This window comes from Pseudomonas sp. NKUCC02_KPG (genome assembly GCF_019345465.1).
Classification (GTDB): Bacteria; Pseudomonadota; Gammaproteobacteria; order Pseudomonadales; family Pseudomonadaceae; genus Aquipseudomonas.
The window spans coordinates 171,787-228,966 of sequence record NZ_JAHKRC010000006.1; the positions used below are offsets into that span (position 1 = coordinate 171,787).

Here is a 57,180-nt window from a genome sequence, read left to right on the forward strand (position 1 = left end):
TCCTGCATCACCTCCTGTGGCAGCTGTGCAAACTGTCGGCGTCAGATGTACTCCCATTGCGCCGATGGTGGCTGGATCCTGGGGCACACCATTGACGGGACGCAGGCCGAATATGTGCGCATCCCCCATGCCGACAACAGCCTCTATCCGGTGCCGGCAGGTGCGGATGAGGAGGCGTTGGTGATGCTGAGTGACATCTTGCCAACCGGGTTCGAAATTGGCGTGCTTGCCGGCAAGGTCAAGCCGGGTGACAGCGTGGTCATCGTCGGTGCAGGACCGGTGGGCATGGCGGCGCTGCTGACGGCGCAGTTCTATTCTCCGGCCCAGTTGATCATGGTGGATGGCGACACCAATCGACTTGAAGTCGCACAGCGCTTTGGCGCGACGGATGTGATCGATATCACGACCCAAAACGCAGTTGAACGCATTTTCGAGCTGACCCACGGGGTCGGTGTGGATGTCGCGATCGAAGCAGTGGGTATTCCTGCCTCCTTCGATACCTGCCAATCGGTTATCGCACCGGGGGGTAGCATTGCCAACGTGGGTGTCCATGGAAAAAGCGTTGAACTGCACCTGGAAAAGCTATGGATCCAGAACGTCACCATCTCGACCGGGCTGGTTAATACCAATACCACCCCCATGCTGATGAAAACCGTGCAGTCCGGGAAAATCGATGCCGGGAAGTTGATTACTCACCGCTTTGCGCTGTCTGACATTCTCCAGGCGTATGAGGTGTTCGGGAACGCGGCAAAAGAGAAGGCAATGAAGGTCATTCTTTCTCAATAATGCACGTTAAAACAGCGTCGATTATATCGGGGCTGTTTTAACGGTTCGGTACATGAATGGCGGATTTATAGACTGGCCGCTGCTCGCGTTAGTGTGCCTCTTGTTTGTTCGGTTAACTTGAGCTCAAGGGGTAAAGTGATGTTTTAAAGAGGATGATTTTGCTGTTATTTTTGACAGAAACATCATTCGATACTATGTTTTTTGCGGCACAACACATGTTATTGAATCTTTGACAATAGGGATATTTGCATATGAAGAAGCACATTCTGTTAATGGGCGCTGTGGGTCTGGCTGCACTGTCAACACTGGCTCAGGCTGAAACCAAACAGCCCGTCGCAAAATGGACGTGCGCGGATTTCCTGGCAGTGGATGAAAGCTTCCAGCCGACCGCTGTCGGCCTGGGTGAAGCCATCAACAAGAAGGGCAAAGTTGAAGATGCGGTGCTGGACGTGGACGGTATCGCAAAAATCACACCTCTGGTCGTGACTGCCTGCAAGGAAACCCCAAAAGAATCCTTCGTCTCCAAGCTCAAGGCTGAGTGGGACAAAGTCAAAAAAGACGTGTAACCCGCGCCTGGCCTGTACTTCGCAAGAGTACAGGCTACTTCTCTGTACGATGGCCCCGTCAGTGGCTAAAAACATCCCCGCCTTTGTGAATTTCCTTCGCTGTTACCCCTCTACATGAAGACAGGCCTGCCTTGCTGGTCAGAAGGGCGTAGTAGACTACGCTGGTTTTATTTTTATCTGTCGGGGGATCCTATGTTAATCAGGTCATTAGCCGAGCTCGATCGTATACGTGACGAGTGCCGGTCCATGGTCACCAAGCGCTCGGCAGTTTCTGCAGGTGCGGCTGCAATCCCGATACCCGGGCTCGATATCGGTACCGATGTCGCATTGCTGGTTGAAATGCTGCCGGCTATCAACAGCAAATTCGGCTTGACCCCCCACCAGATCGAGCAGATGGACTCACGGTCCAAGCGCCTGATTGTGGTAGCGGTCACCGGGATTGGCAGTGAGGTGATCGGCAAATTCATCAGCCGAACGCTGGTCATGTCTCTGGTGCGCAAGATGGGCGCAAAAGTGGCAACCAAGTCAGTGATTCGCTTTGTCCCGTTTGTAGGGCAGGCGGTGGCGGCAACCATCAGTTTTGGCGTGATGAAACTGGTCGGCAATGGCCATATCGAGGATTGCTATCAAGTGTGCCGCGAAGCCCTCCTGGCGCAGGCGAGGGAGTCAACGGTGATCGAGATTGGCCCTGAAACCGATGCCTGACACGTTTTGTTATCTTTGAAACCGAACCTGTGACGTGCTTGACCCTCAAAGCTACACGGTCGTGCAAAAAGCGGAGGACGTGATGAACGGTGTCAGATCCAGTCTGTTGTTTCTATTGATGGGCGGCGTACTTGCCTTCCAGGCACAGGCACAAACGTTTTCGAACCCTGGGGCCCGCCCAACACTTGCGGGCCATGCTGGGCTAATGGCGCAAAACACCTTGCCAGCCAACACGCCGCCTGCCAACAACGTCATCCGCCGCATCAATCCAAACAGCCGGCAAGGCACGGGGGCTTCCGTGCCAGGCGCAACAGGTCCCTCTACAGCTCCCACGCTGCGAACCCCTTCAATCGAGAACGGCAAGATCGGTAATGGTTATCCACGTAGCCAGACACCGCCAGCGACCGTCAAGCCCACCGTGCCGTCGTTACAGCCCAGAGACAAACCTCAATAGAACAAGGAATAGCTAATGTTGAGAAAAACCTTGCTGGCCACTGTGTGCGCCGCTTCGCTACTCAATATTGCGTTCACGGCCCATGCCGATGCGCAGAAGACGTTTACTTCCGAGTCTGGAACTGTCACCGCAACCCCGGTCGTCGAGGGGCTTGATCATCCTTGGGGATTGGCGTTTCTGCCCGATAAACAGGGCATGCTGGTCACCGAGCGGCCGGGAAATCTTCGCGTTGTGAGCCCTGATGGAAAGCTGTCTGCACCGGTATCCGGTGTCCCGCAGGTGTGGGCCAAAGGGCAGGGCGGCTTGCTCGATGTGGTGCTGTCGCCCAGTTTTGCAGAAGATCGCCTGGTGTATTTGTCTTACGCAGAAGGCGGTGAAGACGGTAAAGCAGGAACCACCGTCGGCCGCGGGCGCTTATCGGAGGATTTGACCCGCTTGAGCAACTTTGAAGTGATCTTCCGCCAGGAGCCAAAACTCTCTACCGGTAATCACTTTGGCTCGCGCCTGGTGTTCGACCGGGACGGCTATCTGTTTATCGCCCTCGGGGAAAACAACCAGCGTCCGACATCCCAGGACCTGGACAAACTGCAGGGCAAAATTGCGCGTATTTTTCCTGACGGGCGCGTTCCCAACGACAACCCTTTTGTCGGCAACAAGGACGTGAGGCCAGAAATCTGGTCGTACGGCCATCGTAACCAGCAAGGCGCCGCCCTCAATCCCTGGACCGGCACCCTGTGGACTCACGAGCACGGCCCAAAAGGGGGAGACGAAATCAACCTGATCGAGCGTGGTAAAAACTATGGCTGGCCGCTGGCTACCCACGGGATTGACTACTCGTCGAAACCTATCTCCGAAGCACAGGGCAAAACCGTCGAAGGTACTGTGGGGCCCCATCATGTCTGGGAGAAATCCCCCGGCATTAGCGGTATGGCCTTCTACGATTCAGACCGCTTCAAGCCCTGGCAGCACAACCTGTTTATTGGCGCACTTGCAGACAAAGACCTGATCCGGCTGCAGCTGAGAGATGGCAAGGTGGTGCATGAAGAGCGGTTGCTGGGAGATCTGAAGGCACGTATCCGCGATGTTCGCCAAGGTCCGGACGGCTATGTGTATGTACTGACCGACGAGGATGATGGCGTGCTGTATCGGGTAGGGTTGCAATAACCTTCAATCAAGGCGGGAGCGGGCAAGCCCGCTCCCGCAATGACACTTATTCGCTCACGGCCTGCTTGATCTGCTTGGACGCAGACCAGATCCGGTAACGCACTTCGATGTCCTTGGGGACGTAGACCACGATAGGCAGTTTGCTGTTGTAGCGCAGCATGAAGCCATCACCGACCACCGGAACAAACTCGGGATGTGCCTTGCCTTCGGGGCAGGCCATCATCGTGCTCATGGGGCCGGTGACCTTGTTCAGGCGATACATCGGATAGCCCCAGCCCTTGAGGGTTTTTTCTTCCAGCTTGCCGCCCAGGCGCTGCTGGTTGCAGTCGACCTGTAATGTCTTGCCCGCAATGATCTGAACCTTGTAGTCGTCTTCATTTTTCTGTTTTGGCAGATTAATGACCTGGCGGCTAAAACCCGGTTCGGCTTTAGGGTAGGGGGCGACGTCTTCCAGTTTGGCTGCGTTGGCCACACTGCACAGCGTACTCAGGGAGAGTAATACGGCTGCGCTGATCACCAGTGGTTTCATGGTGCTTTCCTTAATTCAGAGCTGAAATGTACATCCAGAAGAGTTAAACAAGGTGTCTGGATCAAGCTCAGACAACCAATAGTGCATTAAAGTGCAAAACAGACCCCTTGGTGTGGATAGATTACTTCGCGCCAATGTCGAACTGCCAGTAAACTGCCTTTTTTCCTCCGAATCATTAATTTCCCGAGGTTTTGCATGACACTCAGTCCTCTTGCGGGCAAACCGGCCCCAGCTCAATTGCTGGTCGACATACCGCGACTGGTGACCGCTTATTACACCGGTCAACCCGATGCATCGATCGCCACCCAGCGTGTCGCCTTTGGTACATCCGGACACCGTGGCAGTTCGTTCGAGCTGAGCTTCAATGAGTGGCATGTATTGGCCATTAGCCAGGCCATATGCCTCTACCGTCAGATGAAGGGCATCAATGGTCCGTTGTTTGTCGGTATCGACACTCACGCGCTGTCGACTCCAGCGGGCGCCAGTGCCCTGGAAGTGTTTGCGGCCAATGGCGTCGAAACCATGATCGCCGCTGACGATGAGTACACGCCGACTCCGGCCATTTCTCACGCAATTATCTGCTACAACCGTGGCCGCACCACCGGCCTGGCAGATGGCGTAGTGATTACCCCGTCGCACAACCCGCCAGAAAGCGGTGGTTTCAAGTACAACCCGCCTAACGGTGGCCCGGCCGATACCGATGTCACCAAATGGATTGAAGCCAAGGCCAACGAACTGCTCGCGGCCAGATTGGCCGGGGTCAAGCGCATCAGTTACGAGCAGGCGCTCAAAGCCAGCACGACGCATCGCCATGACTACCTGAACACCTATGTTGCCGATCTGAAAAACGTGATCGACATGGACATCCTTCGCGGCGCCAACTTGCGCCTGGGCGTTGATCCCCTGGGTGGCGCAGGTGTGCATTACTGGTCCGCGATCGGCGAACACTACGGCTTGAATCTGGAAGTGGTGAACACCACGGTCGATCCGACTTTCCGCTTCATGTGCGTGGACTGGGATGGCCGGATCCGCATGGACCCGTCCTCCAGCTATGCCATGCAAGGTCTGATCGGGCTTAAAGAGCGTTTCGACGTGGCCTTCGCCTGTGACCCTGATCACGACCGCCACGGCATTGTCACGCCATCAGGCGGCCTGTTGGCGCCGAACAACTATCTGGCGGTGTCCATCGACTACCTGTTCCAGAATCGCCCGCAATGGCGCGCTGATGCTGCGGTGGGCAAGACCGTGGTCAGCAGTGGCCTGATTGACCGCGTAGCTGCACGCCTGGATCGCCGCTTGTATGAAGTGCCGGTGGGCTTCAAGTGGTTTGCCGATGGCCTGTTCGAAGGCTCGCTGGGCTTTGGCGGCGAAGAAAGTGCCGGTGCCTCGTTCTTGCGCCTGGACGGCAGCGTCTGGTCCACTGACAAGGATGGCCTGATTCCGTCGCTATTGGCCGCAGAGATGACGGCTCGTACAGGTCGCGATCCGTCCCAGCTGTACCAGAAAATGACCGAAGACCTCGGTCTTCCGTTCTCGACCCGGGTCGATGCCAAGGCAACCCCGCAGCAAAAAGCGCTGCTGGGCAAATTGTCACCTGATCAAGTCAAATCCACGCGCCTTGCCGGTGAAGACATTACCCGGATTCTCAGCCATGCCCCGGGCAACAATCAGGCAATCGGCGGGCTCAAGGTCATGACCGAAAACGGCTGGTTCGCTGCACGTCCTTCGGGCACTGAAGACATCTACAAAATCTACGCCGAGAGCTTTATCGGCGACGAGCACCTGAACCGCCTGGTTGAGGAAGCTCAAGTGCTGGTAGACACCGCCATCGCGTAACACCCGCAAAAAAAAGCCTGGCCCCGCAATGGGGCCAGGCTGCTTGAAGGACCAGGCTGGCAGGTATCAGCCTCTGGTACTGAGTTGCACCACTTGTTGCATGTTTTCGTTGCAGGCACGGGCCTGCTGGAGCATGGCTTCGAACGGCGCGCTCATGATTTCGTCATGACTCAACCAGCTGTGTTTTTGCGTGATGGAGTACTGGTAGCGGTATTTATCCTTGCTGCGTTTGCTGCTCAGTTCCATATCAAACCACGGTGAGTTCACCTTGCAGGACTTGATTTCCTTGCCGACCTTGGCGCCCGAAAGGGTGATGTCGTAGGTCAGTTTCTCTGGATCGGCCATGTACAGGTCAGCCAGTTGCCCGGTGCGGCGATAGTTCATCAAGCTGTCCCAGCGCTCACTCATGAATGCCGGCTTGTAGATCTGCTGCCCGGACAGGTTCTCCAGTGCACGAAGGTTGGTCAGGGTGGCGTGTACCGTGTAACGCTCGGGCACCACAAAGCCGGTTTTATCCCGACTGATCTTGCAGTCAGTGATCTCTTTGCCAAAGTGGTTGCACAGGTTCAGGTCGGTAGCACTGACCCCCGAATCAGTGTCGGCGTAGCTGAGTTGCATCAGCGTCATCTGCCCCATTTCGACTTCAGCGGTGGTGCGAGCCTGGCCATCGCGATTGAAGTGCTCAAACTTCTTCACGTCCATGCTCAGGCTCGGTTGCTCTTCAGGGATGTAATCCTGGCGCACCTTGCCATCGGCATCGATGACCAGCGCCCAGCGATTCTGGATGTCAGGCATGCTGCGGCCCGGCAAGAACACGGGGTTGGTCGGATCAAGCCACCAGACCTGGCCATTGACTTCAGCCCGCACGATGGCGTGATTGGCTGAACTGGTACCAGGCAACAACAGGCCCAGCGGGTTGCTGCCCCGGCTGACCCAGGCTGTTTGGGCGGTGATGCCGCTGGCTTTCAACATGGCGGTCAGCAGTACCGAAAGGTCCTTGCAGTCGCCGTAGCCACGGTCTTCGATCTCGCCCAGGGTGAACGGCACGTAACCGCGATCAGTGGCGCGCCAGTCGCCCATGTAGCGGTATTGATCATGGATGTATTGCATCAGCCCGGATACTTGTTGGGCGGGCGGTAGCCCCTTGAGCCCTGAAACGGTCTTGGCGGCGCTCGCAGGCAGCCCGGCAGTCACGATTTCGTTGTAGCGTTTGGCGAGGTTGCCAAAGTGATCCTGTACCTGGCTGGAACTGCCGATTTCAACCCGGGGCATCTGGCGGATGTAGGCGTTGCCGGCCTCATTGATGTAATTCACGAAGCGGGGTTTTTTCTGCTCGATCACGAGGGTCTTGTTGTCGGCAGACGGGGTGAACGTGAAGTCTTCCATCATCTCGCTGCGCCACACAATCGGCTGCTCGGCGGTAAACGTGCTTTTAAAGCCATCCGAGCGGGCAGGGGACGGGCCAAACGTCATGAGGTAATGGAAGTGGTCCATCAGCGGCTTGCCCACCGTATGCTCGCGTACGGTGTAGGAGAGCTCGGTACCAATGCGCAGGTTCGGGAAAGCAATCGAGGTCTGGCTGGCCCGCAGGAAACCTTTGTCCGGGTTAGGCGCCATGCGCGTGTCGATTTGGGATTGAGCCAGGGCCACCGGCTTGGCCCCGGATTGTGTGGATTGAGCGTTGATGATTTCCAGTTGATCCGTTTCAGGGAAACTGAAGTCGATACGTGACAGCATCTCTCGGCCATTGTTGGTGAGGATGGTGTAACGGTAGGTCGTGGTGCAATCGGTGCTGGTGTCTTTGTTGAAATGGCAGGTTCTTTGCGTTTCGCCCGCCAGGGCAGCCTCTGACTCTGGTTGCAATGCCGCGAAAGCCGGCAGGCTGACGATCCCCAATGTTGCGCAAATCAATGATTTGCTGAAAGTAAAGCGGTGCATGAGCGCCTCAGGTTATTCCCTTAAAACAGCACCCTGCGACGTTTTAATGTTTTTGAAATGGCGTTAGAGGGTGCTGCGCGAGTAGCGGATGATAATCGATCGCAACTGTATTTTCTACATTGTCGAACAATTAACACCGCTGAAAGGCCCGCGCTAGAGCATTTCACCTGTGTTTTAAGCGGCAGGGAGAGGCTGGCAGACGTCAACCCACTGCGCGTTGACCAGGTCGGCCATGCGCGACGGGCAAATCTTTACGGCAGTGTGAGTGGCCCCGGCCGCGGGCATGACTTCAGTGAAGCTTTGCAGGGAAATGTCGCAGTAAACGGGCAATTCAGTCGCCAGCCCGAAAGGGCAGACGCCCCCCACAGGGTGGCTGGTGAGTGCGACGACCGTTTCGGCGTCCAGCATTTTGGCTTTGCTGCCCAGGGCGTCTTTCATTTTCTTGTTGTCGATGCGTGCATCACCCCGTGCCACCAGCAAAACATTGCGTTCGCCGACTCGAAAGGCCAGGGTTTTAGCAATTTGACCGGGCTCAACGCCATGGGCTTCGGCAGCCAGTGCGACCGTCGCCGTGCTCGTGGTCAATTCGATGATGTGCAGGTCGGGGGCGTTGGCGTGAAAAAAGGCGCGTACGGATTCAAGGCTCATCGGGCTAGGCTCTTTGGGCAAAAGCCTGAATCTAGAGAAGCCGATGGCGCACTGTCAATGCGCCACCGGTCAAGGGGCGGTTAAATATCCAGAATGATCTTGCCGAAATGCTGGTTGGTTTCCTGGTACTTGAACGCCTCGACCATGTCGGTCAGAGGGAAGTGACGATCAATCACCGGGTGCATGCCGTTGGCATTGATCGCACGAACCATGTCTTGCTGCTGGCTGCGGCTGCCGACGAGTACCCCTTGCAGGCGAACTTGCTTGATCAGCATCGGTACAAAGTTCATCGCGCCGCTGACACCGCTGAGGATGCCAATGATCGAGATATGCCCGCCAACCCGAATGGCGATCATCGACTGCTCAAGGGTCGCAGGGCCGCCAACTTCAATGATGTGGTCGACACCGCGGCCACCGGTCAGGGCCAGGGCTGTCTCGCCCCAGAGCGGGTCTTTGCGGTAGTTGATGACATGGTCTGCGCCCATGGCTTTCAGGCGCTCCAGTTTCTCGTCGCTGGAGGAGGTGGCGATCACCGTGGCACCGGCCATTTTGGCGAATTGCAGGGCGAAAATCGAAACGCCACCCGTGCCTTGAATCAGCACCGTGTCACCCGGCTTGAGGGAGTCATCGGCCATCAACGCGCGCCACGCAGTCAGGCCTGCGGTGGTCAGGGTCGACGCCTCGGCGTGGCTCCAGCCGGTGGGTGCCAGGGTGAACGATGTAGCTTTGGCGGTCACTTGCTCGCGGGCATAACCGTCGATGCCATCGCCGGGTACGGTAACGAAACCTTCAACCAGCGGGGTGCCGGCGATCCATTCCGGGAAAAAGGTGCTGACCACCGAATCGCCGACCTTGAACTCGCTGACATCGGCGCCCACCGCAATCACTTCACCTGCACCATCGGCCATGGGAATGCGCTTTTCGCTGGGTCCCCACATACCGCTTACTACTGCAAAATCGTGATAGTTCAATGAGTTGGCGCGTAAACCTACAGTGATTTCACCACGGGCCGGCGCACTGACTTCGCTGCTGCCAACGACTACATTGTGATAACCGCCGCCAGGTTGGACGAAGATGGTTTTAGTGCTCATGGGATTTCCTCATGTTTTTACATTGCGCGAAATAACGAAATGTATAGGTAAAAATTACAACTCGATTTTCAGCCTAGCTGCAAAGTCATCGATCGCCTGTTCATTGCGTCGATAGTACGTCCACTTGCCAATGCGCGTAGTCAGGACAAAACCTGCACGTTGCAAAATGGCCAGGTGCGCTGACGCCGTAGAAGGGGACAGCCCGGCCTTGTGCTGCAAATGGGTCACGCACACGCCAATCGCGGGATCGCCGTGATCCTGAGGCGGGAAATTGCGGAGCGGGTCTTTGAGCCACTCCATCATTTGCATGCGAGTGTCATTACCCAGGGCTTTGAGTTGTTCAAGAATCATGGGGGCGATACTACGCTTTTTTCCGAAATGTTCAACCGGCGGTGATGCCATCGCGGGCAAGCCTGGCTCCCACAGGTCCGTGTTGTAATCTGACAGGGCAACTGTGGGAGCGGGCTTGCTCGCGATGCAGGCAATGGGTTTTACCTGAAGCACCGCTGTAATTAGGCTCCGTTCCCCAGTAAACACACCCCGCGACAACCGGCCGCACGTAGGGCGGATGTTTTGCAATTGCGGGATCAATCCTGTATTTGTTCCGCCATTGAGCCAAGGCTCGTCTGTTTTTTGAATCTGCCCATCAGGAACCATGATGCCTAACCAGTTCCCCGCCGTTCGTCCGCGCCGCCTGCGCCGCTCCCAGACCCTTCGCGACATGTTCCAGGAAACCGAATTCAGCCTGAACGACCTGGTGCTGCCGATTTTCGTCGAAGAAGAGATCGACGACTTCGTGCCCATCACCAGCATGCCTGGCGTAATGCGTATTCCTGAGTCGAAACTGGCCGGTGAAATCGAGCGTTATGCCCGTGCGGGCATCAAGTCGGTGATGCTGTTCGGTGTGTCTCACCATCTGGATGCCACTGGCAGCGATGCAATGCGTGAAGACGGGCTGGTGTCGCGCATGGTGCGCATCAGCAAGGATGCTGCGCCGGACATGATCGTCATGAGTGACACCTGCTTCTGCGAGTACACCTCCCATGGTCATTGCGGCGTGATGCACGACCACGGTGTCGACAATGACGCGACCCTGATCAACCTCGGTAAACAAGCTGTAGCGGCTGCCGCTGCCGGCGCGGACTTTATCTCGCCATCGGCCGCAATGGACGGCCAGGTGCAGGCTATCCGCAGCGCTCTGGATGGTGCCGGCTTTATCGATACCTCGATCATGGCGTACTCCACCAAGTTCGCCTCGGCACTCTACGGCCCGTTCCGTGAGGCGGGCGGCAGCGCCCTTACCGGCGATCGCAAGTCGTACCAGATGAACCCGATGAACCGCCGTGAAGCGATTCGCGAGTCCCTGCTGGACGAGCAAGAGGGCGCAGACGTGCTGATGGTCAAGCCTGCCGGTGCTTACCTCGACATCATTCGCGATATCCGCCAGGCCTCGCATCTTCCTTTGGCGGCGTATCAGGTCAGCGGTGAGTACGCGATGATCAAGTTCGGCGCTCAGGCGGGTGCCATCGACGAAGCACGTGTGGTGCGCGAAAGCCTGGGTTCGATCAAGCGCGCCGGTGCTGACATGATCCTGACTTACTTTGCAATGGATCTGGCCTTGCAGGGGATCTAAGCTGCAGGCGGCAAGTCGGGAGTCGATCGCGTTGCCCGGGCTTGCCGCCAACCCACAAAAGGAATTTACCCATGCCAGACGCTCGACTCGAACGAATCCTGATCACCAACGATGACGGTATCGACGCTCCGGGCCTTGCAGTGCTGGAGGAAGTGGCCCGCGAGTTGGCGGACGAAGTCTGGGTGGTCGCACCGGATCATGACCAAAGCGGTATTTCCACGGCCATCAGCATTCATCACCCGTTGCGCGTGACAAAGCGCGGTGAACGGCGCTTTTCGGTATCCGGGACACCTGCGGACTGTGTCGCAATGGCCTTGCAGCAGTTGATGGACAAACCACCGAAGCTGTTGCTCTCAGGTATCAACAAAGGCGCCAATCTGGGGGTAGAAACGCTGTTCTCCGGCACCGTTGGGGCCGCGATGACCGGTTTGCTGATGGGTGTTCCGTCCATAGCCTTGAGCCAGTACTTCACCCGTCGCAGTTTTGTACGCTGGGACACCGCTCGCGCCTTGGCCCCTGGTGTGATCCGGCAGTTGCTGGGCAAGGGCTGGGAGCAATCGGCGTGCCTGAACATCAATTTCCCGGACGTTCCGGCGGATGAAGCCGGGCCGATACAAATCACTTGCCAGGGTGCCGGCCGCATGGATGGGGTGGACGCGATAGAGCGAACCGATTTTCGTGAGGCCAGGTATTACTGGCTCAGTATCACTCGCCATCAGCACCCTGAAGCGGTTGACACTGAGACCCAGGTCGTGACGCAGGGCGGGGTTTCGGTCACGCCGCTGGAGTTTGATCGCACCGCCATTTCCCTGCGTGAGCAACTGCGTACAGCGCTTCAATCGATTTAAGCCCAATGCTCCGGGTCATCGACGATGGCCTGGTGCCCTTCAAGCACTTTCGGTATTTCCTGCTTGAGAAACTCGACCCAGGTTTTGACCTTGGCATCCAGAAACCGCCGGGAAGGGTAGAGCGCGTAGATGCTTTTTTCGTGCAGCCGATACTGCGGCAGCAGGCGTACCAAAGAACCGCGCTGATAAGAACTGACGGCCACGTAGTCGGGCAGCAGGCACACGCCAAGCCCGGCCTCGGCCGCTTGGGCCATTGCCTCGGCGACGTTCACCTGAAAGATGTTGCCGGGGCGGATGACTTGCTCGCCCTCAGCATCGCGAAAGGTCCAGCTGTCGGTAAACAGGGGGTCAACCAGGTGCAGGCAGCGGTGCTCGTGCAGATCGTCCGGGGTTTTCGGAACTTCCCGTCCCTTCAGGTAGGAGGGCGCGGCACTGATGACACTGAATATACTGCCCAGGGGTTGGCCGATCAGCTCCGAGTCCGGCAAGTTGGCAGACAGCGTAATCACAACGTCATGGCCTTCTTCGAGCAAGTCCGGCTGGCGTTGGGACAGCGTCAGGTCGACATTGACCTGCGGATAGAGCTCTGTGTAGCGGGCCACCAGAGGTGCCAGCAACTGGATGCCAAGCCCTGTGGTGGATTGCACCCGTAAATGCCCGCGGGGTATCAGGTGCGCCCCAGCCGCTTCAGCATTGGCGTCTTCGATTTCCCCCAGGATCATTCGGCAGCGCTCCAGGTAGCGTGCCCCTACCTCGGTCAGTGCCAGGCGTCGCGTGCTGCGCTGCAACAGCCGGGCTTGCAGCGAAGACTCCAGTTCAGACAGCAAGCGCGAGGTTTGCGCAGTGGAATATCCCAATACCTGCGCCGCAGCGGTGAAGCTGCCCGTTTCGACGACGCGCACGAACACGCGCATTGCCTGAAAAATATCCATCCTGATTATTACCCCACACGTAAGCGTGCTTTTTTGTGGTGGCAATAATTACACAGACCACGCGGGTATGCCTTCGTGAAATGGGTATTTTGCGAAGGCATCGTAAGACAATCCAACTGTTTTTTATAAAATATGTAAGATCATTCTTATAAAAGATTAAGAACAATCTTAAATTTAACATGAAACTCGGATATTGCTTTGTGGTCTGTCATTTTTGTCGTTCTATAAGCACTCATTTGCAATGAGTGCGAATTTCTCCTTGAGACAACCTGTAAAGCACGGACTTTTTCTGTGTGCGTGCACACCCGGCAGCCAGTTGACAACGCTAAAAAACAAGGTGGATTTACTTCAGCCTCCGTCAGGATCTGCAACTTAAAGACATTAACACCGAGATAGATTTCTTTGATTTGCTTCACTCGTTTTGGCAGCAAAAAAAGTTAATTGGTTCAACCATGGCAATAGTTGGGGCTCTAGCCTTTGGCTATGTTTCATTAACGCAACACGTCTATCGAACCAGTAGTGTGTTGCGTCCTGCAGCCGTTAATGAACTTGATGCCCTCAACCGTTCCGGGATCTACACACTGCCAGCTGCAGACGCCTTGCTTAAAGTTGGCGCGGCGCTCGAGTCCTATGAAAACCGGCTGAATTACTTCAAATCCCATCAGGACTTTTTCAAGCCGCTGGAAAAGCAAGGGAACACCCTTGAACAGAGTTTTGAAGCATTCAGCCGTGACGCAATGACGGTGAGCCGACCTGATCCGAACAAGGCAAGCGAATTGAGTCCGTTTATAAAAATGGAGCTTATTTACCCGGAAACTCTCAATGGTGTTGAGATTCTTAACGGTTTTGTTGAGTACGCAATTAATATTCAGCGACAGCAAATCAGTGCTGATCTCAAGATTATTATTAGTAATCGGCTTGGGGAGCTGGAAACAAAAATCAATTCTGCCCGTTCAAGCTATCACGTTCAAAAAGAAGGAAAAATCGCTGCGTTAGTCGAGTCGGACAAACTGAAGCGGGCAACCTTGGGTGATGAATTGAGCGCCTTGCGCATGCAGCTCAAAATTCAGCGAGATGCGCGCATCAATCAGCTGAATGAAGCGATTTCCATCGCAAAGACACTGGGCATCAAACATCCGACCACGCCCGCGGCAATGGCTGATGCAGCACAGGGGGCGTCTTCCAGGCTGGTACGTACTGAAATCACGTCCCAGGGTATTCCGCAGTACTTCATGGGCTCCGATGCCCTGGAGGCAGAGCGTGCCGTGTTACTCAAGCGAACAACGGACGATTTTACGGACTTGCGCGTTTCGCAGGTTCGTAAAGATATGCAACTGCTTGAGGTTAATCGCGAGGTCGAGTTGCTCGGTAAACGCTCAAATGAAGATGTGTTTCTCAAGGATATCGAACCTTTACGGGCCGAAGTCTACCGCCTTGAGAATCTGCACACTGACATGAGCAACCTGGGTCTGGTGAGTGTTGATCGCAAGGCCCAGGCTCCGCTTGATCCGATCAAGCCCAAAAAGGCACTGATAGTGGTACTGGGAGTGATGATGGGCCTGATGCTTGGCCTTATGATTGCGACCATTCGCTGCCTCATGAATCGCCGTCGGCAAATGATCTAGGCCAGTACCGCTACCGATTTGATCTGTGCCCAAAGCGACTGCCCGACACACAGCCCGAGCTGGTCCCGTGAGTAACGGGTTATCCGTGCCAGCAAGGCTGTACCGCCGGCATCAAGGCGTACCAGGACATGGGCCTGATTGTCAGCTGGGGTTTCGCCCACGACAGTCACACGCAGGCTATTGAGGATGCTGCTGTGCTCGCCAGGGCTCAGGCTCAGGCTGATGTCCCGTGCCTGGACCTTGACGCGTAACGTCTGGCCGATGGCCATTGAGGCATGGGCGACTCTCAACTGCTCGGTGCTGCCGGGCAATTGCAGGGTCAGCAGTTGATAGGGGTGGTTGTAATCACGGACCTTGCCTTCAATCACTACTCCGGCGTCATCCCCCCGTGCGAGGGGCAGATCCAGCCTGGCCAGGGTTTCGCCAATCGGGCCGCTGGCAAGTACCTTGCCCTCACTGAGCAGCACAATGTGGTCCGCCAGGCGCGCAACTTCATCCTGGGAGTGGCTGACGTACAGTACCGGGATATCCAGTTCGGCGTGCAAACGCTCCAGATAGGGCATGATTTCACCCTTGCGCTGGCTGTCCAGCGCGGCCAGGGGCTCGTCCATCAGCAGCAGCCTTGGACTTGTCAGCAGCGCCCGGGCGATGCCCACCCGTTGACGTTCACCTCCTGACAGATTGTTCGGTGCGCGCTCCAGCAGGTGGCTGATTCCCAGCAACTGTGTGGCGTGAGCCATATCAACCCGTTGTTCCTTGAGCGCAATGCGGCGCAGCCCGAACTCCAGGTTGGCCCGCACAGAGAGATGGGGAAACAGGCTTGCTTCTTGAAAGATATATCCCAGCGCCCGCTTGTGCACCGGGGCAAAGAAACCTGTCTGGCTGTCTTGCCAGACTTCATCGTTGATCTGCACATAGGCGTTGCTGGCACGCTCAAGCCCGGCAATACAGCGCAGGCAGGTGGTTTTGCCCGAGCCGGAATGACCATAGAGCGCGGTCACACCCTTGCCTGGCAGTTGCAGGTCCAGGTCCAGGGCAAAACCGGGATAACTGTGCTGCAGCCGAAGGTTGATCGAGGACATTTTCAGCTCCAGCCGGTTTGAGATTTGCGGCTTGAATACAGCGCCAGTAGCACCAGGAAAGAAAACACCACCATTGCGCCCGCCAGCCAGTGTGCCTGTGCGTATTCCAGCGCCTCGACGTGGTCGTAGATCTGCACCGAGACCACCCGGGTTTTTTCCGGGATGTTGCCGCCAATCATCAGCACCACACCAAACTCACCGACGGTATGGGCAAAGCCCAAAATCGCGGCGGTGATAAAACCGGGCCTGGCCAGGGGCAAGATAACGGTGAAAAAGGTATCCCACCGATTTGCCCGCAGGGTGGCAGCCACTTCAAGCGGCCTTGGGCCAATGGCCGTGAATGCGTTCTGCAAAGGCTGTACGACAAAAGGCATGGAGTAAATCACCGAGCCAATCACCAGTCCGGCAAAACTGAAGGTCAGGGTGCCGAGCCCCAGGAATTGGGTGAATTGCCCGATGTAGCCGTGGGGCCCCATCGTCAGCAGCAGGTAAAAGCCAATGACGGTGGGCGGCAACACCAGAGGCAGTGCCACGATCGCCCCGATGGGGCCACGCAACCGTGACCGGGTATGCGCCAGCCACAGTGCGATGGGAGTGCCGACAATCAGCAAGATAACAGTGGTCAATGACGCCAGTTGCAGGGTCAGCCAGATCGCAGCAAAGTCAGCACTCGTGAGCGGCATTTAGAGATGGTAACCGTAGGATTGGATGATGGCAGTGGCTTTGGGACTTTTCAGGTAGTCAGCCAGGGCCTTGGCGGCAGGGTTGTTCTCGCCTTTTTTGAGGATAACCGCATCCTGCCGGATCGGGTCATGCATCACCTCGGGGACTATCCAGGCAGAGCCGCTGCTGACTTTGCCGTCTTTGTAGATCTGCGACAAGGCTACAAAACCCAGTTCGGCATTACCCGTGGAAACAAACTGATAAGCCTGGGTGATGTTCTGGCCTTCAACGATCTTGGTTTTGACTTTATCCGTCAGCCCTAACTTGGCCAGTACCTGAGTGGCCGCCAGCCCGTAGGGCGCAGCCTTCGGGTTGGCGATGGACAAGTGTTTGAACTGATTGGCCAACAATGCTTTGTCAGTGCCATCAATGTAACCCTCTTTGGCCGACCACAGTGCCAGGGTGCCAATCGCATAGGTAAAGCGCGAGCCGGGGACGATATCGCCTTCTTTTTCAAGCTTCTCTGGCGTGGTGTCATCGGCGGCTAAAAACACCTCGAATGGCGCACCATTTTTGATCTGGGTATAGAACTGTCCGGTGGCGCCGTAAGCTGCAATCAATGTGTGCCCGGTGTCTTTCTCAAAATCCCTGGCAATGGCCTGGATCGGCGCCGTGAAATTGGCGGCCACTGCAACCTGCACCTCATCCGCCTGTACAGAGGTGTATGCAAGGCACCCGATCAATGCTGCCAGCGCTGTGGGAATAAAGGGGCGGGCACGAACATTCATGACAAAACTCCATTAGAGACGGGGGGCAGCCCATGGTTATCAAATTGTTTTGGGCGCTGGAAAGATATCCGCTATATAAAAATATATACAGCGCTTTATAAGGTCCTGCGGCAAGGGGAGGACTGCGGGGTCTGAAAAGCGGCTTAGCCAGCCTGGCGCAGGGTGATATTGATCCGCTGTTCACCCAATAACGAATGGTGTCCGGGTTTGATGGGCATCACGCCGTGAAAGCGCAATCGATCGACACCTCCCCACACCATGATGTCGCCGTGGAACAGAGAAATACGCTGGCTCGGGTCGCTTCGCTCAAACCCGCCGAACTGAAAAATTGCTGGCAGCCCCAAGGAAATCGACACGATGGGCGCACTGAACGAGCGCTCGTTCTTGTCCTGATGCAGCGACATCCTGGCGCCCGGGGCATAGGCGTTGATAAGGCAGGCATCGGGTACGAAGTCCTCGAAACCTGCAGTGTTGGCTGCAGCCTCGGCCAGTGCCAGGAAGACACCCGGCATGTCCGGCCAAGGACAGGCGTTCAGGGGGTCGACAGGGCTGTAGCGGTAACCATCGCGATCAGTCGTCCATCCCAAATCACCGCAACTGCTCAAACGGGCGGACATGGTAAAACCGCCAGGTGTCTGCATCTGGCGCAAGGGTGATTGGAGCAAGACTGAATCGATGGCCGTCAGCAGCTCTTTGATTGCGGGCAGGGCAAACCCGCGAAGCACAAACGCCTGGTCGCTGATGCGCTCGACACGGGCGGGCTGTTGCAGGTCCTGCTCGGCAAACAAGTCCATGGACTTTAGAGCGCCTTGCTTGCCTTGATATCGGTGATGACATCGTCGGCATCGCTGTGGATCTTCTCAAGTGCTTCGCGGGCTTCAGTTTCCGAGCCAGTCTGAAGCTGGGCAAACTCGAAGCGGCGTTCGCCATTGAGTTTGTACTTGATGACGTACTTGGTGGTTTGCACGGTAATTCCTGCCTTGGTTTAGCGAAGTTTGGAGCTGGAGCGACGCACGATTTTAATGGTCGGCTGGAAGCTCGGCTTGCGGGTTACGCTGATTGCCCGGCTGGTGACGGTGTCAATGGTGATGTTCCAGAAACCGGTGCTCGGTGCAGTGATTCTGGCCGGAAAATCTTTGAACGCGCCGCCGTGGTAGGAGTGGCGCCCACCGTTCTTGAAGCTGCGAAAGTGCGCATCGCTCATCAGGCGGATGTTGCAAGGTTGGGAGCACTCGATGACTACAATGTCATCCTCGTTGAGGTGCTCACGCTGGTGAATAAATTTCATTTGGGCTCCAGAATGGGAATCTGCTTAAAAATCAGCACGATAGCATGTGCTTTAGTCCAGTCAGGGGGCTAAAGCCGAGTATTATGCCGTGATGCAGGTGAGTTTGACGTAAAACGTGGATAATCCGCCACTATTGAGTATTTATTCACTATGCCCAGGGAGAAATCCTGAATTTCTGCTGTCGTAGGGTCTTTAACGGAGAATGTATATGAAGTGGGGCGTACTAGCGGTGGTGCTGGCTTTGGGTGGTTGTGCATCCGTCACGGATATTGAGCAGACTCTTCCCACCATGAGTGTGATTTCTGGCAAGAAGCCTGATGCTTACGCTCAATGCCTGGTGCAGCAACTGTCCAACACGCGCAGGGCACCACAGATAGAACCGCACAAGGAAGGATTTCGAATCATCGTCCCGCAAAAGCTGACGTCTAATCCTACTGCGGTCATTGATATCGAAGAACGCTCCGGTGGTAGCAGCATCAAGGTCTACGAAAGCATGTCGAATGTGCCGGTTCGACCGGGCGACATCCGCAAGGCCGCTACACACTGTATTTCAGGCGAGTGAGCGGGCGTTTCAGTCAGCGCTCCACAGCCCCCCGAACCTGACAACTGCCTTGCGCGGTGTCAGGTTTTTTTTCGCCTCGCGTTCGGATCAGGCTCAATTCAATGTTGTGAGGGGCAGGGAAGTCTCCTAGGCTCTACGTGCTTATATTTTGTAGGCCTAAGCTTATAACAATAATGGAGTGGCCATGATTCCACTTAAACCAACGCTTCTTGGCAGCCTGATGTTGCTCGTCTTCACCCACGCTCAGGCGGCGCAGCCGCCCCCAAACATCTACCTGCAAGGTGGAGCCCAGCCGGGCGCTACCGCCTGCGTGGCATGCCACGGGGCAGATGGCATGGGGCTTGCGCCAGCCGGTTTTCCGCGACTAGCCGGTATTTCTGCCGACTACCTGAGCAAGCAGTTGCACGATTTTCAAAGCGGCAAACGGGTCAGTCCCGTGATGCAACCGCTGGCCAAGGCGCTGACCGACCAGGAAATAACCGCTGTCACCACTGCCATCGCGGCCATGCCAGCACCTGAAGTGCCTGCCATCAATCGCAGCAGCATGCCCACGTCCCTGGGCGAAAAACTGGCCCTGCGCGGCGCCTGGGATCGGCAGATCCCTGAGTGTGTCAGTTGTCATGGGCCTGGCGGGGTGGGGGTGGGGAGTGCTTTCCCGCCATTGGCCAATCAACCAGCGATGTACCTGACGGCGCAGTTGAATGCGTGGCGAGAGGGCACCCGGCACAATGATCCCAATGACTTGATGGGCCATATCGCCAAGGCCATGACCGAGGATGAAATCAAGGCGGTGTCCGAGTATTTCGCCAATGTGGGTCACAAGGAGGTTTCCCCATGAAAATGCTGACGCCAGTGTGTGCCATTTCGATCTTCCTGAGCTCCGGGGCTTATGCCGCGACCATTGCGATGGAAGACCAGTCCCAGATTCAGACACCCGCCACAGCCGATCAGGCTACGGTCTATTTTCAACCGCCACTGCAAAGTGAATTGCCGGACAACGCCTACGGCAAAATGGTCCTGGACGGCTACGCCCTGTTTGTCGACACCAAACGCCAGGCACCGCAATTTGTGGGCAACGGGCTTAACTGCACCAATTGCCACCTGGACCAGGGCCGCATGGCCAATTCGGCACCACTCTGGGGCGCTTACCCCATGTACCCGGCGTACCGAAAGAAGAACGACAAGGTCAACACCTTTGCCGAGCGTTTGCAGGGGTGTTTTCAATTCAGCATGAACGGTGGCACGCCTCCAGCGGCCGACAGTAGAGAGATCACTGCGCTGTCGACCTATTCCTACTGGCTTTCGACCAAGGCTCCTACGGGAGTTGAGTTGCCTGGCCGCGGATACCCGGACGTACCCGAGCCTGAAGGGGGTTACAACCTGACGCGCGGTGCGGCGGTGTACAAGGATCAATGTGCCATTTGCCACGGTGACAGCGGACAAGGGCAGAAATCGGGAGGGGACTACGTAATGCCGCCGCTGTGGGGCAAAGATTCATACAACTGGGGGGCGGGCATGCACCGGATCAATACCGCTGCCTCGTTCATCAAACACAATATGCCGCTGGGCAAGGCCAACAGCTTGAGTGACCAACAAGCCTGGGATGTGGCGGCGTATGTAAACACCCACGAACGGCCGCAGGATCCGCGGTTGGTTGAAGGATCAGTGGAAAAAACCCGGGTCAAGTTTCACGCCAATGACGGCGTCAATGCTTATGGCCAAACCATTAATGGGGTGTTGATCGGTCAAGGCGTCAAGTAATCCCTGAATGCCGCTAAAGCCACGGGCTTTAGCGGCATCAGCCGAGCCTCGTCGGCAAGCTATTTGCAAGCCACCACGATATTTCGGCTGTTGAAATTACCGACGTCGACGCCCAGTGTCTTGTCGCGCTCTTTGACTGCAGGCGAGCCATCAGTGCCAATGATGGTATAGCCGGTGCCGGCACAAGAGGCTTCCGCTTTCTCGTAGCACTTGGCCCACGACATGGCTTCGCCAGAGCAGTCTATGCTCAACCCTTGCTTGCCGTCGGCCAGGTAGGTATTGGACGCTGTGGCACAACCGCCCAATGTAACCAGTACGAGTAATGTCAGAATGTTTTTCATCGAGGTAGTGTTATCACGTCAGTAGGATTAGTTTGATTTGTTGCGTCGGCGAGCAGGTGGGGCAGGCTGGTCCTGGAAAACCGAGGCAACTTCAGAGGCAACCTGTTGCGAGTCAAATGGACCTGCAACGTTTTCACCGGATGCATTAAACACGCACCACTCGCCCTTTTCGTTGGGCTTGATTTCATAACCATTGACGCTGATTGTTGCGGACATCGAAGAACTGCCTGATTGCCTGGATTAATGGCCTGATGATAGCGCAAGCGCAACACGGGTGTTGCTAAACACGACCGACCAACACTCAAAATCAAAGGCAAAGGAACTAACGCTCAAAATATTTATCTAGGTTGGCATCAGTTTGCTATCGAGAGGCATTGTAACGTCGATGCCGCCTGATTAGACTGCGCCAAAATTGGAACGTACAGCCCTTTAAAGGACTCATATGATCAAGAAATGCTTGTTCCCAGCAGCCGGTTACGGCACTCGCTTTTTGCCAGCGACAAAGGCCATGCCTAAAGAAATGCTGCCGGTGGTGAACAAGCCACTGATCCAGTACGGGGTTGAAGAAGCACTGGACGCTGGCTTGACTGAAATTTCCATCGTAACGGGCCGTGGCAAGCGCGCTCTGGAAGACCACTTTGACATCAGCTACGAGCTGGAAAACCAGATCAAGGGCACTGACAAAGAAAAGTACCTGGTGGGTATCCGTCGTCTGCTGAGCGAGTGTTCGTTCTCTTACACTCGTCAAACCGAAATGAAAGGCCTGGGTCATGCGATTCTGACCGGTCGCCCACTGATCGGCGACGAACCCTTTGCCGTAGTACTGGCGGACGACTTGTGCGTCAACCTGGAAGGCGACGGCGTCCTGACGCAGATGGTCAAGCTGTACAACCAGTACCGCTGCACCATCATCGCCATCCAGGAAGTTGATCCTGCAGAGACCAACAAGTACGGCGTGATCGCTGGCGACCTGATTGGTGATGACCTGTACCGCGTGCGCAACATGGTTGAAAAACCGGCACCTGAAGATGCACCGTCGAACCTGGCGATCATTGGTCGTTACATCCTGACCCCGGACATCTTCGATCTGATCAAACAGACCGAGCCAGGCAAAGGCGGTGAAATCCAGATCACCGACGCCCTGATGAAACAGGCGCAAAACGGTTGCGTGATCGCATACAAATTCAAAGGCCAACGCTTTGACTGCGGCGGCGCTGAAGGCTACATCGAAGCAACCAACTTCTGCTTCGAAAACTTCTACAAAACCGGCAAGGCTTACTAATTAGCGCCGAGTTGTAGAGAGCTTCAAGAGAAAGCCACCCTCGGGTGGCTTTTTCGTTTTTTTGCCTTCGGCAAGCTGCGGCGCTGGTCAATCGCGCCGAAGTGATTATGCTGATGGCCTGCCTGGGAGATAGAAATGGCCTACGAATTTGATCTGTTTGTGATTGGTGCGGGTTCTGGCGGTGTACGCGCGGCCCGTTTTGCTGCAGGTTTCGGCGCGAAAGTAGCCGTAGCCGAAAGCCGCTATTTGGGCGGGACATGCGTCAACGTGGGGTGCGTACCTAAAAAGCTGCTGGTTTACGGTGCGCATTTTGCTGAAGATTTTGAACAGGCTTCAGGTTTTGGCTGGAGCCTGGGAGAGGCGAACTTTGATTGGGCGACCCTGATTGCCAACAAGGACCGAGAAATCCATCGCCTGAACGGCATTTACCGCAACTTGCTGGTGAACAGCGGCGTCACCTTGATGGAAGGTCACGCCAAACTGACCGGGCCGAACGAAGTTGAAGTCAATGGTCAGCGCCACACCGCCAAACATATTCTGATCGCCACCGGTGGCTGGCCGCAGATCCCCGAGATCCCGGGCCATGAGCACGCGATCAGCTCCAACGAAGCGTTCTTTCTCAAAGAGTTGCCCAAGCGTGTACTGGTCGTGGGCGGGGGGTATATCGCCGTTGAGTTCGCGGGGATTTTCCACGGCCTGGGGGCCAAAACCTCCTTGCTGTATCGCGGTGAAATGTTCCTGCGCGGTTTTGACGGTGCGGTGCGCAAGCATTTGCACGAAGAGCTGACCAAGCGCGGGATGGATGTTCAGTTCAACGCCGATATCGAGCGTATCGACAAGCAGCCTGACGGCAGCCTCAAGGCCACGCTCAAAGACGGTCGTGAGCTGGTCGCCGATTGTGTGTTCTACGCCACGGGCCGTCGTCCGATGCTCGATAATCTGGGCCTGGAGAACACCGGGGTCAAACTCGACAAGCGCGGCTTCGTTGAAGTGGACGATCTGTACCAGAGTGGCGAACCGTCGATTCTGGCTATCGGTGATGTGATCGGTCGCGTGCAGCTGACCCCGGTGGCACTCGCTGAAGGCATGGCCGTGGCACGCCGCCTGTTCAAACCTGAGCAATATCGCCCGGTGGATTACCAAATGATCCCGACAGCGGTGTTCAGCCTGCCCAACATCGGCACAGTGGGCTTGAGCGAAGAGCAGGCGGTTGAAGCCGGGCACAAGGTGCAGATTTTCGAGAGCAGCTTCCGGCCCATGAAACTGACCCTGACCGAATGCCAGGAACGTACGCTGATGAAGCTGGTGGTCGATGCCGACACCGACAAGGTGCTGGGTTGCCACATGGTTGGCCCGGAAGCGGGAGAGATCGTGCAGGGACTGGCGATTGCCTTGAAGGCGGGGGCGACCAAACAGCACTTTGACGAAACCATCGGGGTACACCCGACGGCCGCCGAAGAGTTTGTGACCATGCGTACACCGGTTAAACGCTAAATCCCCTGGCAAGCGCGGGTAGTCGCTGCCGAGGCACGAGAGCTGCGAGCCTTTATCGATTCAAAGCTCGCAGCTCTCGTGCCTCGGCAGCGACTACGGGTTTAGCGTTACGCGATGTTGTTAACGGAAGTCGGCATACGGAATCAACGGCTGTACCGGTAATGGCAAGTTGCCCTGCCAGACGTCGAAGGTATAACGCAGGTAGAGCATCGCTCGGCTGGGTGCGTAGCTGTCACTGTGCTGATAGAGCAAACCGCCTCCCAGTACCAGATGGTCCGACAGCCTGCGCTCCACCAGTCCTTGCAGGCGGTAGCCGATACCCGTACTGCTGCCGCCCGACGTCTGGCCCAGGCCGTCGGCCAGCTGGAAGCCTCGCTCGTCCAGTCCCTGGATCAGCTTGTCGTTCAGCCCGCTGAGTGGGTAAAGGTCATTGGCGTCAGTCTTGGCATACGACCAGCTCACCGAGCTTTCCAGGGCCACCGACCAGTTGGCGGTACGGAACGCATAGTTCAGCGGCACGCCAATCGAATAGTACTTCTGCGGGCTGTAGTAACCGCCCTGGCCCAAGGTGTACTCACTCAAGTCCTTGTCATACCCCCAGTACATCAGCGTCAGACCGGTGCGCATACGCTCGTCGGTGCGTTCGACCAAACGATAGTAGTAACCGGCCATGGCCGTGCTCTTGTGGTTGTCTTCCACGTTCTTGCCGCGCAACCAGTGCTGGCCGAAGCTGGCCCATACGCCGTCCACGCCACCCTCGTCGTGGCTCAGGCTCAAGGTCAGGCCGTTGGAGGTGACACCGCCCCAGGTAATCCCTGTAATGGGGTCTGTGGCACCGGCATAGGACAGGATCGAGTTGCTCAAGGGGCGACGCGAGCCGGTCAGGGTCCAGCCCACGGACTCGAACTTGCTGCTGTAGGCCACGCCGCCCAGCCAGTTGGGCACTTTGAAGTTGTCCGGCGTGCGACCGATGTCGACATTCCAGACTTCGTTCTTCCAGCCAGCGGCCATCATGGTGCCGTTGACCGACTGGGAACTGTCTTCGCAACCTGACAAGTCGGGGCTGGTAGTGCCCTTGACGTTGTATTTCACGGCGCAGGTACCGTAATTTTCGCGAACCAACCCGTCGGGATCGGCACTGAATTTACCCGCATCCATATTCAGCTGTTCTGCACGTAAAAAGCCGGTGCCATCCGCCACTGGCAGGTCCAGTTGCAGGATGGTGGTGCGGGTATCCGTATCTGATGTACCGGCAGAGGCGTTGTCCGAGCGCCACCCGTAATCGGTGTACAGGTGGACCGTAGGATTTTGCCGCTGGTACAGCTCATCCACGTCGCTGCGCAGGCTACGGGCCAGCCACTGATCATCGTCCTTCTCGCGACTGGCCATGGTCATTGCGCGGTTGTCGCGAGGGTTGGCCTGCTCAGGAGTAATCAGGCCCGCGGCAGCCATACTCTTGGCGTAGTAATCCAGTGCCTGTTGCGGCTCCTTGACCGACATCAGCCGCGCCGCATCGCGGTACACCAGCGGATCGGCCTGGGGTGACTTGAGCAGCTGCGCGTAGATGGCCCGGGCTTTGTCAGGCTCGCCCACGGCGACCCAGGCATTGGCCACCCGTCGTTGTTCGGAAGAGGTCAATACGGTGCCGGGGGCCGGATTGAACTGTGCCAGTTGTTGCCGGGCTGCAGGCAGTTGCCGGTTGGCAATCAGGGTTTCGATTTGCCCCAGTCGTGCCCCGGTATTGGCGGGATCCTTCTTCAGCACCTGGCCATACAGGCTTTGCGCTTGCTCGAAGTCGCCGCGCTCCTGGGCCCAGCCAGCGACGGTCATCAGGTCGTCGCTGTCGCTGGTTTGCATCAACAGGGCAATGGCTTGCGGTTCATGACCTTCTGCGCGCAGGCGTTCGGCGCGGGCAACCAGTACGTTGCGCTGCAGGCGTGAGTCCAGCTCACGCATGGAGTCGGTCCATTGCGCCTTGGGCAATTTCTCCAGCGCGCTCAGGGCGCTGGCATCGCGATCGGTGTTCGACAAATAAAGCGCGTAGGCGTAGATGGCTTCCGGGTTTCGCCCCTGGCGGTTCATCAATTGCTTGAAGCTGTCATCGGCTGCGCCAGGCTGGTTGATCTCGCGCTGGGCGTTGGCCAGGCGGTAAGTCACCCAGGGTTCATCAGGGCTCAGGTTGCGGATCTTGCTCAGCAATGCGGCCACTTGCGGCCAGTCCTTGCGCTCGGTAGCCGCATCGGCCTGCTGGTTCAGTTCGTCCAGCTCCATGCTCTGGCGCAGCCCGGAGAATTCCTTCTGGCTGGAGGCGGGCAGGCCATTGAGAAATGCCTTGGCCTTTTGCGGGTCCTGGGCGCTGTACAAGCGAACCAGCCCCCTGACGGCGCTGCCATTACCCGGTTCCAGGCGACGGGCCTGCAACAGCAAGGCTTCCGCCTGGATATCGTCATGCTCGGCCTGTGCAACGCTGGCCAGGCCAATGAGTGGGTCGGCATCGGCGGGCTTGGTCTTGCGGGCCTGAGAAAATGCGTTACGTGCCGCTGGCAGGTTCTTTTGCTCAAGGGCCTTGTCACCCTGGCTGAGCAACATGCGGTAGCGGCTGGCGTCCATCAGGTCCTGCCACTTGCTGATGTTGGAGGTGTCTTGTTCCTTGGTTCGCGCCGTGGAGAAGCTGGTGTTGGCTTCGGCATAGCGGCCCTGACGAAACAGCGCCATGCCCAGGGCACCGTAGAGGGTCGGATCGTCCGGATATTGTTTGAGGGCGCTGCGCAATTGCCCTTCAGCGGCCACCGGATTGCGCGACTGATCAATCATCTGCTTGCCTTGAGCCCCTGCGTTCCACGCCGGGTCGCCAAGCAAACGCTGCTGTTGTTGCAGGTTCTTGTTGGCCTCACCGATCAGTGGAGAGTTGGGGTAGCGGGCGATAAACCCCTGCCAGGCCTGGGCCGTAGTGCGATCGATGGGTAATGTGCCGAGGTAGGTGTACTCACGCTCTGCGGCGGCGTTACTGGCAATCGGGTCGCTGGACAGTTCTTGCAGGACCACCAGGGCTTCTGGCGCCCTTTTTTCCCGAAACAGCAAGTCGGCCAGGGTTTGGCGCAGCCCGGCGTTGCCCGGGTATTGCTTATCCAGAGCCCGCAGTTGATCGATTACTTGAGGATGCTGGCCCGGGATATTGCTGCGGATACGCAGGTACTCCAGCGCCGTGGCGAAATCGGGTGGTGCATTGCCAAACAGTCGCTCGAAAATTGCAGCGGCCTCTTCAGGTCGGCCAGCGGCTGCAAACAGGCGCGCCTGCTGCAGGTCTTTGAGGCTTTGCGGGTCTTGCAACTTCATCAGGCTCTGGGCCTGGCGCAGCGCCGCTGAGTCGGGGGCAACGCTTTGCAATTGCGCCAGACGCTGGCGGGCCAGATCCGGATTCTTGTCCAGCAATGCCTGGCGTATAGACGCGACCAGCGCCTGCGGGTCGTTGGGGGCGATCAATTGCAGCCGTGCCAGTGAGGCGCGTACCAGATCTTCCCGGTACATGGCTTCACCGATACGTACCTGCTCCAGTAGCCACTGTTGCTGTTCCTGCACCGTGGTCGGTTGTGCAATGGCTGCAGTGGACAATCCACCGAGCAGGAACGCCCACGTTGTTATTTTTGGCATGTCTTGATCCACGAAGGTAAAAGCTGCCCATCCTTGTCAAAGCGATAGCGTTCTTCATCCCAGCCCTGGCCAAACAGCAGCAGCGACTGGTTGTAATAAGCATCCGCCGCAGGCGGTTGTTGCTGGATCCGTGCCTGTTGTACGGCCAGTGCAGGGGAGTCCAGACTTGCCAGTAACGGCAGCATGGCGGCGGAAAAACCCACCGGGCCCGTTCCGGTGTATTTACCGGTCACTGCATTCACGCTTTCCGGTGGATAGCCCAGGGTTTGAGTCAGGTTGGCCATCGGCGCAAAGTGCTGTTGCAGGACCTGACGGTTGGCTGCGTCCGGAGCCAGCATGCCGACCCACAGGTAGACGCGAATGGCATCGTAGTCGCCCTGGGAGCCGTCCTTGGTGTCGGGAGCCCAGCCACCACCGGCTTTCCATAACAGCCAGTCGGGGGCAAAACCTTTGGGTGAAGTCTCTATCAACATGCGCTGCTGATTGCTCGCCAGCTCAGCCCATATCGGTGAAATCCGGGCAAAGCGTGCCAACAGTTGCGGTGGCAGATAGCTGGGGTTCAGGCGCCAGCCTTTGGGGCTGTCGAACCCCACATCGCCGGGCAACAGCATCAGGCCCAGGCGGGGTAATTTGCGCAGGCTTTGGGCCGCACTGCGCCAGAGGATGTTCTGCCCCAGCGCGACGTACTCGGGCCACTGCCACAGGCGTCCGGCTTCAAGCAGGCTGTAGGCGATCCACAGATCGGCATCGCTGGCATTGTTGCTGTCCAGGATGTGCCACTGGCCGCTTTTGTCGCGCCCCCATTGCCAGGCAGGCAGATGACCTTCAAGGCTGCCATCTGCCAGGTTATTGCGGGTCCATTCGAGAATCGAGGCGAAGCTTTTCCTGTCGTTGGCCAGCAAGGCAAAAAACAGCCCGTAACTCTGGCCTTCCGACGTCGTGATCAACTGCGTCGACGAGGCATCGATGATGCGCCCGTCGCTGCTCATCATGGTTTTCTTGTAACTGTCCCAGGCGGGCCAGTCACAGGATGCCGCACTCGCCACCAGGGGAAGACAACCCAAGGTCGAAGTCAGGGCGAGTGCCGCCAGTCGTTTCATGGCCTTAGTCATCCTTGTGCAGACGACGGTTGGCCGCCCAGCTCAGGGCACGCCACAGCAGGAAGGCGCTGAGCAGAACGCTGATCACGGCCAGTATGGCCAGCAATACCGGGTGCTCTGACAGCTGGTACCACAACAGCAGGTACCACGGCAGGTTGCCGACAAAGTATTGATCACCGACCAGTTGGCTGTAGACGCCGCTGCTGCGAACCAGTGCCACAGAGCCTGCCACCGCGTCCAGCTTGCCGCTGTCGCCCAAGGCCTCGCGCAGCAGGTTGTAGTCGGCATCCTCATTGCCCAGCAATGCGACGATGCTGCGCTGGTTGTGGGTAGGTGACTGCATGCCTAACATGGCCGCAATCGGTGCCTGGGCCGTCACTTCGGTTTTGTTGGCCGGTGTGTTGCGACCGTCGGTTGACGGCCCGCGGCGGTTGTTGGCATCAATGCCAGTGGTGCCGTAAGGCTGCACCAGCATGTCGTGCTGACGTTGCAACAGCACGCTCATGTCCGGGTTGTCGCGCAACTCCGGGGCCATCTCGCCCAGTAACAGCAAGTCGACATCCTCCTTGGACGCCGACGCCCAGTCATCGCTCAGGCGCACACCAAAGGCCGGGTAGCCGGAGCGGGCAGAAATGCCGGATACCGTTTCAAGCAGGGTGCTGATCTGTGTCGGTGAAGCGTTGCTTGGAACCACCACGATGGATTCGGACATGTCGGCCATGCGGCTGAACGGGAAGCCGCTGCGCACAAATGCCTTGAGGTCCGGCATGCTGATGTAGTGGTGATAGCCGGACATGTCGATGGTGGAATCTTCATCGATGATGGCCTGGGTGTTGGCCGGCAGGATGGTCTGGCAGCGATCACGCTGGGAACTGCCCACGGTGCTGGCAAAGTTGAAATCGAAACGCAGGCGGTTGCGGTCGCCAATTTTCAGCGAGGGTACGATCAGCTTTTCATTGACGTTTGCGGTGTCATTGGACAGCACCGCCAAGCGCAGCTCTTCCAGGTTGCTGGTGTCTTTGCGCAGCAACGGCAGGCTGGTGATGAACTGGTCGTTGAGGCTGATATTGAGGCGTGAATCATCATTGGCCGACGGTGCGGTGTAGCGGTATTGAGTGCGCAGCGGGATACCCTGGTTACGCCACACGAAAAGATCGGGTGGCAGGTTTACATCCAGGGTGATGGGACGCGGCTGCAACCCGCTGACCTGCAATTGTTGCGGGTAGGTAATCAGCTCGGCAAAACGCACTGGCCGGTCGGTCCGCATCCAGGCCGGAGCATCGTAGGGTTTGCGCGGGTGCAGCTCCTGAACCTTGTCGATGGTAACGCGCGAACCGCGCAGCAAATTACCGCCCAGGGCCAGAGCCTTGGCAGCAGTGGTCAGGTCTTCTTCGTTGCGGCCCATGATCAGCAGGACTTTGCTGTAGGGCGCATCCGGGTGATCGATCATTTCGACCACAGGCGCCGTCACGGCCGGGAATTTTTCCAGGTCGCTCATGAAGGCCGGACGGTGATCGTTCGTGGCGAAGACTACGGTCGGTTGCACTGCATCCTTGTTCTGTACCCCTGGCAGCGTATCGAACGACACCGGGAAACTTGCGCCACGCCAGTTGGACTGACTGCCAAAGTAAGAGGCCAGGATCGTGGCCGCTTTCTGTTCACCCAGCGTCGGGTTGGCGGCGAACACAAATGGCAGTTCCAGCTTGCTGTTGTTGCGTGGATCAAAGAACGGCAGCGGGAAGAACGCCAGGTCGTTTTGCAGGCTCAGGGCCTGTTCTTGCAAGGTAATAGCGCTACCGCGGCTGATATTGACCCACAACGTGTTGTTGGCCGGGTCTTCACAGATATCGGTGTAATGACCGACAAACTCCAGCCGCAGGCGGTTGAAGTCCGAAATCAGCCGTGGATCAAGGGCTATTTTCTGCGTGGTTCTGCGCCCCAGCTGGTCTTTCTCAATCGGCAGAACGCCCATCAGCACATCGTTGAGGTACACCCGGATATGTGAAAGCGTCGGGATCAATGCAGGTGAGGGCGTGTAGTCCAGCTGCAGGCTGGCATCGCTGGCAATCCGGTCGCGACGCAGGCTGAACTCCACCACGTCTGAGCTGTTGATCCCTAGCAGCAGGGAGTCTGTGGCTCGCCCCAACTGTTCGAATGAGTAGGTGACTGGCCAGCTTGGCAGTACCTGATCCGTCTGGGCTACCGCCGGCTTGGGCAGTGGAGCGGGCACAGGTGAATTGCCAGGTAAAGGCAAGGGGGCCGACATAAGCTGCGAGGCGAAGGTCATCAGCGCGAGGCTGGCGAAGATAGCTTTTTTAGATAGACGACTCATGATCTGCTCACTGGCCGGGAGATAAGGGGGGTAGGTGCTTCGGGCATGCGCGGCAAAAAGCTGCCCAGCCACTGAAAAATGAGCAAAAACGGTTTCGCGATGACGCGTATCCACTTGGGCAGGTATTCATAAAGGCGGTAATAGCCTTTGACGCCCAGGGCCAGAATCTCCTTGAGACTCTGGATCGGCTTGTCAGCCTCAAACCCGCTGTTGTGGTCAAGCCAGGCATCGGCGCGGCCAAAGGTGCACTGCACGAACTCGATCTTTTGTTCGGGCGGCAACTGGGCAAAGCTCAAGCCGATAAACCGGTCGCTGGAGCGGGTCAGAGTACCGGTGAACACAAACTCGCGGTTGCCCCGCTGAAGGATCAGCGATACCTGTGTGCCGACGGGCAGTTGCAGGGCCTGGCTCACTTGCAGGCCGACGCCACCGTCCGAGTAGTCCACGAGTTCACAAGGGTAGCTGTGCCCGTCGGACAATCTGATGGCCCCTGGCAAACGGGCAAGTACACGGTGCGTGGTGCGCACCTGGCGCACCTCGGCCGCAACGGCAACCGCAGCACCAATGATCAGCAAGTTGTAAATCACCCACAGCACACTGACTAGGATGGTGAAGATCTCATCCTTTGGCCCGGTAAAGAGGCGCCAGACGGCAAACCCCAGGCCGACCACGTTGAGCACCGACAGCACCAGATACGGTTTGGCGGTCTGCCAGTCGAACTGGTTTTCTTCCATCATGCCGCCCTTGGCGGTCACGTTGAACTTGCCCCGCGACGGGCTGAACAATGCCACGGTGGTGGGTCGTGCGATGTACCAGGCCAGCACGGTCTCGTACACCTCGCCCCAGAATGTCTGGCGGTAGGCGCCTTGCATCCGTGAGTTGGTGAGGCTGGCGTGGATCATGTGCGGCAACACGTACAGCAGGATCATCACCGCCGGGGCGTAGATGATGTAGGCGTGCAGCAACAGGAAGGCCAGGGGCGCAGTGAGGAACACCAGCCGTGGCAACCCCACCAGGAAGTGCATCATGGCGTTGGTGTAGCAGATGCGCTGGAAGATGGTCAGGCCCTTGCCCAGCAGCGGGTTGTCGGTGCGGAAAATCTGCACCATGCCCCGTGCCCAGCGGATGCGCTGACCGATATGCGCCGACAGGCTCTCGGTTGCCAGGCCTGCTGCCTGCGGGATGCGCAGATAGGCCGAGGTCCAGCCGTTGCGGTGCAGGCGCAGGGCGGTGTGGGCATCTTCGGTCACGGTTTCGACCGCGAACCCGCCAATGGAGTCAATCGCAGTACGGCGCACGATGGCGCAGGAGCCGCAGAAAAACGCAGCGTTCCACATGTCGTTACCGTCCTGGATCAAACCGTAAAACAGCTCGCCTTCGTTGGGGCGGTTACGGAAGGTACCCAGGTTGCGCTCGAACGGATCAGGTGACAGGAAGTGGTGCGGGGTCTGTACCAGCGCCAGGGTCGGGTCACGCAGGAACCAGCCAACCGTCAACTGCAGGAAGGAGCGGGCAGGCATGTGGTCGCAGTCAAAAATCGCCACCAGATCGCCGTCGATCAAGGTCAGTGCATGATTGAGGTTACCGGCCTTGGCGTGGCGGTTGTCGGTCCGGGCGATGTAGTTGATGCCCACCTCTTCGGCGAATGCCTTGAAGCTTGGACGGTTGCCGTCATCAAGCAGGTGAATGCGCAGCTTGTCTTTCGGCCAGTCGATGCCAAGCGCGGCGTACACCGTGCCACGGGTTACGGACAGCTCTTCGTTGTACGTCGGAATCAACAGGTCGACGACCGGCCATTGCTCCATGTCTGCGGGCAATTGCGCCGGTTGGCGATTGAGCGGCCATGAGGTCTGCACATAGCCCAGCAACAGGATCAGCCAGGAGTAGGTCTCGGCGATCAGCAGAATCAGGCCGCAGATCAGATCCAGATTGTCGTTCCAGTTCAGGGTCGAGGTGTACCGCCACCACAGGTAGCGGCACGAAACGATGATCGACAATACGATCAGCAACAAGGTCGGAAAGCGTCCCGGCATGCGGCGCACCAGCATTGCCAGTACCCACAACAGGATCACGAACACCAGTTGCGCCAGATAACCGAAAGGCTCGGTGATACACAGCACAATCAAGGCCAGTGCGATGATGCCAATGCCGATGTAGAGCACCTTGCGCAGAGGCCACTGCATGGTGTTCCACCAGTGGGAGCCTTTACTGACCTGCGGGCTGATCGCCGTGGGTAAATGGGCAAAGGAATTGGACAGCAGGTTCCACGGACGCTGGACAATATTGAGCACCAACGACACCCAGGAGCCCAGGCGCTGACGGAAACGCTGGCGCCCGATCTGGTTCAGGTTCGGCGTACGCACCAGCAGCAGCCACACGGTTTGCACGACATAACGCAACGGGTCGCCAATGGTGGATCGCTTCTGGGCCAGGTGCGGATACAGGCGTCTGTGCTGATCACGCAAGGCTTTCCAGTTGCGCGACTCAAGGGGCAGAAAGATCCAGCCCAGGGCCTGGATCAGCGCCAGAATAAAGGCCGTGAACCGGGTGCAGTTCTGCTCACGCCGCAAGCGTGTGTAGGGGAACCAGTGCGCAATCATTCAGCCCTCCTGCCGCGAAGCAGGCACCAACTGGCCAGGCTGATGACATCCAGTGCAATCAGGCTGGTGGGTGCATAGCGGCCTGCGGGCTCGCTTCTGGCCAGGGCTTCACCCATGGCTTCGTCTGCGTGCAGGTTCACAGGCACCAGTGCCTGGGCATAGCGGTGCTGCCAGATCAGCAGCAGATCCCGCTGCAGCTGGCTGGCGGCATCGAAACGGTTGACCAGAAACAGTGGCGTTTGCGCCAGTTGCGGTTGCAACAATACGTGGCAGGCGGCGTCGGCGTTGAGCACCATGATTGAAATACTGCAGTGCGGGTTGGCCATGTGGCCTGGCAAGCGCTGCGGCAGATCGAACAGTATCCAGTCAAAGGCGTCGGCCAGCGCGGCCTGGCGCTGGCTCCAGAGTTGTGGCTGCTCAAGCAGCAGGCCGTCGAGCTGGATGAATTCGACCGGTTGCAGTTGCCCGTAGGGCAGCACGCACAGGCCGGGCTCTACACACCATGCATGCTCATGCCAGGGTTGCTGATCCAGAGTCGCCCGGGCCCAGCCCTCGCGGGGTGCCAGGTCCATGTTGAAATGCAGGCCGAGGGAGTTCTCCGGGCACATGTCCACCAGCAGTACCCTCTGTCCCAGCTCATGCAGCGCATGGCCCAGCGCCGCCAGGGTTGAGCTGGTACCCACGCCACCGCGCACGCCACGCAAACTCATGGCAATCATGGGGTGTGCTCCGTGTCTTTATCCAGATCAAGGGGCGGCGTGTGCTGCGCCTCCAGATAAGCCAGCAACGGCCAGCGCTCAAAAGCCTGCAACAGCTCCATATGCGCCGACACGTCGATGTATTCCAGGGCGTGCAATTCCATCATCGACTTGAGCCGGGCGATATCATCGGCACGCTCTTTGCGCGAAAGGATATCGGCGCTTATTTGAACCGCTGTGGGTAAGGCAGCCATCCGCCGTTCTCCTTGATTCGCACATAGGGCTTGCCGTTGTAATCAAGCACGACGGTCCCTGAGTTTTCAGATACTTTCGGGGTTTGTGGAAGATCGGTCAGCAGTCTGGACCAGTCCACGGTCTGGCCATTGCTCAGTGCCGGGTCGGCATACAGGCGCGCTATGATTTCGGCGACCGCCAGGTAGCTGCTTGGCTCGCTGATATGGACGGGCGAGGATTGGCCGTTGTCGCCCATGTTGATCAGCTTGATGCCAACCGGTACGTGGGTGATCGAGTCGCTCGGGATTTCGCGCATCCCGGCAATCTGCATGCGGTCACCATGCAGCGCGGCACCATGTTCGGGAACGATGGCCACCACCACGCGGCGTCCACTTTTTTGCAGTTCCTTGAGGAACGCATTGAGGTCGTCGAGCAGGACCTGTGCGCGGCTGCTGTAGTCAGCTGGCTGGGTACCGCCATCAGACTGCACTTGCCGGTTGCCGTCATGCAGGCTGGTGGTGTTGTAGAACAGCGCCATGTTGGGCGTGTCCTCGGCCATGCGGTGTTGCCACCACTTGCCCAATACATCGCGGTCGCGCCAGATAGGTGAGCCATCAAAACCTACGTACGTCCTTGGCAGGCCTGCAGGGACTACGCCCAGTGCCGGAGGCGGCAACTGGCCCTGCTCGCGGACTTCCTGGAGGAAGCCGTCGAATGCGCCCGTGTGGTTGAGCATCAGCTCGTTGGAGAAACCCAGCTTGCGCAAGTCATCGAACAACAGGCATTGATCTGCCGGTTGCTTGTAGAGCTGTGCATGGGAGGTCTGGCCGCAACTGGCGCGCATCAAACGGATAGCTGCAGGGCCACTGTAGGCGGTGGCCGAGTTGAAGTTGTCGAAAATCACGTCCATCTGACTGAACAGCGTGTTATCGCGCAAGCCCACGGCTTCAAGGTCATCCCAGGCCATGGAGCAAATGTTGATCACCAACAGGTCAAAAGGCGGCGGCTTGACGGCAGGCTCCTTGAAGTCGACTTTGCGGGTCGATTCAGTGAGGTAAAACTTGTCCAGATAACCATTGAGCGTCGCATCGTCCGGCTCGCCCACGCTGCTGGTTTGTCCACCGGTAACGGCTTGAGTGCCGGCCATTTGTGGCGCGACCGAAGGGGGCAGCAGCCATTGCAGGTTACCCATGCCCAGCCAGGCAAAACCCAGCAGGGTGAAGGTCGTCAGGCGCAGCCACTGATTGAGGAACAGGTAGCCCACGATCAACAGCAGCAACATGGCGCACACTTGCCAGTCGATGAATCGCCCCAGCAACTCGACCACGTAGTCAAAGGAGAAATCCAGTACCCCGGGCTGTGCCAGCAACCGGGAGAAGGGCGGGAACCAGGTGTCCTGATACAGCAGCGCCACGGCCACCGGGATCGCAATCAGGGTGCGCGCACGGCGCAGCACAGGGTTGGCGATCGGGATCAGCAACACCACCGCAAAAATCAGGTTGGGCAATATCTGGAGATTCAGGTGCCCTGTCCAGGCCAGCAGGAACTTGGCCAGGAAATACAGGTTCCAGGCTCCCAGGCCGCGCCAGGGTCCGGCAATTTTTTGCGCCGGTGCGTCAGACTTAAACAGACTCATCAGGCGTTCTCTGAGCAGGGCTGGCAGGCATGCGACGTCTGACGCCGCACGATTTCATATAGCGAGGTGACAGGTACTGCTCGAAATGCTTTTTCAGGAACATCCGGATGCGCTGCCAGAACAGCGTCAGCAGTATGGTGACCACACAGGTCAATGCAATGACATCGATCAGCTCAAGGAACGTCATGACTGTGGCTCACTGAGAGGAAGCGTGAATCGTTGAGGATTTAGCGGTGCACGCTCACTGACGCCCGGTGTCGGCATGATGGCCGGTGCCTCGACGGGGATATGCAAATGCGCCGGTACCGCCCGGGCCTTTGTGAAGGTCTGTGCAGGCAGGTCGGAAGGCCCGCTCAACATGCGGCGCTGGGTGAACATGTCACGCCAGGGCAGACGACAGATGTTGCCCAGTGCCGGCTCCAGTCCATCTGCACGGCAGGCAAACAGAAACAGGTACAGCTCACCGTCCAGCAGGCAGGCGAAGTCGCCAAAACGACGAAGGCACATCTGGTTCAAAAACAGTTCCTCGCCCAGTCCCGGTACAGGCTCGAACTTCATCAGCTGATGGGTCACTTCACCTGAGCTGTCCCTGTAGATCTGCGATACGGCCTCATAAAAGTCATTGGGGCTGACCAGCCCGCGAATCTGAGGCGGGCGCTGACGCTCAAGCAGCGTCTTGAAGTCGATGCTCTGGGTGTATTGCCAGCGTTGGCCCTGAATGCTTTCGATCATGCTCAGGAACCTGGAAAGCAGTGTGCCGTCGGGAACGATCATGTTGGCGCCACACGCCAGCAGCAGGCGCTCGTCGCGATAGCGCACCGACGGCTCCATTTCACGTACGACGATTTTCAGTTCGGGGCCGCAATGTTCCCGTAAGTCGTGCAGCTGCTGGGCCAGTTCGAGTAGCTGGTAACTATTGTCGATGCCCACGATAACGGTGGCCGCACGGGCAGACTCGGCGGCTTCAAGCAACGCCTCACGGCCTTCGAACAGGTACCAGTGTTTAGACATCGACGGCGCACCTTCCAGTACGGTGCGCTCGGCGAGGTACACGTGCTGATCGTCGGCCACCCGTGGCTGGGTATCGACCACCGCTTGGGGAATCAGCGTCAGGGCATTGCCTTTATCGGTGAGTTTGAATTCCTGGCCAGCAGTGACACCCAGTTCGTTGTGCCAGAAGTGCAATTGGTAGCGCAGATCGCCGTTGAAGCGGTACAGGCGACTTAAACCGGACAGGGTCTGGTTAAGTTGCAGCAATTGGGCATGCAGCAGCGCAGCTTCGCCGTGGGTAATCACCAATAGCGTTGCGTTGCGCTCAAGCAGCCACCCGCGTATGCGCTCGATCCAGCGTTGCAACTGGATGGCCGTAGTCGATTCGGCCCAAGTGTTCGAGGGCAGCACCAGCAGGATCTGGCTTGAAGGGAGTATGCCGGCACGGCCAAGATCGCGGGTCAGCGTGGCCAGTCCAGGCTCTATGACTCTCTGGGCGATTTCAAACAGCTTGAGCTTGCCGGGACCGCGATCGGGTGCCATATCGCTGATGATCGGCTGGACCGAACCGGCACCTGCAATCAGCGTGGCTGGCACGCTTTCGGGTAATGCTTCAAGAAATTGCCTTGCCAGCAGTTTTGCGTCAGTCGAGTGATCGACCGTGACCCAATACAAGCCGCCTGCGCGCAACACAATCTGTTGATCCAGCAATCCGCTGATGGCCAAACTGATATGAACCAAGCGTAAAGTCCCCCCAGGGAAAAGCATTTATTGAGGCGTCTGGTACTGTCATTCATGCAAAACAATCACTTGCGCCTTTTGGGGTTAACCTTTTATGGCGCCAATTATATGACTGTCAACATGTTACCCAGTAATTCTGGCCGTTTATTGTTATGGGCGTGCTGCCTGCTTTGTCTGTCACAAGCGTAGTACTACAGCTCAGGTTGTGTCGGAAAGTCAGCAGCTTATCACCGGAAAATTATCAAACCCATGATTTGCAGCGTTAAAAAGTCAAAAAAATACCGCTTATGTGAATCAAGTCATTAAATTGGCACTTTGATTGTGGGGGTTGACTGGCAAGGGCTGCAGGGCATGCAAGGCAGGTTTTGCTGTGTAAAGTGCCTGAGACGGCGGGGTAGAAGGGGGACTAAAGTGCTCTCCCGGCTTTCTGACGGGCCTTTTGCGTGCTATTGCTTAGGTGGTTCATCGCGAACTGAATACTTTCGATCAGGTTCTCCCTCAGAGCCTGACCCCGTAACCAAGATGTCCATGAGGTGTATCTATGCCAGTCAAGCACGACTTGTTACAGGACTTGGGGCTTACCAAAGAGGCCATCAGCAAGTTTCGCAGCGAAAACCCTCATCTGAATCAGCTGTTTGTGCAGTACGGCGAAAAAGATGCCGAAGTGGTTGAGGCTGAAGCCAACGATGCAATAGGGGTTGCGGATGATGTGCTGCGCAAGCTCAAGGAGCAGCGCCTCCTTATCAAGGATAAAATCGCGCAAATCTTGAGCGCTTAAGTCATCGCACGTTGCAGGAAGTACACATGTCTCAAATCATCAAAATTGTGGCCACATTGCGCGCCAAACCTGGTCATGGCAGAACGGTAGAACAGGCCCTGCGCGCCTGTGTCGAAGGCTCCCGAGCCGAGCCTGGCTGTCGTTTCTATGACCTGCACGTGGATCGAACCGATCCTGAGTGCTTTGTATTCATTGAAGGCTGGGCGGACATGGAGGCTATTGAGCACCACAAAACCACCCCGCACTATCAGGCGATGGCCCATGCGGTGGGGGATCTGCTGGCCCACCGTGAAGTGTTGCTGCTGGACGAACTGAGCATTTAAGGCTCAGGGGCAATGGTGCAGCACCCTGCGGCGGCCCCTGAACGGGGCCGCCGCTTTTATTGGGGCTGATTTTTACCCGCACTTTTCAAAATCTCGGAAGCGTCCTACAGCCTGTCGATCTCCTGCCCAATAGAATGTCGGGCTTACAAAAAGGAGATGTACCTATGGCGAACCCAGGTTATATGAGTATCAAGGGTGTGGCTCAAGGACTGATTTCAGCAGGCTGCTCAACCCCGGAATCCATCGGCAACAAATACCAGTCAAGCCATACCGACGAAATCATGGTGCTGGCTTACCGCCATAACCTCGCCAATATTGGCACCATCAACAAGCCCACGCACAGCCCGATTGTCATCACCAAAGCCATTGATAAATCCTCCCCGTTACTCGCTCAGGCGCTCTCAAGCAGAGAAGAAATAAACTGCACGATCAGTTTTTACCGCGTGTCTTCCTTTGGCCTGCAGGAAAAGTTCTATTCGGTTTCGATCAATGGCGCAGTCATCGTTGACCTGACGTCCGAGGTGCCCCATGTCGTTTTACAGGGCGACGCCGAGCCACAAGAGCAATTGGCGATTCGCTACCGCGAGATTACCTGGACCCATCATCTGGCAGGCACCAGCGGCTACAGCGCTTGGGGCCAGGAAGGATGAATCCCGATCGTTATGACCTCTGGGATGTCAACAGCGCCGCCAGCGGGCTGATCGGGCAAGCCATGACGGTCAGTGCTCGCCATCTTGGCGACGGTATGACGTGTATGCAGTTCAACCGGGAAGTTGCCTACTGCGCCAAACGTATTGTCGATGATGTCACCCAGGGCCATAAAACCCCTGAGCAAGGTATACAGGCCATTTTGCAAGAGCAGCGCGATCTCCTGAACCAGTCGCTTTCATTGGCGCGTAAAGACGTAATCCCCCACACGGTGAGGCGCATGTCGCTTATGAGGCTCACCCAGCCCGTGTACCGCCCCGACCCGCAGCGATTACTGCGGTATGTCCATGTTCAAGATCTCAAGACGCAGCAAAAGGCTCAAAGCCTGACCGCCGACGTGCCCTCGTCATTGTCTGCTCACGACTTGAAGTTTTTCCCCCGGGAACGCTGGCCTGAGCCCATAGCGCGACCGCAGGAACCGGGGTTTTACATCGTGCCGAAAAGCACGACGGCAGACGCATTGCAGGCCCGGTTATTCACCTCGGGCAATCCCGCCGTTATCGCCAGATTCAAGGCTCTGAACCCTGGTCTGGATCAGGTTAAAGCGGGCCAAATGATCGTATTGAGTGATCCGAACAACCTGCAATGTACCCTCGAAGAAGCACAGTTGATGGCGGCTGCGGACAAGGTGAACACGGTCCTTCAGAACCTGACTCCCGATGAGGCCGATTTCATGGCCCGTCACCGAGACGAAATTGAATCATTTCTAACCCTTGGCTCCACCTCAATTGGCACCGGGATGGCGGTGTTTGCCTCGAACCTGGATAACGTCAAAAGTGTGTTGCGCGACATCGAGGCGTTGCATCAACGCAGCTTTTTGCGTGACGGACATTTGCGCTCACCTGAGTTTTTTGCCGAGCGCAAACGCTTGTTGAGACAACTGGATAGTCACCTTAATGGTTTGACCAAAAAGGGTATTGGCTTTCCTGATCATCCGAACCTGAAAAGTGCCCTGGGCATTTCCAGCCGCAGCCTGGTTCACCGCTGGACCAAGGCCGGTGCACCGGGTCAGATCCCGGGTTACGCCACGCATATGGACGGAGTGGCCAAGGCCGCCAAATACGTAAAATACGGCGGCTGGTTGGGGACTGCCCTTGGCGGCGGGGCTTCTTATATGAAGGTGCAGGAAGTGTGTGCAACGGGTGACGTGCAGGCTTGCAAAAAGGTGGAACTCACTGAGGGTGGAAGTTTCTTTGGTGGAGTAGCGGGTGGCGCAATTGCGGGTTCAATTTTGACCAGCTCAACAGTGGGGGCTATTTGTCTCGGATTAGGCGTTCCGACTGTTGGGGCAGGTACGTTCGTATGTGGGCTGATAGTAGTAGGTGTGGGCTCTTTGACCGCAGGGGCATCCCTTGGATGGGCGGGTGAAAAAGCAGGTAAACTAATTTATGAGGTCTCACAATGAGCCTGAGCATCGCTGACACTATTTTCCTGTGTGGCAGCTTAATCGGTTTTGGGGGGGCATTCATTTATCTTGGTATTGCGCTCTATATCGCCTACACCAAGATGGATATGATGTTGGCATGTTTTAAAAATAGCCCATATATCATGATTCGAGCACCGATTCTAAATGGTGGGCCCTGGGGCCGATTATTCGTCTTGCGTGAAATTGTTGGCGTACTTCAAGTGCCAGGCTTGTATATACCTGATGGCGACGTATGCCCTGCAGATATCGATCAATTCCCTAAGCAATTAAAAACGCGACTTATAATGCTTCATCGTGTGGGAGGCTATTTTGCTTGGGAACTAATACTGTTATGTATTGTTTTTCGCATCGACTGGGCGTCCATGAAGCCTCTGCGGCTTGGCATCGCCCTCCTTGCAATGGCCGCCATACCCCTGTGGATCGGTCTAAGTCTGAGGGTGGCGAGTACACAGACAAACTTTATTGTCATGCACTTTAAAAACAGTTCGGCAATAAAAGCCCGAACAAAACTCAATGCTGGCGGACGCTTTGCAAAGCTGGTTTTTATAGTGGCGCTGTCGGTCATAGTGGCCTGTGGTGTTTTTTTTGTAAGGCGTGGCACACTCGATGCTGCTGAGTTAGAGACCTTACCGCGACAGCTTAAAGTCAAGCTTTCAGCTTTGTTTGTGATGATGGTAGTTATCGTCGTGAGTTTTATATTGCTTTACGTGTTCCGTCGGTAATCGTGGCGTGAATGAGATGCTTGAGTGACTTAAAAATTGTACGACCGTAAATAAAGCTCAGGGGCAATAGTGCATTCCCCTGCGGCGGCCCTTAGAGGCCGCCGTTTTATTTTACGGGTTTAAAAGTGAGCGGCATCCAGCTCATACAAGGATTCGCTGCCTGCCCGGATGGTGTGCTCAAGGCTCAACGTGCGCGGCAGCAGGCGGCTGAAGTAGAACTGCGCAGTGGCCAGCTTGGCGCTATAGAACGCCGGATCGGCATCCATCGAACGCTGCGCCACATCGGCCATGCGCGCCCAGAGCCAGGCGTATGCCACATACCCGAACAGGTTGAGGTACTCGACGCAGGCGGCGCCGGTTTCGTTGGGGTTGACCTTGACCCGAGCCTGCAACCAGTCACTGACGTTTTCAAGACGCTGTACCGCGTCGAGCAACTCGCTGGCGTAAGGTTTGCCGGGGCTTTGGGCAAAGTCGCGGATCTGCGCGGTAAACATGCGCAGGCTTGCACCGCCGTTGGCGATCACTTTACGGCCCAGTAAATCCAGGGCCTGGATCCCGTTGGTGCCTTCATAAATCTGGGCGATGCGCACATCACGGACCAACTGCTCCTGACCCCATTCACGGATGTAGCCGTGGCCACCAAACACTTGCTGCCCCAGCACGCAACTGTCGAACCCGGTATCGGTGAAAAAGGCTTTGGCCACCGGCGTGAGCAAGGCCACCAGCGTGCTGGCGTCCTGTTGTTCCCGGAGCTCAGGTGAGAACTTGGCGAGGTCCAGTTGTTGACCCACGTAGCTGGCGAAAGCCCGACCGCCTTCGGTCATGGCCTTCATGCTCAGCAGCATGCGTCGCACATCCGGATGAACAATGATCGGGTCGGCGATTTTTTCAGGTGCCACGGCTCCGGTCGGCGCTCGGCCTTGCAGGCGCTCGCAGGCATAGGCACGGGCATTCTGATAGGAGGCTTCGGCGCAACCAATGCCTTGAATGCCGATCGACAGCCGTTCGTAATTCATCATGGTGAACATGGCTGCCAGACCTTTGTTGGCGTCGCCAATCAACCAGCCCTGTGCACCGTCAAAATTGATCACGCAGGTGGCGGATGCCTTGATCCCCATTTTGTGTTCGATGGAGCCACAGCTCACGGCATTGCCTTGACCCAGGGAGCCATCGTCATTGATCAGTACCTTGGGCACCAGGAACAGCGAAATGCCCCGTGGACCGGCTGGCGCGTCCGGTAGTTTGGCCAGCACGAGGTGAATGATGTTTTCGGTCAGGTCCTGGTCGCCGCCGGTGATGAATATCTTGCTGCCGCTGATACTGAAACTGCCGTCCGGCAGTGGTTCGGCACGGGTACGGATAATGCCGAGGTCGGTACCGGAATGGGCCTCGGTCAAACACATTGAACCGGCCCAGCGACCTTCATACATCGGGGGCAGGAAGATGCGTTTGAGGGATTCACTGGCGTGGGCATCAATGGCCAGGCAGGCGCCGCTGGTCAATGCCGAGTACAGGGCAAAGCTTGCGTTGGCGCCGTAGAGCATTTCTTCAAATTGCACGGCCAGCATCTTCGGCATGCCAAGCCCGCCGAATTCAGGGTTGCCCGACAAGCCGACCCAGCCGCCTTCGATGTAGGTGTCATAGGCCGACATGAAGCCCTTGGGGGTCGTCACCTGGCCTGCGTGCCACTGGGCACCTTGCTCATCGCCACTGCGGTTGAGTGGAGCAATCAACTGGCCGGTGACTTTGGCGGCTTCTTCGAGAATCGCATCGCTTGTATCGGCATCCACATGGTCGGCCAGTGCGGGCAGTCGGGCCCAAAGCGCAGGGGCCTCGAACAGTTCGTGCAGGACAAAGCGCATGTCGCGAAGCGGGGCATTGAAATCAGGCATGTGAAGTCTCTTATTCTGGCAAAAGATTCCCTGCGGGAGCGATCAAGCCCGCTCCCACCGTTGATTCAGGTGGCGCGATTACAGCGCTTTGGCCATGTCGCGCAGTACGTATTTCTGGATTTTCCCCGTAGAGGTCTTGGGCAACAGGGTAAACACCACCGTACGTGGCACCTTGAAACCGGCCAGGTGATCGCGGCAAAAGGCGATGATTTCTATCTCGCGTACCTGCTGGTAATCAGCCTTCAGGGTGATAAAGGCGCAGGGGGTCTCGCCCCATTTTTCATCCGGGCGTGCAACCACGGCGGCCTCCATCACGGCGGGATGGCGATACAGCACGCCTTCGACCTCGATGGTTGAGATGTTCTCGCCACCGGAAATGATGATGTCCTTGAGGCGGTCACGAATTTCGACATAACCGTCCGCATGACACACCGCCAGGTCGCCGGTATGGAACCAGCCACCCTCGAAGGCTTCGGCCGTGGCACTGGGGTTCTTCAGGTATCCCTTCATCACCGTGTTGCCGCGCATGAAGATCTCGCCCATGGTTTCGCCGTCACGGGGCGTGGGGATCAGGGTCTTGGGGTCGGCCACCATCAGCCCTTCCAGCGTGGGGTAGCGCACGCCCTGACGGGACTTTATCTGTGCTCGTTCGGCCAATGGCTGCTCGTCCCACTTGTCATGCCAGGCACAAATGGTGACGGGGCCATACACTTCGGTCAGGCCGTAAACATGGGTCACCTTGATGCCCATTTCTTCCACGGCGCCAATGACTTTGGCCGGTGGCGCCGCCCCTGCAACCATTGCATGTACCGGGTGGTCGATGGCGGCCTTGGCTGACTCGGGCATATTGACCAGTGCATTGAGCACAATCGGCGCACCGCACAAGTGAGTGACCTGATGCTCGCGAATCAGAGTGAGGATTTTTTGCGGATCAACCCGGCGCAGAAACACATGCACACCCGCCAATGCCGTAATGATCCACGGGTAGCACCAGCCGTTGCAGTGGAACATCGGCAGGGTCCACAGGTACACGGGATGGTTGCCGATGGCCCAGACCATCTGGTTGCCCAGGGAGTTGAGGTAGGCCCCGCGATGGTGATACACCACGCCCTTCGGGTTGCCGGTGGTGCCCGACGTATAGTTGAGCGCAATGGCCTGCCACTCGTCTGCGGGCCACTGCCAGTCATACTCGGGGTCGCCTTCAGCCAGCAGTGCTTCATAGTCCAGTGTGCTGACAGGCTGGCCTTCGCCATATTCAGGGTCATCGACATCGATGATCAGCGGCGGATGGTCGAGCATGGCGACAGCGGCATGGACCACGTCATGGAACTCGCGGTCGGCAATCAACACCTTGGCTTCGCCGTGGGCCAGCATGAAGGCAATGGCTTCAGCGTCCAGGCGTACGTTCAGGGCGTTGAGCACTGCGCCGATCATGGGCACCGCAAAATGCGCCTCGAGCATGGCCGGAATGTTGGGCAACATCACCGCCACCGTATCGCCCTGGCCAATCCCGCGCCCGGCAAGTGCGCAGGCCAGTCGGCGACACCGGCTGTACGTCTGCGCCCAGGTGCGGCGAATGGAGCCGTGAATGACGGCAGGGTAGTCGGGGTAGACGTTGGCGGTGCGTTCGATGAAGCTCAGGGGGGTAAGGGCAATATGGTTTACGGCAGTCGGCTCAAGGCCGTGCTCAAAAATCGACATGAGGGTCATTCCGGTGGCTGATTGTTAGCTCTATGGCTGCCTGCTCTGCCAATGGCGAGCGGGTCAGTTTTATGTCCGGTCTGACTTATAGCCCACTCTGGGTTTGATATGGAAGTAATACCTAAGCACTATAGTAGTTGTACTATATGGCTAACCGCTGCCCAACCGTCAGGATGCCGAATGCCGCCAACCCTGCTGCCCCATGACCCCCAACCCACTGTAGTGCTTGACGCAGACGGCTTGCCGCTGACGGCGAACCGGGCATTGACCGGCCTGCTGAAGGGCGCGTTGCTGAGCAGCGTGAGTAACCTGTTGCCTGGCAATCTGCCCGAACTGGTTCGGGCCTGCCTGCAACAGGACAGGGCCATAGAGCAGGTAGAAGCACAATGGGATCAACAGGTATGGCTCTGGACACTGATTCCCGATCCCGATAGCCAGTGTGTCGTGGCCCGAGGTCGCGAGGCGAGTACAGAATTGCTGGCGGGGCGTGAAGCGGCCAAGGCCAGGCGCCTTTACCGGCTGATTACCGAAAACACCACTGATCTGATCTCGCGTCACACCCCGGACGGGCGCTTCCTGGATGCCTCCCCGGCGTCCTGGACCCTGCTCGGCTACTGGCCCGAGACACTGCGCGGCACCCGGGCCCAGCGCCTGTTCCATGCTCACGATCTCAAGCTGGCGCTGCGCCAGGCCCGGGATGCCCTGCAACTCGATGGCTATCACACCATGACTTATCGCATTCGCCATCACGGGGGGCATTACCTGTGGTTTGAAACCGCAAGCCGGGCAATCCGTGAAACGTATACCGGGGCGGTGGTTGAGGTGGTCAGTGTGTCGCGGGATATCACTGCCCGTATCCAGGCTGAAGAGAACAAGCGGCGGCTGGCCGATGTGGTGGAGGCCAACCCTGCCCCTGTGCTGTTTATCGACCCCGCGGGCGGAGTGTCTTATCTCAATCCGGCGGCCCGGCGCATCCTCGGCCTGTTGCCCGCACAGGGCATGCCTTCATTGGCCGCGTTTCTGACGGCTCACACCCTGGCGATGCTGGAGTCCAGTGGCTGGAGCAGTGCCGAGCAGCAGGGTCTATGGAGTACTGAAACCCGTCTGCAGCCTTTGAATGGCGAGCCTTCGGTGCCTGTGTCGCTATTGCTGCTGGCCCATCGATCGACCGCAGGCGAACGGTTTTTCTCTCTGGTTGCCCGGGATATGCGCGAGCGTGAGTTGCGCGAAGCCCAGCAGCGTCACCATCAGGACGAGATGGCCCACACGACACGGTTGATCACCCTCGGTGAGCTGGCGTCAGGCATCGCCCATGAAATCAACCAACCCCTGGCGGCCGTGGTCAATTACGCCAACGCCAGCCAGCGTTACCTGCAGACCCTGGGCAGCAATCCTGAGGCTGTAGCGCGTGTGGCCCAGGGGCTGGAGCGGATCAATCTGCATGCCAACCATGCCTCTGAAGTGATCAAGCGTCTGCGCAGTTTTCTGCGCAAGGGGCGACGTAACCTGCAAGCGCTGGATGTCAGCGAGGTGGCGCGTCAGGCCGTGAGTCTATGTGCCTGGGAGGCCCGGGAACGCAATGTGGACATCGAGCAGCAATTACCGGACAACCTCGGGCGGGTATACGTCGATCGTGTGCTTCTGGAGCAAGTGCTGCTCAACCTGTTGCGCAATGCCATAGACGCCAACAGCGAGCAGCATCCCGGCCAGGCTTCGCGCATTACCCTGCAGGCGCAGACCGTCGCGGGCGGGGTACTGCAGATCAGCGTGCAGGATCAGGGGCCGGGTGTCAGTGCCGGGCAGCTTGAGCAACTGTTTACGCCGTTTTACACCAGCAAGGTGGATGGGCTGGGGCTGGGGCTGTCGATGAGTCGCAGCATCATTGAAGGCTTCGGCGGTGAACTCGACGCCCGGCCACAACCCGACGGCTTATTGATGTGCTGCAGCTTGCCGTTGATGGCATCACTCAAACCGACAAGAGAGGCAACATGACAACCCAAACCCGGTCTGTGGTGTACGTGGTGGATGACGATCAGGGCATGCTTGACTCGACCGTCTGGCTACTGGAGTCCGTGGGACTGAATGCGCTGGCGTTCACCAGTGGGCAAGCGTTTCTGCACGCGTGCGATCCATCGCTCAGCGCCTGTGTGGTGCTGGATGTCCGCATGCCGGCAATGGGTGGCCTTAACGTGCAACAAGCGCTTCAGGAGCGCGGGATCAAGATGCCGGTGATTTTTGTCAGTGGCCACGCCGATGTGCCGATCGTGGTACGTGCTTTCAAGGCGGGCGCCCATGATTTCATCGAAAAGCCCTATAACCAGCAGTTGCTGCTCGATAGCGTGCAGCAGGCCCTCAGCGGCGGCAACGCACGACAAACGGCAACCCTGGAGCAGACGCAGCTGGAGGCGCGACTGGACAGCCTGACGCCCCGTGAGCGGGATGTGCTCCTGCCCTTGGTCAAGGGCTACACCACCCGTGAAATTGCCGAGCAACTGGCGGTAAGCGTCAAGACCATCGACCTGTATCGCTCCCGGGTGATGAAGCGTATGCAGGCCCGACATTTGCCGGATCTGGTGGGCATGGCCATCGCAGCCGGTTTGGTCGATCCGCTCAGGTTGCGCTAGCCAGTAAAGCCTCAAAGGCGGCCATGACAGCGGGCGTATCGGTATGGGCGACGTTGAAGCGCATGCAGCGGCGCAACCGGGGGTCGAAACCGAACAGTATGCCGGGGGCGAGCACCAGGTCACGGGCAAGCGCCTGCTGCGCCAGTGTTTCTGCATCCAGCCCGGCAGGCAGCGTGACCCAGATAAACATGCCGCCCGCATAGGGCACGCTCAATGTGAAGCCCAGCCCCCGCAGCCATGCAGCCACGCGTGCACCGCTGACCAGCAGGCCTTGCACCACGCGCTTGCGGTGCTTGTGATAAGTGCCGTCATTGAGCATCGAGCACACCACCTGTTCGAGCATTTCCGAAGTGATCCCGCCGCACATCAGCTTCATGTGGGTCAACTCGGCGGCCATTTGGGGGGTGGCCACCACAAAGCTCACCCGCAAGTTGGCACTGAGGGTTTTCGAAAAGCCGCTCAGGTAGGTCACTTGCTCTACGCCTGCCAGAGCCACCAGCCGCGGAGGCGGTTCGGGGTGCAAGTCGCCATAGAGGTCGTCTTCGATAATTGAGCAGTCATGGCGCTTGGCAAGTTCCAGCAGGCCGTAAGCCTGGCTCGGCGTAAAGGAGTGGCCGGTCGGGTTGTGCAGCAGCCCCGTGGTCAGGTAAAGCGTGGGGCGGTGCTGGATGAACAGATTTTCCAGGGCTTGCAGGTCAAGCCCTTGGACGGTGCGTTCCAGCGTCACTACGCGCACGCCGTGCAAGGCCAGATTGGCGTGAAAATTGAAATAGCAGGGCATGTCCAGCAGCACCGTATCGCCGGGCCGCACGCGCAGGCGCAGCAGCATGTCCAGTGCCAGCACGGTATTGGCGGTCGTGATGATCTGTTCGATACCCACATCCAGGCCTTGGCCCAACAGCTTCTGCTGCAAAGCCTGGCGCAATGGCAGATACCCCGCCGGATCGCCATAGCCGGTCAGGCGCAAGGTTGGCGAGCGGCTGAGCTGGCGCACGCTGGCGCGCAGGGCACTGGACTCCAGCCAGCTTTCAGGCAGATGCCCGCTTCCCGGGCGCAGGGCACCGCTGGCGCCGGTCAGGGAGCGGCGCAGGACGCTGCTCAAATCCTGTGGCAACAGGTCAAGGCCAATGGCGCGTCTGGCCACAGGTGCTTTCGACGCCACGAAATAGCCCAGCCCCTGACTGGAGGTAATCCGGCCTTGGCCACGCAAGCGATCCAGCGCCTCAATCAGGGTGAACTTGCTGACACCCCAGTGTTGGGTCATCAGCCGCGCTGAAGGCAGTTTACTGCCGGGGCTGAACTGACCCTGATCGATGGCCTGGCCCAGCGCATCAACAATCTGCTGGACCTTGGGAATGCCGGGCTGGAACGAAACGCTGGGTAAGTGCATGCAGGACCTCATACTTTGCCGGTGATGTTACCAGTAAAGGTCGGTAAAGTTTGCCGGTGGTTGATCTGCCCATTCGGCTACGTCCTGCCTAGACTGCGGTGTCGCTCGCACAGGTTCGAGCGTTGATTGCGGGATGTAACGATCGAAATGGCCACACAACTCACACTGGTTTCCTTTTCTTATTTTCTGGTGTTCTGCGCCACCATGACCTTTAGTCCTGGCCCCATGACCCTGTTGCTGATGGGTTTCGGCATGCAGGAAGGCTTGAAGCGATCAATGCCGGTGCAGCTGGGCGCCAGTGCGGCGTATCTGGTGTCGATCCTGATTTTTGCCGTCGGGTTTGCCGAATTGATCAAAGGCAATCCACTGATCAGCCGTGCACTTCAATACATCGGAGTGGCGTACTTGCTGTATCTGGCCTGGCGGCAATGGAACAGCAACGGGCTGGCGCTGGATCGCACGGCAACCCTGGACAGCGGCTTCAAGGGCCGATTTGGCAAGGGCTTGCTCACCGGTTTCTCGAACCCGAAAACCATCGTCATGTTCAGCGCAGTGTTCCCGCAGTTTGCCGGGCAGGGCAGTGCCACTCGGGCCCAGGACCTGATCGTGCTGGGGCTGGCGTTTTTACTGTTGCAGTTCGCCAGCGGCTGCTTGTATTGCTACTTCGGTCAGCGGATTCGTCGTGTGCTGCAAAGCCCGTCGCGGCAGGTGTTGTTGCAAAGGGCTACGGCAGTGATGCTCTTGGGTGTGGCCCTGATGCTGGCGCGGGGATTTGACAACTGATCAAAACGCTATAAGTGCGCTGAATTATCATGGCTATGGGTTATATTGAGACGTGTTTCAACCCGTATCGAGATTGGTTGTGTCGACTATTGACCCTGCAGTAACCCTGGTATCAGCCATTGAGTTAAATCAGGTTCAAACACCTGTGGCGCTTTATCTTCAGCGTCTTGCTCCCTCCAGCCGGCAAACCATGCGCTATGTCTTGCAGGAGGCGGCAGATCGGCTGGGCGCTGAAGACGTGGCGATTGACGAATTCCCCTGGCATCACTTGCAACCCGGGCATATCACCGCACTGGTGGCTGCATTGCGCGAGGACGGCTACGCGCCCAATACCTCATCGCTGTACGTCAATGCCATTCGCGGCGTCATGAATCAGGCCTGGCAGCAGAGCCTGATTACCCAGGATCATTTGTTGAAGATTCGCGCAGTGAAGGCGGGCGGCGGCTCGCGCCTGGTCAAGGGGCGCAACCTGCGACGCAACCTGATCCGCGAACTGATGGATGTCTGTGCGGCAGATCCGCGTCCGCAAGGGCTCAGGGATGCTGCGATCATTGCGATTCTGTACGGCTCGGGGATGCGCAAGTCGGAGTCGGTGAACATGGACCTTTGTCAGGTCGATGTGGAGCAGCGCAGCTTGCAGGTATTGGGCAAAGGCAACAAGGAACTGATCAAGTTCGCTCCGGTCTGGGCCTTTGAAAAGCTTGAGGCGTGGCTGGCGTTTCGTCGGGCCCAACTGCCGGATGGCGTGAGCGATGACACGTTTCTGTTCAATCGCATCCGCCGCGGCAATCACATCACCCGCGAGCGCATTACCAAGCATGCGATTTACTACATTGCCAAGCAGCGGGGCAAGCAGGTGGGGGTAGACATCATGCCCCACGACTTTCGCCGTTCGTTCATTACCCGCGTGATTGAAGAGTACGACGTATCCATTGCGCAAAAACTGGCCCACCACGCCAACATTGCCACCACCGTCAGCTATGACGTGCGAGATGACAATGAGCGGCGCAATGTGACAGACCGGTTTTTGTTGTAGCACAAGCCTTGCGGCATGCGGGTGCTGGGATTTGATGCATCGCGAGCAAGCCCGCTCCCACAGGTTCGTCAAGTGTTGGTTTTAAGCTTGGTCCACAGGCGGGTGGTCAAGCGGGCAACCTTGGCTGGCAGGTCTTCTACGGTGAACAGGGTGTCGATCACTTCCTTGGACGGGTAGATCGCCGGGTCCTGTTTCACGTCTGGGGACAAGTACGCATCCGCCGCCTGATTAGGGTTGGCGTAGTGGATCTGGTTGCTGATATTGGCAATCACTTGCGGGGCCAGCAGGTAGTTCATGTAGGTGTAGGCATTCTTCTCATGGGGCGCGCTTTTGGGCATGACCACCATGTCGAGCCACAATGTGGAGCCTTCCTTTGGAATCGAGTACGCAATATTGATTCCGTTCCTGGCTTCCTTGGCGCTGGCCGCTGCCTGCACCACGTCACCGTTGAAGCCGATCACCGCACAGATATTGCCGTTTGCCAGATCGCTGATGTATTTGGACGCGTGGAAGTACTGAACATAGGGCCGGATTTTCAACAGCGCCTGCTCGGCTTTCTTGTAATCGTCCGGCTCGTGGCTGTGGTGTGGCAGGCCCAGGTAGTTGAGGGTGATGGGCAGCACTTGCGTCGGGTTGTCGATGATCGCGACCCCGCACTGGCTGAGTTTTTTGATGTTGTTTTCATCAAAAAACAGGCTCCAGGACTGGGTGACATCGGTCGTGCCGAAAATGGCCTTGATCTTCTCGACGTTGTAGCCAATCCCCGCCGTTCCCCACATGTAGGGGTAGCCGTACTGGTTGCCGGGGTCGTTGACTTCAAGCTTTTTCATCAAGACCGGATCAAGGTTTTTCCAGTTGGGCAACTGGCTGCGGTCCAGTTTCTGGATGGCACCGGCCTTGATCAGGCGAGACAGGAAATGGTTCGAAGGGCTGACTACGTCATAACCGGTATTGCCGGTCATCAACTTGGATTCCAGGACTTCGTTGCTGTCGTGAATGTCGTACGTTGCCTTGATCCCTGTTTCCTTGGTGAAGGTGGTCAGGGTGTCGTCGGCGATATAGCCGTTCCAGTTGGAAATATTGACGCTCTCGTCCGCCAGGCTGGCTGTGGAAAACGCTGCAAGCATGACCGCAAGGGAAACCGAGTTGATGTGCATGTTCAATCACCTTTTCAAGGAGCTCTTATTCTTTTGTGGTGTGAAAGTTTCAGATTTCTGTTTTGGCCCTGACCGCTTCCATGCGCATTCGCAGCACTGCACCGATATCGAAGAACGGGCGGGGTGGAAGCCAGCCTGGCTGGGCTCTGTCCATGACCGACTGCAGCAGCGCAGAGCTGGCGCCAGATGCCATTTCGGCGAGCAGACGCCCCCACAGAGTGCCGCGGGCAACGCCGGAGCCATTGCATCCGGCCACGGCATAAACCCCTTCTTCGACCTTGGCAAAGTAAGGCTGGCCGCTGCGCGTAGCGCTCAGGTGGCCGGTCCAGGTGTAATGAATGTCTTGCTCCCCGAGTCCGGGGAAGCGACGCTGCAGGCCCAGTACGTGGTGCTTGCGACGCTGAATCAGATCACTGTCGGATAAATCCCGGGTCCGGTATTCCGCCGTGTTGCGGATCATCACCCGGCGATCCGGGGTCAGTCGTACCGTGGCGCCCAACGGACGGGTCGAGAGCACACCCCAAGGCTCAACACTGCCGATCGCCTGGTATTCCGTGTCCGTCAGCGGGCGGGTCAGGCTGGCGCTCAGTTCCATCGGGAAGGTCGCGCTGTTGTCGATTCCGGCTCGGGGGATAAATGCATTCAGGCACACCAGCACCTGGGTAGTCTCGATGCTGCCCTGGGTGCCTGCGGCTCGAATCCGACCGCCACTGAGGCGCTCAAGACCGGTGATCTCGGTGTTTTCAAACAGGGTGACATTGGCCGGCAATGAATCCAGCAGGCCTTTCACGTACTTGGCGGGCTGCAGCAAGGCATTGCCATTGCCGCACCAGATCGCGGCCTGGTAATGCCGGGTGCCGAGTTTTTGTGCCAGTTGCGCGCCTTCCAGAAACTGCGCAGACGCGCCCACAGCGCTCAGGGTGTTGAGTTTGGCTTCGACATGGTTCAGCTTGCGCGGGTCATTGACGGCGAAGTAGTAGCCCGAGTCCCGGTACTCGCACTCGATGCCGTGGCGTGCAATGCGCATGCGCACTTCTTCACCCGCTGCCTGGCCAATGGATGAGTCCACTGCAAACCCAGCAAACCCGCTTTTGCCGATCAGCTCATCGTCGCCCGGATTTTCGTGGGCCACGGCATATCCGGAGTTACGCGCCGAAGCGCCCTGGGCCGCCCGTTGCCTGTCGACAATCACGATGCGTGCCTCTGGGTGCAGTTCAGCCAGTGAATGGGCCGCACTCAGGCCGGTGATGCCGGCACCGATAATGAGCCAGTCGGCTTTCTCTGAGCCTTTGAGGTGATCACGGCAAGGGGAGCTCCTGGCGAGCGCAATCCAGCCACATTCATTTTTCACGGTTCACCTCGTTTGACTGTTGTTCTGACCGCACCCTGGCGTTAATGCATGCACTAATCGCATGACTGCTAGCGGGTAGCGCTCTCTATAGCTTGAATTTAGGCGGTGACAGGTGATATATCCAACGTTATTAATTCATTGATTGATTCTGAAAACGCATGGATAAAATCCGTCACGTACCCTCGCTCCAGGGATTGCAGGCGCTGGTCGAGGTTGCAGACTCGGGCAGCTTCACTCAGGCCGCGCAAACCCTGTGCCTGACTCAAAGTGCTGTCAGCCGCAAGATTCAGCAACTTGAAGCGCATTTCGGTGTTGCACTGTTTGCCCGAACCAGCCGCAACGTTCGCATGACAGGGGAAGGGGAGCAGGTACTGGCCAGTGCCCGCAGTATTCTTGAGCAATTGAAAGTGCTCGAAGACCGGATTTCGCCGCAAAAACGGCCCTTTCGAATTCGCATGCATGTTTCGCTGGCCGTTCGCTGGTTACTGCCAAAACTGAGCGACTTTTACCTGCAGCATCCGGATATCGCCTTGTCGATTGAGACGGTCGCGACCGAAATTGTCGAACCGGCCAGTGACAGTGACGCCTATATCCTTTATCTGGCACGGCCTTCGAACGATCCGGCCTGTATGGCGCTCTTTGACGAAGCACTGGTGCCAGTGTGTGCGCCGGGTCTGGGCCCGCTGACGTCGATGGAGCAGCTTGTGCACTTTGCGCTGTTGCATCGCTCGGCCGACCAGCAAGCCTGGATTGACTGGCTGGCAGCGAACGGAGGCAAATCGCTGCAGGCCTACAGGCATATCCCGTTCAATCTCGACGAGCTGGCACTGGATGCCGCAGCGCGGGGCCTGGGTGTGGCGGTGACCGACATGACCCTGGCGGCAGAGTCCATTCAGCGCGGGGTGTTGATTGTCCCGTTCGGCGAGCCGTTAAAGACCGGTGGCAACTATTCGCTGTGCCTGCAGCCATCGGCGAACTCCCATCCGGCGTGTTCCGAAGTGCTGCAATGGTTTGCCCGACAGGCCGAGTGATAATGGAAGAGGGGGGAGACTTGTTAAATTTTGTAATAAGTCTTCTCGCAGGAATATTTATAAATCGCTGTAGGATTGCCTCCCCAATTCAATACAGGTTTGTATGAACGCCCTACAGGAACCACCCAGTCGCAGCTCTGAGCCTGCGCCCCTTCTTCGCTTGATCACCTCTGTCGAGCGCGCTTTACCTTTCTCCAGCCCTCCGTTTTGCGATAGCACATCCGCTGCTACGCTTGCCCGTGCGCGCTCGTCGTTAACCCTGAACCTTCGTGAGATTGACTGATACCTATGGAATGGATTGCAGATCCCACGGCCTGGCTCGGCCTGTTGACGTTGATTGTGCTGGAACTGGTACTGGGCATTGATAACCTGGTGTTTATCGCCATCCTGGCGGACAAGTTGCCGCCGGAGCAGCGCGACCGTGCCCGGGTGATCGGTCTTACCCTTGCACTGGTGATGCGCCTGGGCCTGCTGGCCAGCATCTCGTGGATCGTCACGCTGACGGCGCCGTTGTTTGAAGTATTCGACAAATCGTTCTCGGGTCGCGACCTGATCATGCTGTTCGGTGGTCTGTTCCTGTTGTTCAAGGCGACGATGGAATTGCATGAACGACTGGAAGGGCATGTGGCCGAACGTACATCAAACATGGGCTACGCCATGTTCTGGCCGATCGTGGCGCAGATTGTGGTGCTCGACGCCGTGTTCTCCCTGGATGCCGTAGTGACTGCTGTGGGCATGGTTGAACACCTGTCGGTGATGATGATCGCGGTGGTGTTCTCGATCGGCTTGATGATCATTGCCAGCAAACCCCTGACCAAATTCGTCAACAGTCATCCGACAGTGATCATGCTGTGTCTGGGCTTCCTGATGATGATCGGCTTCAGCCTGACCGCCGAAGGCCTGGGCTTCCACATTCCCAAGGGCTACCTGTATGCCGCCATCGGCTTCTCGATTCTGATCGAAGTGCTGAACCAGATTGCCCGTGCGCGTCGCAAGAAAAGCGTGCAGGGCCTACGCCCGATGCGCGAGCGTACGGCTCATGCAGTCTTGCGTTTGCTGGGCGGTCGTACCTTGAATGCAGATGAAGTGGGCGAAGACATTGCTGACATGCTTGAAGGCGGCGAAGACAAGGAAGTTTTCCACCGGCGCGAACGCGTGATGATCAGTGGCGTACTGCAACTGGCAGAGCGCCCGATTCGTACCGTGATGACGCCTCGGGCCGAGATCGATCATATCGACCTCGCGGATTCAGCAGACACCATTCGTACGACGCTGATGCACTCGTCGTACTCTCGACTGCCGCTGATCCGCGAAGGCCGGGTTGACGAGCCGCTGGGCTTTATTCATAAAAAGGAATTGCTCAAAGAGCTGTTGGCAGGTCACGAACCTGATCTGGAAGCCATGGCCCGCAAGGCCATCAACCTGCTGGACAGTTTCACGATACTCAATGCTCTGGAGCAGATGCGCAAAGAGTCGACGCACATTGCGTTCGTCATCAACGAGTTCGGTGACTTTATCGGCCTGTTGACCATGACCGACATTCTGGAGTCCATTGCCGGCGAACTGCCGGATGCCAGCGAGATCGAAGGGCCCAATATCGTTGCCCGCGAGGATGGTTACCTGGTCAGTGGTGCATTGAACCTGAGCCAGATCCGTCAGCACATCGGCTTTGCGGCCAAGGCTACGGATGACTATCAGACAATAGCCGGGATGGTCATGAGTTTGCTGGATCGCCTGCCGATGATTGGTGACAAGCTGGAGTGGGAAGGCTGGACCATGACTGTGGTCGAGGTAGAAGAGCGTCGAGTGACGCGGGTGTTGCTGAGCAAGCCTGCAGAGGTTTTGGCTTAAACATGGAACCTGTGGGAGCCGGGCTTGCCCGCGATGGCAATACCTCGGTCAGTCAGACCGAGGTATTGCCTCCCACAAGGGTAGTGTTTACTGGCTGTCAGGCAGCGCGTAAGCGATCACGTAATCGCCACGATCAGGCGACTGGCGTGCACCACCGGCGGTGATGACGATGTATTGCTTGCCTGTTTTAGGCGATACAAATGTCATTGGGCCGCCCTGGCTGCCGACTGGCAGGCGGGCTTTCCAGGCTTCTTCACCGTTGGCCGAGTTAAAGGCGCGCAAGTAGTAGTCCTGGGTCCCTGCGATAAACACCAGGCCACCTTGAGTGGACAGCGTACCGCCCAGCGTCGGCATGCCGATTGGCAGTTGCAGACCCATTTTGATCCCCAGCGGGCCGGTGTCCTGAACG

54 protein-coding genes (2 of these 54 cut by a window edge) are annotated in these 57,180 nt (G+C 57.7%); 25 read left to right on the plus strand and 29 right to left on the minus strand.

Annotated features, from left to right (window positions below; translation table 11 throughout):
* From KO536_RS10350 to KO536_RS10370, 5 genes are all read left to right on the plus strand, one after another.
* Positions 1-786: the 3' portion of a zinc-dependent alcohol dehydrogenase family protein gene (locus tag KO536_RS10350; RefSeq protein ID WP_219261853.1), read on the plus strand. Its footprint begins 252 nt before the window's first position; 786 of the gene's 1,038 nt are visible here — the last part of the coding sequence; its start codon lies off the left edge, out of view; its stop codon occupies positions 784-786.
* A 251-nt stretch (positions 787-1,037) separates the two neighbouring features.
* Positions 1,038-1,352 (plus strand): acid-activated periplasmic chaperone HdeA, encoded by a 315-nt coding sequence (hdeA, locus tag KO536_RS10355; protein ID WP_133078054.1) that lies wholly within the window; start codon positions 1,038-1,040, stop codon positions 1,350-1,352.
* A 246-nt stretch (positions 1,353-1,598) separates the two neighbouring features.
* Positions 1,599-2,057, plus strand: a complete 459-nt coding sequence (locus tag KO536_RS10360) for a hypothetical protein (RefSeq protein ID WP_257622878.1) — start codon at positions 1,599-1,601, stop codon at positions 2,055-2,057.
* Between the two features lie 82 nt (positions 2,058-2,139).
* Positions 2,140-2,511 carry a hypothetical protein gene (locus tag KO536_RS10365; protein ID WP_257622879.1) on the plus strand — a complete coding sequence of 124 codons (372 nt, stop codon included), beginning with the start codon at positions 2,140-2,142 and terminating at the stop codon, positions 2,509-2,511.
* Positions 2,512-2,526: 15 nt separating this feature from the next.
* Positions 2,527-3,675: a PQQ-dependent sugar dehydrogenase gene (locus KO536_RS10370; protein WP_219261854.1), complete on the plus strand. Its 1,149-nt coding sequence runs from the start codon at positions 2,527-2,529 to the stop codon at positions 3,673-3,675.
* A 46-nt stretch (positions 3,676-3,721) separates the two neighbouring features.
* Here KO536_RS10370 and eco read toward each other — a convergent pair whose 3' ends face one another.
* Positions 3,722-4,204, minus strand: a complete 483-nt coding sequence (eco, locus tag KO536_RS10375; RefSeq protein WP_133078057.1) for a serine protease inhibitor ecotin — start codon at positions 4,202-4,204, stop codon at positions 3,722-3,724.
* 195 nt (positions 4,205-4,399) lie between these two features.
* Here eco and pgm point away from each other — a divergent pair, with 195 nt between their 5' ends.
* On the plus strand, positions 4,400-6,040 hold the full coding sequence (gene pgm, locus KO536_RS10380; RefSeq protein ID WP_219261855.1) for a phosphoglucomutase (alpha-D-glucose-1,6-bisphosphate-dependent): 1,641 nt from the start codon (positions 4,400-4,402) through the stop codon (positions 6,038-6,040).
* Positions 6,041-6,106: 66 nt separating this feature from the next.
* On the opposite strand, the gene KO536_RS10385 is transcribed toward pgm, so the two are convergent.
* From KO536_RS10385 to KO536_RS10400, 4 genes are all read right to left on the minus strand, one after another.
* Entirely contained in the window at positions 6,107-7,978 is a 1,872-nt protein-coding gene (locus KO536_RS10385; RefSeq protein WP_219261856.1) for a DUF3857 domain-containing transglutaminase family protein, read from the minus strand.
* Positions 7,979-8,152: 174 nt separating this feature from the next.
* On the minus strand, positions 8,153-8,626 hold the full coding sequence (locus tag KO536_RS10390; RefSeq protein ID WP_219261857.1) for a YbaK/EbsC family protein: 474 nt from the start codon (positions 8,624-8,626) through the stop codon (positions 8,153-8,155).
* 80 nt (positions 8,627-8,706) lie between these two features.
* Complete coding sequence (locus tag KO536_RS10395; RefSeq protein WP_219261858.1) at positions 8,707-9,717, minus strand: NAD(P)-dependent alcohol dehydrogenase; 1,011 nt, start codon at positions 9,715-9,717, stop codon at positions 8,707-8,709.
* A gap of 54 nt (positions 9,718-9,771) precedes the next feature.
* The gene (locus tag KO536_RS10400; protein WP_133078106.1) at positions 9,772-10,068 is read right to left on the minus strand and encodes a helix-turn-helix transcriptional regulator; all 297 of its coding nucleotides are present in this window, start codon (positions 10,066-10,068) and stop codon (positions 9,772-9,774) included.
* Positions 10,069-10,375: 307 nt separating this feature from the next.
* On the opposite strand from KO536_RS10400, the gene hemB reads away from it, so the two are divergent.
* Both hemB and surE read left to right on the plus strand, forming a co-directional pair.
* Positions 10,376-11,350 (plus strand): porphobilinogen synthase, encoded by a 975-nt coding sequence (gene hemB / locus KO536_RS10405; protein ID WP_133078062.1) that lies wholly within the window; start codon positions 10,376-10,378, stop codon positions 11,348-11,350.
* 71 nt (positions 11,351-11,421) lie between these two features.
* Positions 11,422-12,198, plus strand: coding sequence for a 5'/3'-nucleotidase SurE (surE, locus tag KO536_RS10410; protein WP_219261859.1), 777 nt, complete (start codon positions 11,422-11,424; stop codon positions 12,196-12,198).
* On the opposite strand, the gene KO536_RS10415 is transcribed toward surE, so the two are convergent.
* Entirely contained in the window at positions 12,195-13,130 is a 936-nt protein-coding gene (locus KO536_RS10415) for a LysR family transcriptional regulator (protein WP_133078064.1), read from the minus strand. The genes surE and KO536_RS10415 overlap by 4 nt on opposite strands.
* Positions 13,131-13,522: 392 nt before the next feature.
* Here KO536_RS10415 and KO536_RS10420 point away from each other — a divergent pair, with 392 nt between their 5' ends.
* Complete coding sequence (locus KO536_RS10420; protein ID WP_374105704.1) at positions 13,523-14,755, plus strand: GNVR domain-containing protein; 1,233 nt, start codon at positions 13,523-13,525, stop codon at positions 14,753-14,755.
* Here KO536_RS10420 and modC read toward each other — a convergent pair.
* The 6 genes from modC to KO536_RS10450 all read right to left on the minus strand — a co-directional run bounded on the left by modC (position 14,752) and on the right by KO536_RS10450 (position 18,576).
* A complete protein-coding gene (modC, locus tag KO536_RS10425) occupies positions 14,752-15,837 on the minus strand; it encodes a molybdenum ABC transporter ATP-binding protein (protein ID WP_219261860.1) in 1,086 nt (361 codons plus the stop codon). The two genes, KO536_RS10420 and modC, sit on opposite strands and share 4 nt — an antisense overlap.
* A gap of 2 nt (positions 15,838-15,839) precedes the next feature.
* The gene (modB, locus tag KO536_RS10430; protein WP_019822781.1) at positions 15,840-16,520 is read right to left on the minus strand and encodes a molybdate ABC transporter permease subunit; all 681 of its coding nucleotides are present in this window, start codon (positions 16,518-16,520) and stop codon (positions 15,840-15,842) included.
* Complete coding sequence (modA, locus tag KO536_RS10435; protein ID WP_133078066.1) at positions 16,521-17,288, minus strand: molybdate ABC transporter substrate-binding protein; 768 nt, start codon at positions 17,286-17,288, stop codon at positions 16,521-16,523.
* Positions 17,289-17,431: 143 nt separating this feature from the next.
* Positions 17,432-18,082, minus strand: coding sequence for a DNA oxidative demethylase AlkB (gene alkB / locus KO536_RS10440; protein ID WP_219261861.1), 651 nt, complete (start codon positions 18,080-18,082; stop codon positions 17,432-17,434).
* A 5-nt stretch (positions 18,083-18,087) separates the two neighbouring features.
* Entirely contained in the window at positions 18,088-18,255 is a 168-nt protein-coding gene (locus KO536_RS10445) for a hypothetical protein (protein ID WP_219261862.1), read from the minus strand.
* 18 nt (positions 18,256-18,273) lie between these two features.
* Positions 18,274-18,576, minus strand: a complete 303-nt coding sequence (locus KO536_RS10450) for a DUF1883 domain-containing protein (RefSeq protein WP_003445729.1) — start codon at positions 18,574-18,576, stop codon at positions 18,274-18,276.
* A gap of 208 nt (positions 18,577-18,784) precedes the next feature.
* On the opposite strand from KO536_RS10450, the gene KO536_RS10455 reads away from it, so the two are divergent.
* The 3 genes from KO536_RS10455 (at position 18,785) to KO536_RS10465 (ending at position 20,899) form a co-directional block, all read left to right on the plus strand.
* On the plus strand, positions 18,785-19,138 hold the full coding sequence (locus KO536_RS10455; protein ID WP_133078068.1) for a hypothetical protein: 354 nt from the start codon (positions 18,785-18,787) through the stop codon (positions 19,136-19,138).
* 184 nt (positions 19,139-19,322) lie between these two features.
* Entirely contained in the window at positions 19,323-19,976 is a 654-nt protein-coding gene (locus KO536_RS10460; RefSeq protein ID WP_219261863.1) for a cytochrome c, read from the plus strand.
* Complete coding sequence (locus tag KO536_RS10465; protein WP_219261864.1) at positions 19,973-20,899, plus strand: c-type cytochrome; 927 nt, start codon at positions 19,973-19,975, stop codon at positions 20,897-20,899. Before KO536_RS10460 ends, KO536_RS10465 begins: the two co-directional genes overlap by 4 nt.
* Before the next feature lie 59 nt (positions 20,900-20,958).
* Here KO536_RS10465 and KO536_RS10470 read toward each other — a convergent pair whose 3' ends face one another.
* Entirely contained in the window at positions 20,959-21,240 is a 282-nt protein-coding gene (locus KO536_RS10470; protein ID WP_133078071.1) for a hypothetical protein, read from the minus strand.
* Positions 21,241-21,267: 27 nt separating this feature from the next.
* Positions 21,268-21,456, minus strand: coding sequence for a hypothetical protein (locus KO536_RS24285; RefSeq protein ID WP_133078072.1), 189 nt, complete (start codon positions 21,454-21,456; stop codon positions 21,268-21,270).
* 226 nt (positions 21,457-21,682) lie between these two features.
* Here KO536_RS24285 and galU point away from each other — a divergent pair, with 226 nt between their 5' ends.
* Positions 21,683-22,522 (plus strand): UTP--glucose-1-phosphate uridylyltransferase GalU, encoded by an 840-nt coding sequence (galU, locus tag KO536_RS10475; protein ID WP_095029362.1) that lies wholly within the window; start codon positions 21,683-21,685, stop codon positions 22,520-22,522.
* A gap of 135 nt (positions 22,523-22,657) precedes the next feature.
* Positions 22,658-24,016 (plus strand): glutathione-disulfide reductase, encoded by a 1,359-nt coding sequence (gorA, locus tag KO536_RS10480; protein ID WP_219261865.1) that lies wholly within the window; start codon positions 22,658-22,660, stop codon positions 24,014-24,016.
* 120 nt (positions 24,017-24,136) lie between these two features.
* Here gorA and bcsC read toward each other — a convergent pair whose 3' ends face one another.
* From bcsC to bcsE, 9 genes are read right to left on the minus strand one after another with little or no spacing between them, the layout of a single operon-like run.
* The gene (gene bcsC / locus KO536_RS10485; protein ID WP_219261866.1) at positions 24,137-27,667 is read right to left on the minus strand and encodes a cellulose synthase complex outer membrane protein BcsC; all 3,531 of its coding nucleotides are present in this window, start codon (positions 27,665-27,667) and stop codon (positions 24,137-24,139) included.
* A complete protein-coding gene (gene bcsZ / locus KO536_RS10490; RefSeq protein ID WP_219261867.1) occupies positions 27,655-28,767 on the minus strand; it encodes a cellulose synthase complex periplasmic endoglucanase BcsZ in 1,113 nt (370 codons plus the stop codon). Before bcsZ ends, bcsC begins: the two co-directional genes overlap by 13 nt.
* A gap of 4 nt (positions 28,768-28,771) precedes the next feature.
* Positions 28,772-31,099: a cellulose biosynthesis cyclic di-GMP-binding regulatory protein BcsB gene (gene bcsB / locus KO536_RS10495; protein WP_219261868.1), complete on the minus strand. Its 2,328-nt coding sequence runs from the start codon at positions 31,097-31,099 to the stop codon at positions 28,772-28,774.
* Positions 31,096-33,699 carry a UDP-forming cellulose synthase catalytic subunit gene (gene bcsA / locus KO536_RS10500; RefSeq protein WP_219261869.1) on the minus strand — a complete coding sequence of 868 codons (2,604 nt, stop codon included), beginning with the start codon at positions 33,697-33,699 and terminating at the stop codon, positions 31,096-31,098. Before bcsA ends, bcsB begins: the two co-directional genes overlap by 4 nt.
* Positions 33,696-34,418 (minus strand): cellulose biosynthesis protein BcsQ, encoded by a 723-nt coding sequence (gene bcsQ, locus KO536_RS10505; protein WP_219261870.1) that lies wholly within the window; start codon positions 34,416-34,418, stop codon positions 33,696-33,698. The genes bcsA and bcsQ overlap by 4 nt, the downstream gene beginning before the upstream one ends.
* Positions 34,415-34,651 carry a cellulose biosynthesis protein BcsR gene (bcsR, locus tag KO536_RS10510; RefSeq protein WP_133078079.1) on the minus strand — a complete coding sequence of 79 codons (237 nt, stop codon included), beginning with the start codon at positions 34,649-34,651 and terminating at the stop codon, positions 34,415-34,417. Before bcsR ends, bcsQ begins: the two co-directional genes overlap by 4 nt.
* A complete protein-coding gene (gene bcsG / locus KO536_RS10515) occupies positions 34,621-36,267 on the minus strand; it encodes a cellulose biosynthesis protein BcsG (RefSeq protein ID WP_219261871.1) in 1,647 nt (548 codons plus the stop codon). The genes bcsR and bcsG overlap by 31 nt, the downstream gene beginning before the upstream one ends.
* A complete protein-coding gene (gene bcsF / locus KO536_RS10520; RefSeq protein ID WP_133078081.1) occupies positions 36,254-36,454 on the minus strand; it encodes a cellulose biosynthesis protein BcsF in 201 nt (66 codons plus the stop codon). The genes bcsG and bcsF overlap by 14 nt, the downstream gene beginning before the upstream one ends.
* A complete protein-coding gene (gene bcsE / locus KO536_RS10525) occupies positions 36,451-37,998 on the minus strand; it encodes a cellulose biosynthesis protein BcsE (protein ID WP_219261872.1) in 1,548 nt (515 codons plus the stop codon). The genes bcsF and bcsE overlap by 4 nt, the downstream gene beginning before the upstream one ends.
* A 541-nt stretch (positions 37,999-38,539) precedes the next feature.
* On the opposite strand from bcsE, the gene KO536_RS10530 reads away from it, so the two are divergent.
* From KO536_RS10530 to KO536_RS10550, 5 genes are all read left to right on the plus strand, one after another.
* Positions 38,540-38,776 (plus strand): YdcH family protein, encoded by a 237-nt coding sequence (locus KO536_RS10530; RefSeq protein WP_019822745.1) that lies wholly within the window; start codon positions 38,540-38,542, stop codon positions 38,774-38,776.
* A gap of 26 nt (positions 38,777-38,802) precedes the next feature.
* A complete protein-coding gene (locus KO536_RS10535; RefSeq protein WP_219261873.1) occupies positions 38,803-39,099 on the plus strand; it encodes a putative quinol monooxygenase in 297 nt (98 codons plus the stop codon).
* A gap of 164 nt (positions 39,100-39,263) precedes the next feature.
* Positions 39,264-39,749, plus strand: a complete 486-nt coding sequence (locus tag KO536_RS10540; protein ID WP_219261874.1) for an Hcp family type VI secretion system effector — start codon at positions 39,264-39,266, stop codon at positions 39,747-39,749.
* Positions 39,746-41,212, plus strand: coding sequence for a hypothetical protein (locus tag KO536_RS10545; protein ID WP_219261875.1), 1,467 nt, complete (start codon positions 39,746-39,748; stop codon positions 41,210-41,212). The genes KO536_RS10540 and KO536_RS10545 overlap by 4 nt, the downstream gene beginning before the upstream one ends.
* Positions 41,209-41,955, plus strand: a complete 747-nt coding sequence (locus tag KO536_RS10550; RefSeq protein ID WP_219261876.1) for a hypothetical protein — start codon at positions 41,209-41,211, stop codon at positions 41,953-41,955. The genes KO536_RS10545 and KO536_RS10550 overlap by 4 nt, the downstream gene beginning before the upstream one ends.
* Positions 41,956-42,074: 119 nt before the next feature.
* Here the strand turns inward: KO536_RS10550 and KO536_RS10555 are convergent, their stop codons facing one another.
* Both KO536_RS10555 and KO536_RS10560 read right to left on the minus strand, forming a co-directional pair.
* Entirely contained in the window at positions 42,075-43,847 is a 1,773-nt protein-coding gene (locus KO536_RS10555; protein WP_219261877.1) for an acyl-CoA dehydrogenase C-terminal domain-containing protein, read from the minus strand.
* Positions 43,848-43,925: 78 nt separating this feature from the next.
* Positions 43,926-45,548 carry an acyl-CoA synthetase gene (locus KO536_RS10560; RefSeq protein ID WP_133078086.1) on the minus strand — a complete coding sequence of 541 codons (1,623 nt, stop codon included), beginning with the start codon at positions 45,546-45,548 and terminating at the stop codon, positions 43,926-43,928.
* A 180-nt stretch (positions 45,549-45,728) separates the two neighbouring features.
* Between KO536_RS10560 and KO536_RS10565 the strand changes: the two genes are divergently transcribed.
* Both KO536_RS10565 and KO536_RS10570 read left to right on the plus strand, forming a co-directional pair.
* Complete coding sequence (locus tag KO536_RS10565; protein ID WP_219261878.1) at positions 45,729-47,540, plus strand: PAS domain S-box protein; 1,812 nt, start codon at positions 45,729-45,731, stop codon at positions 47,538-47,540.
* Positions 47,537-48,172 (plus strand): response regulator transcription factor, encoded by a 636-nt coding sequence (locus tag KO536_RS10570; protein ID WP_219261879.1) that lies wholly within the window; start codon positions 47,537-47,539, stop codon positions 48,170-48,172. The genes KO536_RS10565 and KO536_RS10570 overlap by 4 nt, the downstream gene beginning before the upstream one ends.
* Here KO536_RS10570 and KO536_RS10575 read toward each other — a convergent pair.
* The gene (locus KO536_RS10575) at positions 48,159-49,562 is read right to left on the minus strand and encodes a PLP-dependent aminotransferase family protein (protein ID WP_219261880.1); all 1,404 of its coding nucleotides are present in this window, start codon (positions 49,560-49,562) and stop codon (positions 48,159-48,161) included. The two genes, KO536_RS10570 and KO536_RS10575, sit on opposite strands and share 14 nt — an antisense overlap.
* 147 nt (positions 49,563-49,709) lie before the next feature.
* Between KO536_RS10575 and KO536_RS10580 the strand changes: the two genes are divergently transcribed.
* Entirely contained in the window at positions 49,710-50,345 is a 636-nt protein-coding gene (locus KO536_RS10580) for a LysE family translocator (RefSeq protein ID WP_219261881.1), read from the plus strand.
* Positions 50,346-50,433: 88 nt separating this feature from the next.
* Positions 50,434-51,381 (plus strand): tyrosine-type recombinase/integrase, encoded by a 948-nt coding sequence (gene xerC, locus KO536_RS10585; protein WP_326427712.1) that lies wholly within the window; start codon positions 50,434-50,436, stop codon positions 51,379-51,381.
* A gap of 68 nt (positions 51,382-51,449) precedes the next feature.
* Here the strand turns inward: xerC and KO536_RS10590 are convergent, their stop codons facing one another.
* Positions 51,450-52,538: a polyamine ABC transporter substrate-binding protein gene (locus tag KO536_RS10590; protein ID WP_133078091.1), complete on the minus strand. Its 1,089-nt coding sequence runs from the start codon at positions 52,536-52,538 to the stop codon at positions 51,450-51,452.
* A gap of 49 nt (positions 52,539-52,587) precedes the next feature.
* Complete coding sequence (locus KO536_RS10595; protein WP_219261882.1) at positions 52,588-53,889, minus strand: FAD-binding oxidoreductase; 1,302 nt, start codon at positions 53,887-53,889, stop codon at positions 52,588-52,590.
* Between the two features lie 158 nt (positions 53,890-54,047).
* On the opposite strand from KO536_RS10595, the gene KO536_RS10600 reads away from it, so the two are divergent.
* On the plus strand, positions 54,048-54,920 hold the full coding sequence (locus KO536_RS10600) for a LysR substrate-binding domain-containing protein (protein WP_133078093.1): 873 nt from the start codon (positions 54,048-54,050) through the stop codon (positions 54,918-54,920).
* 288 nt (positions 54,921-55,208) lie between these two features.
* Entirely contained in the window at positions 55,209-56,771 is a 1,563-nt protein-coding gene (locus KO536_RS10605; protein ID WP_133078094.1) for a TerC family protein, read from the plus strand.
* Between the two features lie 87 nt (positions 56,772-56,858).
* Here the strand turns inward: KO536_RS10605 and KO536_RS10610 are convergent, their stop codons facing one another.
* Positions 56,859-57,180, minus strand: partial view of a glucose/quinate/shikimate family membrane-bound PQQ-dependent dehydrogenase gene (locus KO536_RS10610; RefSeq protein ID WP_219261883.1) — the end only. Its footprint extends 2,099 nt past the window's final position; only the last 322 of its 2,421 coding nucleotides appear in the window; its start codon lies beyond the right edge, outside the window; the stop codon is at positions 56,859-56,861.

Excerpts from the sequence above, each read along its gene's own strand:
- hdeA (WP_133078054.1), top strand. The coding sequence starts at position 1,038 with ATGAAGAAGCACATTCTGTTAATGGGCGCTGTGGGTCTGGCTGCACTG.
- KO536_RS10360 (WP_257622878.1), top strand. The coding sequence starts at position 1,599 with ATGGTCACCAAGCGCTCGGCAGTTTCTGCAGGTGCGGCTGCAATCCCG.
- KO536_RS10365 (WP_257622879.1), top strand. The coding sequence starts at position 2,140 with ATGAACGGTGTCAGATCCAGTCTGTTGTTTCTATTGATGGGCGGCGTA.
- KO536_RS10370 (WP_219261854.1), top strand. The coding sequence starts at position 2,527 with ATGTTGAGAAAAACCTTGCTGGCCACTGTGTGCGCCGCTTCGCTACTC.
- eco (WP_133078057.1), bottom strand. The coding sequence starts at position 4,204 with ATGAAACCACTGGTGATCAGCGCAGCCGTATTACTCTCCCTGAGTACG.
- pgm (WP_219261855.1), top strand. The coding sequence starts at position 4,400 with ATGACACTCAGTCCTCTTGCGGGCAAACCGGCCCCAGCTCAATTGCTG.
- KO536_RS10385 (WP_219261856.1), bottom strand. The coding sequence starts at position 7,978 with ATGCACCGCTTTACTTTCAGCAAATCATTGATTTGCGCAACATTGGGG.
- KO536_RS10390 (WP_219261857.1), bottom strand. The coding sequence starts at position 8,626 with ATGAGCCTTGAATCCGTACGCGCCTTTTTTCACGCCAACGCCCCCGAC.
- KO536_RS10395 (WP_219261858.1), bottom strand. The coding sequence starts at position 9,717 with ATGAGCACTAAAACCATCTTCGTCCAACCTGGCGGCGGTTATCACAAT.
- KO536_RS10400 (WP_133078106.1), bottom strand. The coding sequence starts at position 10,068 with ATGATTCTTGAACAACTCAAAGCCCTGGGTAATGACACTCGCATGCAA.
- hemB (WP_133078062.1), top strand. The coding sequence starts at position 10,376 with ATGCCTAACCAGTTCCCCGCCGTTCGTCCGCGCCGCCTGCGCCGCTCC.
- surE (WP_219261859.1), top strand. The coding sequence starts at position 11,422 with ATGCCAGACGCTCGACTCGAACGAATCCTGATCACCAACGATGACGGT.
- KO536_RS10415 (WP_133078064.1), bottom strand. The coding sequence starts at position 13,130 with ATGGATATTTTTCAGGCAATGCGCGTGTTCGTGCGCGTCGTCGAAACG.
- modC (WP_219261860.1), bottom strand. The coding sequence starts at position 15,837 with ATGTCCTCGATCAACCTTCGGCTGCAGCACAGTTATCCCGGTTTTGCC.
- modB (WP_019822781.1), bottom strand. The coding sequence starts at position 16,520 with ATGCCGCTCACGAGTGCTGACTTTGCTGCGATCTGGCTGACCCTGCAA.
- modA (WP_133078066.1), bottom strand. The coding sequence starts at position 17,288 with ATGAATGTTCGTGCCCGCCCCTTTATTCCCACAGCGCTGGCAGCATTG.
- alkB (WP_219261861.1), bottom strand. The coding sequence starts at position 18,082 with ATGGACTTGTTTGCCGAGCAGGACCTGCAACAGCCCGCCCGTGTCGAG.
- KO536_RS10450 (WP_003445729.1), bottom strand. The coding sequence starts at position 18,576 with ATGAAATTTATTCACCAGCGTGAGCACCTCAACGAGGATGACATTGTA.
- KO536_RS10455 (WP_133078068.1), top strand. The coding sequence starts at position 18,785 with ATGAAGTGGGGCGTACTAGCGGTGGTGCTGGCTTTGGGTGGTTGTGCA.
- KO536_RS10460 (WP_219261863.1), top strand. The coding sequence starts at position 19,323 with ATGATTCCACTTAAACCAACGCTTCTTGGCAGCCTGATGTTGCTCGTC.
- KO536_RS10465 (WP_219261864.1), top strand. The coding sequence starts at position 19,973 with ATGAAAATGCTGACGCCAGTGTGTGCCATTTCGATCTTCCTGAGCTCC.
- KO536_RS10470 (WP_133078071.1), bottom strand. The coding sequence starts at position 21,240 with ATGAAAAACATTCTGACATTACTCGTACTGGTTACATTGGGCGGTTGT.
- KO536_RS24285 (WP_133078072.1), bottom strand. The coding sequence starts at position 21,456 with ATGTCCGCAACAATCAGCGTCAATGGTTATGAAATCAAGCCCAACGAA.
- galU (WP_095029362.1), top strand. The coding sequence starts at position 21,683 with ATGATCAAGAAATGCTTGTTCCCAGCAGCCGGTTACGGCACTCGCTTT.
- gorA (WP_219261865.1), top strand. The coding sequence starts at position 22,658 with ATGGCCTACGAATTTGATCTGTTTGTGATTGGTGCGGGTTCTGGCGGT.
- bcsC (WP_219261866.1), bottom strand. The coding sequence starts at position 27,667 with ATGCCAAAAATAACAACGTGGGCGTTCCTGCTCGGTGGATTGTCCACT.
- bcsZ (WP_219261867.1), bottom strand. The coding sequence starts at position 28,767 with ATGAAACGACTGGCGGCACTCGCCCTGACTTCGACCTTGGGTTGTCTT.
- bcsB (WP_219261868.1), bottom strand. The coding sequence starts at position 31,099 with ATGAGTCGTCTATCTAAAAAAGCTATCTTCGCCAGCCTCGCGCTGATG.
- bcsA (WP_219261869.1), bottom strand. The coding sequence starts at position 33,699 with ATGATTGCGCACTGGTTCCCCTACACACGCTTGCGGCGTGAGCAGAAC.
- bcsQ (WP_219261870.1), bottom strand. The coding sequence starts at position 34,418 with ATGATTGCCATGAGTTTGCGTGGCGTGCGCGGTGGCGTGGGTACCAGC.
- bcsR (WP_133078079.1), bottom strand. The coding sequence starts at position 34,651 with ATGGCTGCCTTACCCACAGCGGTTCAAATAAGCGCCGATATCCTTTCG.
- bcsG (WP_219261871.1), bottom strand. The coding sequence starts at position 36,267 with ATGAGTCTGTTTAAGTCTGACGCACCGGCGCAAAAAATTGCCGGACCC.
- bcsF (WP_133078081.1), bottom strand. The coding sequence starts at position 36,454 with ATGACGTTCCTTGAGCTGATCGATGTCATTGCATTGACCTGTGTGGTC.
- KO536_RS10530 (WP_019822745.1), top strand. The coding sequence starts at position 38,540 with ATGCCAGTCAAGCACGACTTGTTACAGGACTTGGGGCTTACCAAAGAG.
- KO536_RS10535 (WP_219261873.1), top strand. The coding sequence starts at position 38,803 with ATGTCTCAAATCATCAAAATTGTGGCCACATTGCGCGCCAAACCTGGT.
- KO536_RS10540 (WP_219261874.1), top strand. The coding sequence starts at position 39,264 with ATGGCGAACCCAGGTTATATGAGTATCAAGGGTGTGGCTCAAGGACTG.
- KO536_RS10545 (WP_219261875.1), top strand. The coding sequence starts at position 39,746 with ATGAATCCCGATCGTTATGACCTCTGGGATGTCAACAGCGCCGCCAGC.
- KO536_RS10550 (WP_219261876.1), top strand. The coding sequence starts at position 41,209 with ATGAGCCTGAGCATCGCTGACACTATTTTCCTGTGTGGCAGCTTAATC.
- KO536_RS10555 (WP_219261877.1), bottom strand. The coding sequence starts at position 43,847 with ATGCCTGATTTCAATGCCCCGCTTCGCGACATGCGCTTTGTCCTGCAC.
- KO536_RS10560 (WP_133078086.1), bottom strand. The coding sequence starts at position 45,548 with ATGTCGATTTTTGAGCACGGCCTTGAGCCGACTGCCGTAAACCATATT.
- KO536_RS10565 (WP_219261878.1), top strand. The coding sequence starts at position 45,729 with ATGCCGCCAACCCTGCTGCCCCATGACCCCCAACCCACTGTAGTGCTT.
- KO536_RS10570 (WP_219261879.1), top strand. The coding sequence starts at position 47,537 with ATGACAACCCAAACCCGGTCTGTGGTGTACGTGGTGGATGACGATCAG.
- KO536_RS10575 (WP_219261880.1), bottom strand. The coding sequence starts at position 49,562 with ATGCACTTACCCAGCGTTTCGTTCCAGCCCGGCATTCCCAAGGTCCAG.
- KO536_RS10580 (WP_219261881.1), top strand. The coding sequence starts at position 49,710 with ATGGCCACACAACTCACACTGGTTTCCTTTTCTTATTTTCTGGTGTTC.
- KO536_RS10590 (WP_133078091.1), bottom strand. The coding sequence starts at position 52,538 with ATGCACATCAACTCGGTTTCCCTTGCGGTCATGCTTGCAGCGTTTTCC.
- KO536_RS10600 (WP_133078093.1), top strand. The coding sequence starts at position 54,048 with ATGGATAAAATCCGTCACGTACCCTCGCTCCAGGGATTGCAGGCGCTG.
- KO536_RS10605 (WP_133078094.1), top strand. The coding sequence starts at position 55,209 with ATGGAATGGATTGCAGATCCCACGGCCTGGCTCGGCCTGTTGACGTTG.